Raw genomic sequence first — 57,480 nt, forward strand, 5'->3', positions numbered from 1 at the left:
CATGGAAATTCGTCAGACCGACGGTGTATTTTAACGCGCGGAACGAGGTCTCTATGCCCCAGCGCATGTGATAAATGGACCGAAGCTCATCCGGCGGAAATTCAGCGACAGATAGATTCGTGATGACGGTTTCATACTCGCCATTGGGCAAGACGAAACGAACAACCCGAAAGGAAATCGGGTAAAACAAGTTCTCCTGCAAATCCAGAAAATCGAAGGTAGACGTGGACGGGACAAACTTGTAAATCTCGGGGTGGGCCTTCACCGCTTTCGTTTGTTTCTTGGTGAGCGTCAGATGAACCTGAATATCAAACGTCCCGCCGGAAGGCAAGCGTAAACCCGAAAGAATGCCGTTTGAGCTCAAATCCTTTACCCGTATGACGTAGTTCCATCCCTTGCGCTCAATATGAGCGAAGTTGTTGTAACTTTCATAACCGCGATCGGCAATCACAATGGCTTTGCCTGTGATGGGCGAGCGGTCCACCATAGTGGCCAGCGCCCTGCCCTCGTTGGACAACCTTCGCGGCTGAACAAGGGCATCGACATAAAGTCGGTTGCACAGGTCATAGGCCGCGTTCAAATGCAGCAAGTTGTAACCTCTTGTGTTCGGCCCGCTTTGGAAGTAGGTCTCCGTGTCCGCAGGGTTCGTTGCAACATGCAAATCCGAGCCATCAATGGCAAGTAATCGATAGCCGCGGTAGTCCTTTATAGCCGTATACGATTGCGTAAATTTGTGAAACAAGCATTCCAGGGCAGTGGGCAGGATTTTATTGCGCTGTTGGACAAAAGCCGAAGTGGTTACGGTGTTTACGTCATAGCCCTGCGATTCCAGAAGTTCCTTGTAGATGCTGTTGCCGCCCATGGAGATCAGCAGTTGCATCACCGTTTCAAAAGGTAGCTTTTTCTTGCGGGTGAAGTCCTTTTCGGGATTTTTGACATAAGGTCCCGGTGCCGCTGACATTTCTCGGATGAGGGATGTTAGCGTTTCTTTTAGCGAATTTGCAAATGTATTCATCGGCGAACCCTCCTCGTTTTTTCAAGGGGCTTCGCCACACTTTTTCAACTTCTTGTCAAGTCCTTTTCTCATTTTTACGCAAAAAAAGAGCGGGTTATCTTTTCGATAACCTGCCCTTGTTCTTACTTCCGGTTCTTAGCCTTATCTTAATGACATTGCCTCCGGCCGCTCCCCTTTCCGCTTCCAACTTCGCTAGAACAGCGATTTGCGATGCTCCACCAAATCGATGGCTCCGAGCACGACATGGGCCAGGCCGAAGCCGACAACAACGGCCGCCGCCATAGGGAATTTGTTGCGCAGTGCGGCACCCGAGGCCGTAACGGCCGTGCCCAAAACAGCAGGAATCAATCCTTCGCGCATGTTCGTCATCCTCCTCGTGATCAGTGGGTGAAGCCTTGTTAGTTTCGTTTCTCCAGCCTCTTTTTATCCCGTGTTCGGATTGCATTGTTTTGGACAGAAGCCTATAATATCTTGGAAGCTTGCGGTCTGGCAAAGGAGGGACAAGATGTCTGATTCGGCGATCGCATTGAAGGAGTGGGCGTCGGCCATTGAAGCGCTGCGGACTGGCCGGCAAATCATGATTATGCGCAAGGGCGGTATCCGCGAGGAAACGAAGCATTTTCAAGTGGAGAGCGACAGCTTTTATTTGTACCCTACATACGAGCACCAGCGGAAGGAACTGTTCAAGCCCGAGTTCAGACAATGGACCGAAGAAACGCTTCAAGAGTGGGGCGGGCGGAGCGGCCAACATGCGGAAGTTGAGGTTTCGTGCTATGCGGAGCTTGCGGCGGATATCCTGGTGGAAACGCAGGAGCAGTTGAACAAGCTGAGCGCGCTGCATGTATGGACGGATTCGTTTGCGGAGGAACGGTTAAAATGGAAGAAGACGCAGCCGCTGCATATTATGCTGCTGAAAGTATACGCGCTGGACAAGCCGGTAAGGCTGGAGGTTAAGGCGGAATACAACGGCTGCAGGTCGTGGATCGGATTGCCGGCGGAATCATTCGGGTCGGCGGTCAAGACGCCGGTAATGTCGGACGAGGCGTTCGCAGAAGCGGTCTCGCGCGTGATCGATGCGCTGAAGTAAGAAGGCTCGCTGCTAACGGACAGGCTGAGGACGGTGTTCGGAAAAATAGGGAGTCATGGGGCTTTATTGATTTCCACTGGTAAGATATAATAATATATATAATTGAGAATCATTGATAATCAATTTAGAATGATTATCAACTAAGAATAACTAAAACGCGGAGGCATGTACTATGGCGAACTCACCACATTTTATTATAGACGGTTTGAAAGCAACTGTCGAAGGCAAAGAGATTTTGAAAGGACTCAGCCTCACGATCAAAGGCGGCGAAGTGCACGCGATCATGGGTCCGAACGGTACGGGGAAAAGTACGCTCGCTTCCACTTTGATGGGGCATCCGAAGTATGAAGTAACGGGCGGCTCCGTTACGTTGAACGACGAAGACGTACTTGAGATGGCTACCGACGAAAGAGCGCGCGCAGGGCTGTTCCTCGCGATGCAGTACCCGAGCGAAATTACCGGCGTCACGAATGCGGACTTCCTGAGAAGCGCGATTAACGCGCGCCGCGGCGAAGGCAATGAAATGTCGCTGATCAAGTTCATCCGCCAAATGGAAGGCAAGATGAAAGAGCTCGAGATGAACCCTGAATTTATGCACCGTTATTTGAACGAAGGGTTCTCCGGCGGCGAGAAGAAACGGAATGAAATTTTGCAAATGCTGATGCTGGACCCAGGCATTGTCATTCTTGACGAAATCGACTCCGGTCTTGACATCGACGCTTTGCGGATCGTTGCTACGGGCGTTAACGCGATGCGTTCCGAAGACCGCGGCTTCCTGATCATTACGCACTACCAGCGCCTGCTCAACTACATCACGCCGGACTACGTCCATGTCATGATGCAAGGACGCATCGTCAAATCCGGAGGTCCGGAACTGGCGCAGCGTCTGGAGAACGAAGGCTACGACTGGGTGAAGGAAGAGCTTGGCATTGTGGACGAAACCGTCGGACAAGACGAGCCGGAATTCAAAGTTCCGATGAATACGACCGCACCAAAATATTAATAAGCCCGCGATTAGAAATAGGAGGAATTCACGCATGAGTACACAAACCGTTCTTCCCATCGATCGCGCTGGCCTGGTGGAACTGTCCAAATCGAGGCAAGAGCCTGAATGGATGACCCGTCTGCGGGAGCAAGCGCTTGAGCTTGCCGGATCGTTGGAACTGCCTAAACTGGAGAAAACAAGAATTGACCGTTGGAATCTGCAATCTTACGGCACGTATAAGCCGGCTGCGGCGCTGCAATCGCTCGATCAGCTGCCGGAAGCGGCGAAAAGCCTGCTGGCCGAGAATGGCCAAGGCAACCCGGACAATGTGCTGATTCAAAAAAATTCCAGCGTTATCTATAATAGCGTATCTGAAGCGTTACAGCAGCAAGGCGTTATTTTCTGCTCGCTGGAAGAGGCGCTCAAGTCGCACGGCGATTTGGTGCAGCAGCATTTCATGACGGTCGTCGGCAAAGACGAGAACCGATTGACGGCGCTGCATGCGGCGCTGTGGAGCGGAGGCGTATTCCTGTACGTTCCGAAAAACGTAAGCGTCCAAGTGCCGGTTCAGGCGTTGTTCCTGACCGACGATGCGGAAGCGAGCTTCTCGCCTCACGTGCTGATCGTTGCGGAGCAGCATGCTTCGGTCACGTACGTAGACAATTTCGTATCCGAAGGCGATTTGGGCAATCTGGTGCATAACGGGGTCGTTGAGATCATCGTGAAGCCCGGAGCGAAAGTGACGTTCGCATCGGTACACAACTTGAACAACTCGGTAATCGATTTAACTTACCGCCGCGCGAACGTGGATAACGACGGTTCGATCGAATGGATCGTCGGCGAGATGAACTTCGGCAATGTGATGTCCGATACGACATCGATTCTGAAAGGCAACGGCTCTCAGTCAGACGCCAAAGTGATTTGCGTCGGTACTGCGGAGCAGAAGTTGAACATTACGACGCGCGCCGTTCATTTCGGCAAAAGCTCTGACAGCAACATGATTACGCGCGCCGTGATGCGCGACGAAGCGACGGCGATTGTGAACGGCATTACGAAAATCGAACACGGCGCTACGAAAGCGAACGGCGAACAGACGGAAAAAGTACTGATGCTCAGCCCGAAAGCGCGCGGGGATGCAAACCCGATCCTGCTCATCGACGAAGACGACGTTACAGCCGGACACGCGGCCAGCGTCGGACAAGTGAACGCAGAGCAAGTGTACTACCTGATGTCCCGCGGCATAAGCAAGGAAGAAGCCCAGCGGCTTATCATTTACGGCTTCCTTGCGCCGGTCGTTTCGGACATTCCGTCTGACATTATCCAATCTCAGCTGCAGCGCCTGGTGGAAAGGAAGCTGGGTCAACAATGAACACGGAGGAAATCCGAAAACTGTTCCCTATTCTCCAGCAGGAAATAAACGGCCATCCGCTCGTTTATTTGGATTCGGCGGCAACTTCGCAAAAACCGGTTCAAGTCATTGAAGCGATTAAGAAATACTATGAGTACGACAACGCCAACGTACACCGCGGCGTGCACACGCTCGGTTCCCGCGCGACGGATGCGTACGAGGGCGCCAGAGAAAAGCTGCGCGGCTTCATCAATGCCCGCTCCACCGAGGAAATCATCTTTACGCGCGGCACGACGACAGCGATCAATCTGGTCGCGTCCAGCTATGCTCGCGCGGTATGCCAGGAGGGTGATGAAATTGTCATCACCCCGATGGAGCATCATGCGAACCTGATTCCGTGGCAGCAGGTGGCGAAAGCAACCGGTGCGGTGCTGAAATACGTCCAGCTTCAGCAGGATGGCTCCATCTCGCTGGAAGCGGTGGAAGCCGCAGTAACCGACCGGACGAAGATCGTAGCGACGTCGTATGTTTCCAACGTGCTCGGCGTTGTCAATCCGGTGAAGGAGATCGCCGCAATCGCGCATCGCCACGGAGCGAAGATGCTTGTGGACGGTGCGCAGAGCACGCCGCATCTCAAGGTTGACGTGCAGGATCTCGACTGCGACTTCTATGCGCTGTCCGGCCACAAGATGTGCGGACCGACGGGCATCGGCGCGCTCTACGGCAAGAAAGAGCTGCTGCAGCACATGGAACCGGTCGAATTCGGCGGCGAGATGATCGATCACGTGGGCCTTTACGATTCTACATGGAAAGACCTTCCGTGGAAGTTCGAAGGCGGCACGCCGATCATTGCCGGCGCAGTGGGCCTTGCCGCGGCGATCGATTTTCTCGAGAGCATCGGCCTGGACGAAATCGACAAGCACGGCCGGCAGCTCGCCTCCTATGCCATTCAAAGAATGCAGGAGATCGACGGACTGACGATCTACGGTCCTATGGAAAATCGTGCGGGTCTCGTTACGTTCAACCTGGACGACGTGCATCCGCATGACGTGGCTACCGTGCTCGACGCCGAGGGCGTTGCAGTCCGCGCCGGTCATCACTGCTGCCAGCCGCTGATGCGCTGGCTGAACGTAACGGCAACCGCAAGGGCCAGCTTTTACGTATACAACACCGAAGCGGATGTCGACCGTCTCATAGCTTCCTTATTGAAAACAAAGGAGTACTTCGGCTATGCAATTGGATGATTTATACCGCAGAGTCATTATGGATCATTATAAAAATCCGCGAAACCGCGGTTCCTTCGAAGGCGAGTCCGTCAGCATCGATTTGAACAACCCGACCTGCGGAGATAAAATCCAGCTCCAAATGCAGGTCGAAGACGGCAAAGTGAAAGCTGCCAAATTTCTCGGGGAAGGCTGTTCCATCAGCCTTTCTTCCGCTTCGATGATGACTGAGGCCGTCAAAGGCAAAACGCTCGACGAAGCGCTTCGGATGGCCGATCAGTTTTCCGGTCTGATGAAGGGCGAATCGGTCGAGTTCGAATATGAAGACATCGATGCATTGTCCGGCGTGAACAAATTCCCGGCGCGGATCAAGTGCGCGACGCTGGCGTGGAACGCACTGCGCAAAGGCATCGATCAAGTGAAAGAAAATCATTAGGAGGAGGTACGACCCATGGCGAAGAAAATGCCTGAAATGGAAGAGTATAAATACGGGTTTCGCGACGAGCACAAAGCGGTGTTCCAGAGCGGCAAAGGCTTGACGCGCGAAATCGTAACCGAAATTTCCAAGATGAAAGGCGAGCCCGAGTGGATGCTCGAATTCCGCCTGAAATCGTTGGAGCAATTTTTTAAGATGGATATGCCTCGCTGGGGCGGGGACTTGGATGATCTCGATTTCAACGATATCCAGTACTACGTGAAGCCGTCCGAGAAGCAAGGCAAGACGTGGGAAGAGGTTCCTACAGAGATCAAGGAAACATTCGATAAACTCGGCATTCCGGAAGCGGAGCAAAAGTTTTTGGCCGGCGTATCCGCGCAGTACGAATCCGAGGTCGTCTATCACAGCATGCAGAAGGATTTGGAAGATCAAGGCGTTATCTTCATGGATACCGATTCCGCGCTGCGCGAGCATCCGGAAATTTTCAAGAAGTATTTCGGCACGGTCATCCCGCCGAGCGATAACAAGTTCGCCGCGCTGAACAGCGCCGTATGGTCCGGGGGCAGCTTCATCTACGTTCCGAAGGGCGTCAAAGTGGAAATTCCGCTGCAAGCGTACTTCCGGATCAACTCCGAGAACATGGGTCAATTCGAGCGTACGCTCATTATCGCCGACGAAGGCAGCTTCGTTCATTATGTCGAAGGCTGTACCGCTCCGGTATACAGCACGAACTCGCTGCACAGCGCCGTCGTGGAAATCCTCTGCTTGAAGGATTCCCGCGTACGGTATACGACGATTCAGAACTGGGCGCCGAACATTTACAACCTCGTCACGAAGCGCGCGGTCGCGGAAGAAAATGCAACGATGGAATGGGTCGACGGCAACATCGGCTCCAAGCTGACGATGAAATATCCGGCTGTCGTGCTGAAAGGCCGCGGCGCGAAAGGCATGGTGCTCTCCATCGCCGTAGCGGGCAAAGGCCAGCATCAGGACGCAGGCGCGAAGATGACGCATCTGGCGCCGGATACGACGTCCACGATCGTCTCCAAGTCGATCTCCAAGCACGGAGGCAAGGTAACGTACCGCGGGCTCGCTTCCTTCGGCCGCAACTCCGAAGGCTCCAAAGCGAACATTAAGTGCGACACGCTCATCATGGATAACCAGTCGACGTCCGACACGATTCCGTATAACGAAATCATGAACGACAACATTACGCTGGAGCACGAAGCGACCGTCTCCAAAGTTTCCGAGGACCAGCTGTTCTATCTCATGAGCCGCGGCCTCACGGAAGCGGAAGCGACGCAAATGATCGTCATGGGCTTCATCGAGCCGTTCACGAAAGAACTGCCGATGGAATATGCCGTTGAGATGAACCGTCTGATCAAGTTTGAAATGGAAGGCAGTATTGGGTAACCTTTGTGTAGCAAGGGTTTGTAGAGAGATAACGCATCATACTCAATCTTTTTGTTACATGTAAATACGTGTCCGCGGTGACTTTTGTGCTCTTATGCCCGAGTCGCTCGGACACGTATTTTTATTTTGCTCCTGTCTCCAATTGGTGGACTGTTATTTTCCATACGAATCCAATACACTAAGTCCTCTCGATACTGCTCAGTTCCTTAAGTAATTCCCTTGTTTTCGATACATTGATCGCCGTAAATATTGGAGTCGCTCGATAGTTTCCATATTCTGAAAGTATGCTATAGTTAAGAGGATAAAATGATAATGGTTATGATTGGATGTGAGATTCGCCTTGTTCACGAAAACCAAGATTTTTATAAGCTCAGTAGCCCAAGATTCGCTCCACCAACTACGGCAGAGCATGTGGGACATACTGAGAGAGCTTGGCCACGAACCGATGCTGTTCGAGCGAAATTTTGGGGCATGGGATTCTCACATCAATCCTGTTCAAAAGTGTATTGAGTGCGTACGTGAATCAGATGTCTTTTTACTTTTCATTTCCAACAAGGCGGGTACGTTTTACGAAAAATCCCAGCGTACGGTTACGCATATGGAACTCATTGAAGCTTGTGCTCGGAGCAAAACCGTTCTTGTTTTTGTGGACAGCACAGTAAAGGCGGAATATTTCACCAAGGCGAAGGGGCTTATAGAAGAGTACGTGGAGGCCTATAAAGCGGAAATGTCGTCATTCCCAAAGGCATCGGAAATCGTTACTGCACTTCGTTCTACTCAGCTGTCTTCTCACGTCGATCCCTACGTTTGGTTTTTCATCCATGATATAGTTGGACGAGGCATCTATTTTGAGGATTTAAACCTGGCTGTCGCTCCTGACTGGAAAGTATATTTCAGTGACCTGTTGAGAAGAGGCATCCAACTGATGCCGTTTAAAGATGCAATTGAAACAAATGAGCGCCAATTGGATCTATACGACAATTTCTACGAAATGCTGAGTAACGCCATACCGAGTGTTAATATCGCTGGGTTTCGCAATCTTAAAGCCTTTTTAGAATCCTTCCAACGTTCGGTGACAGGTGATGTGGTGGAAAACGACTTTGGGTTCGTCAAAGAACCGGCGGGTTCGTTTGGTGATTGCTCGGCAGTCACTTTGTATGAGTTTCAAAAGGATCGTATGGTGTTAATGGAAAAGACGGGTTCGGCCACTGGAGAAGATTACTACCTTCTGGACAACAAAGACTCCTTTGTCGCACTTACGTACAGTAACTCCGATCCTGATGACCAGGTATTTTTCAAGGAATCGAATTGCACTTTTTATTTTTGCCTTCGGCTCCCGAAGCATGTTATGACTTTTCATTTGCCATGTGAGCCGGAATGGCACGCAGACAAGTTCATGGCTTCCAAAGACACCGTTATACGTGTTATAATAAACAAAAATGCCTTGGCGTTCGATTTTGCACGAATGCTGATAGGAGGGATGTAACATGGCAACTAAGGTATATGTATCGTTGAACGGAGTTGTTACGGAAGCAATAGGTACGCAACCGAAAGATGCTCTTTTGTTTGCATCTTCTAAGAAAAGCGCGGCAGAGGTCATACTTGAACAGCGGGCTAATCGACGGAAAAACAGTCAGTTCATAAAAGAACGTCTTGAAGAAGCGTTCAAAAGATAAATAGCTCGTGTATTGAACAAGCCCATCGTTAAAGACCTCAGTGGTTTGATGATGTGCTTGTTTAGTTTTTAATGCAAGGCTCCATCGGTTAACTGGACCGCGCTTTCCGAACACACCCAAAACCCCTCTTCCGTTCATTCGGACAGAGGGGTTTCTTACGTTTACACCGATGCCGCTATTATAATTCCACCCGCATCGGCAGCCGGGATAACGATTGCCCAACGGCGGAAGTTTGCAAGTTGGCTTCCAACTGAAAGCCAGGAACCGGCTCGATGCGGCGGAACGTTTCGGCGAATGTTCGTATCGCAATATTTGCTTCCAGCCGGGCGAGCGGCGCGCCGAGGCAAAAGTGAGGGCCATTGCCGAAAGTAAGATGCTTACTGCCATTGTCGCGGCGAAGCTTGAACGTGAACGGGTCCTCGAAGACGCGCTTGTCCATATTGGCGGCGCTCATCCAGACGATGACCATTTCGCCTTTGGAAAGAGGCGCGCCGAGAAGGTCGTTATCCTTTTTCACAGTACGATCGAGCTTCGTCACGTTAAACCGATAGCGCAGCACCTCTTCTACCATGTGAGGGACCAGGGAGAGGTCCGCTCTCAGCTCGCTGTAGACCTCCGGATTGTCGTACAGGAACGCATAGAACGTATTGGCCAGCAGGTTGCTGGTCGTTTCGATCCCCGCTCCCAATAAAAACATAGTGGCACGAACGATTTCATCATCCGTAAAGCGCTCGCCGTCGACCTCCACCCGGATCAAGTCGGAGATGATGTCCTCTGCAAGCTGCGTGCGTTTTTGGATCACAAACGGATACAGGTAATTGAAATATTCCTTCGCCGCCTGCTCTTTCAACCGGTTGACTTCCTCCGCGTTTTCCTTCTGGAACGGAAGGAATAAGATGTCTACCCATCGTTTGAACAAATGCCGGTCGTGACTCGGAACGCCGAGCAAATCCGACATGATGATGACCGGTAACGGAGTAGCGTACTGCGCCACGATATCGATTTCCGTGCTGCCTCTCATGTTCTGAATCAACTCATCCACCACCTGCTGGATCCGCGGCTCCCACTGCTTCAAACTGCGCGGCGTGAAAGCGGCGGAAAGCAATGAGCGGCGTTTCCGGTGCTCCGGCGGATCGCTGTTGATAATATTGATCTTGCTGTCACCTAAACTCCCTTCTTTCGTATCGACGCCCACATTGATGGTCGTGCGGCTGCGCTCGCTGGAAAAATGCTCATAATCGCTTAGTACGCGCTTGACTTCCTCGTATCGGAACACATTCCATGTGCGGGATCCCTCGTCATAGACGGCCGGCTCGCTCTCCAGCATCCGCTTGTACCATTCATAAGGACCGAATTCTTCCGTTCTGCTCTGAAAAGAAGTGATCTCACCCAAGGCAACAACTTCCTGCTTCATGCCAATGCTCCCTGCTTTCTTCTAAACCAAGATAAAGAAATTTTCCCCGGATCCGCTGGATTGTATGCAGTTTTCGTTCCATGTATCTTGTTGTTTCCAACGGTAAAAATGCATAGGCGAGCCCGTCGTTTCCCATGCTATGAGCAGATCAAAAATTACAGGCAAGGAGTAGGGTCATATGAAAAAAGTGTGGCATCGTTCTGCGTTGGTGCTGCTATCCGCAGCCATGGTTGCCGTGTCCGGGTGCGGCCCGCAGCTTTCGCATGAGCAGCAGCAGAGCAAACAGCAAGGAATTCCAAGCAATAACGGGTTGGCGGCGAACCGACAAAAGAGTGAGAATTTGAACGGCGGAATGGCCAACGGGTCCAGCGAGGCAACCCCGGGTACCTTGCGTATCCAGTCGACGCAAGACGAATTAAGTATCCCGCTGGTCACGGTCGGGGGAAAGGATTATGTGATCGGCAGCGATTTTGCCCATTCGCTAGAATATAACTATCATTGGAACGCCAACAGCAACGTATTTCAAATCGGCGAGAATGACGCTTCGGTCGAGCTGAAAGTCGGGAGCACGAATGCCATAAAAGAAGAAGTACCGGTTACGCTGCCGGACCCGCCGATCCTTCAAAATTCACAGGTTCATATTCCGGTGTCGGCCATTGCCGCCTTATTTTCTGAAGAGCTATCTTACGAGCTGAAAGGCAAGCAAATGGTATTTCACGGCACCAATGTTGCCGCCATCGGAGCAATCGACGGTCCGGATGAGCAAAATTCCGGATCGGAGCTGGATTTTGAAGACGATCCGAACGATCCATTTAAAGGGGATGAGGGCTCGGGCCCGATGGTAACGCCGACGGCGAGTTATTGGGATCAGCCGGCGATTCCAGTGCTGAAAAACATCGATATGAACGAGCTTATTCGCCAAGGCAAACGGTATTTGGGCATCGACTATTTATTCGGAGCGGATCCTTATCCTCAGTCCGGACGGTTTGACTGCTCGCGGTATACCCAGTATTTGTTCGGCAAGCAAAGTGTGCAGCTGAGTAGGCTGGCGCGGTCTCAAGCGAAACAAGGCGTTGCCGTGAGCCGCAAAAGTTTGCGAAAAGGCGATTTGATGTTCTTCTACGTTCCCGGACGCTTCCGGACGAATCGAACCGTCGGGCACGTGGGCATTTACATGGGGAACCAGAAGATGATTCACTCTTCCCCGCTGCCGGAAAACGGCGTACAGATTACAAATATCAACAAAGCATACTGGAAGAAAACGTATCTCGAAGCAAGACGCGTCGCGTATTAACAAAAAGCTCATAGCCGGCAGCACCGGGCTATGAGCTTTGTTTCAAATATAGACGGCTTCAATCTCGAGTTCTGTGCGTTGCGCTAAATCGATAAAGCGTTCGCCCACGCGAATAAGCGGCCTGAAGTAATCCGTTAGGCGAATGAGCACGATGGAGCCGAATTCGCCGTTCGATAGCAGCACCTTTTTGCCGATAAGGCAGGGGAGCATATGGTGTATAAACTTTTGGGTAACGTACGGGTCGAGCTCGCCGAAGCTGCAGCGGTGAATTTCTTTGAGCACGAACAGCAGGTCCTTTTTTTTCTGATAAACGCGATTGGAGATCATGGCGCTGTAAATATCGGCGACGGCTACGATTTTGGACAACGGATGGATCGCTTCGCTGTGAAGCTGATCGGGGTATCCGCTGCCGTTCAGCCGCTCATGATGCTGCAGCGCGGCCAGGCATAACGGTTCCGAGAAGCCGGATTGCTTGGCGATCTCGTAGCCGTACCGCGCGTGCTGCTTGATTTCGTCATACTCGCTGGGGGTAAGGCGCCCCGGCTTCTGAAGGACGGCATCGTCAATCCGGCATTTTCCGATATCGTGCAAATACCCGGCTTTTCCGGCCAGAAGTGCTTCTTCTTCGGACTGTCCCATCCACTTGGCGATATAGTAGGAGATCAATCCGACCTGTACGCTGTGCTGGTACGTGTAATCGTCTTTCGTATTCAGCTCGATCAGCAGCGAGACGACATCCTTCTCTTGCTGCGCATGCTGTGCAATCGGCAAAAATCCGGTGATAACGGTTTCCAAGCGAATCGTTCCATCCCGTTTGGCTTCGTTGAACAGCTCCTTGATGCCGTCAATCGCTTCTTGATAGGAGGCTTTGACTTTTTCAAATTTTTTAGCAGCGGTTTCATTTCGTTTCGAAGAAGGATGTTCGTCGATAATCGTGTCATCTTGCGGATCGTCATCATACTTGGGAACTATATCGACGTCGAAGATATGGTGCAAATGAAGTTTGGCGATGTCATCGCCGGTAAGCACCGTATTTCCCGCCAATATGAGCAATCCGAAGGAGTTGAACGTATCCGTGGCCAGGCGATCTCCTACTTTGACCAGACTGAGGGGGGTTCGCAACAATGTTCACCTTCTTCTCAACATATCGGGAATGCAGTTGCCGCAGGCAATTCTGCTACCATCATATCAAGAAATCGGGATCCTGTTAATCAAAATTTGACGATATTGACAACAAAAGGCGATCACATTCCGATATAGCGGCTGTAGAGGCTTTTGGCCTGAACCGGGTCGTCAGTCCCCTGAACAATCATGCGACCATCCGGGAAAAGTACGAGTGTGATATCGGACTCCAGATGCAGCTTCAGCAAGAATGGATTATGTTCTATGCGTCCGACGGACCTGAGCTTATCGGCCCAGTCGCCTAGCGACAGACGGGAAGGCCGGACAGGCTGGATTTGGACCGAATTGCGGCCGCACAGCGTCTGGATCGTCTCTTCCTCCTGCGAAGCGTCCAAGTATTCGAACGTCCGCTTTCCACAGCAGGGACAATCGTTTTTGCGCGCTTTGGCGACGTCTACGGCAGCGTACTGGTTGTACCATAAATCCCAATGCACCATCTTGCGGCTGAGCGCCTCCTGCGCGCCTACGAGCAGCTTGAACGCTTCCGTCGCCTGATACGAGGCGACCGTATGAATGATCGGGCCGATCACCCCCGCGGTATCGCAAGTCTCCGTTGTGCCCTGTGCCGGCGGCTGTCCGAACATGCAGCGCAGGCACGGCGTTTCGCCGGGGCGGATCGTCAGGCTTACGCCGCGAGAACTGACGGCGCCGCCGTAAATCCACGGGATGCCGAGCTTGACGCTGACATCGTTGATCAGGAAGCGCACGGAGAAATTGTCCGTGCCGTCCAGGATGAGCTGAACATCCCCGAGCAGTTCTTCTGCGTTCGACCAGTTGAGGTCGGCGACGACGGGCTCGAGGGTTACGCCCGAGTTGGCCGCGCGCAGCCGCGCAGCCGCGGCTTCCGCTTTGGGGGCGGAGCCGGCGGCGTCGGCTTCGTCATAGAGCATTTGCCGCTGCAAATTGCTCGCTTCGACGAAGTCGCGGTCGATGAGGCGTACGAAGCCGACGCCGGCGCGCACCATATGATTGGCGAGCACGGTGCCGAGCGCGCCCATGCCGACGATCGCCACGCGCGATGACAGCAGCTTCGCCTGGCCGGCTTCGCCGATCGGCGGGAACAGCATTTGCCGCGAATACCGGTCGCGGTCCGTCCAATCGTTCGTCACGGCTGCGCACCTCCGTTCGCGGCCGTTGGGTTCCACGGCCCGAGCTGATGCCCTTTCCATTCGGAGCCGTCCTCCCATATTTCCTTTTTCCAGATCGGCACGATTTGCTTAAGCCGTTCGATGGCGTAGCGGCTCGCGTCATAGGCCGCATCGCGGTGAGGGGAGGAGACGGCGATGACGACGCTGATCTCGCCGACCGGCACCGAGCCGAGCCGGTGCGTCATGGCGCATAGCGTGCCGGGATAACGGTCGCCGATTTCGCCGATAATTTGCTGCATTGTCTTCAGCGCCATCGGCGTATATGCTTCATATTCCAGCAGCGTCGTTCGCTGGCCGTGCGTCAATTCCCGCGTCGTTCCGATGAATGCGATCGAGGCGCCGTGGTTCGGGTGCAGCACCTTGGCTGTCACCTGCTCTACAGCGATCGGGTCCATCGTGATTTCCGCCAGTTCATGGCCCGTTTCAGGCATCGGCTGCGGTTCGCCGCCGGAAACGGGAGGGATGATCGCCACTTCATCCCGTTCGGAGATTGGCGTCTCCTCTTCCGCGTAAGTCTGGTTGACGGCGATATACGATTGCGCAAGCGCCGGTGCGGCTTGCGGGAACTGTTCGATCAAATGGGATTTGAGCTGCGCCGTCGTAAGCTTGTCCGCGGCAATATCCACGTCGATCGCGGAGCCGCCCAGCTGTTCGGCCAGTCCGGCGAAAACGAGCAGTTTCAGCTTCATTCATGTACCACTCCAATCTAATGTACAAGGCGGCGTGCCCAGTGGCGCTGCCGCCCGCTTCTCCACAGCATATCACAAGTGAAAGCAGAAGTGATATAATGGCAGGGATGAACGGAAGAGACGGAAGGATGGTGGCATATCGGTGAAAATTGAAGTATATGATGAAATGTACGGCATGGCCAAGCTGGAAGTGGACGAATTGGCTCGTCTGAGCTCGGTGCATCTGGAAGCGGGAGAGCGGGTGGCTGGCGCGTCCGGCCGGGCGTTCGACGTGCCGGCCTGGTATCGGGGCTGGCGCGAGAGCAGAGGAGCCGGCGGCGACGGAGAGACCCCGAGCGGCATCCGGGTCGAAGCGGCCGACGAATTTCAGGCGTTCATCCCGTGGGAGGAGCTGGGACGCGCCATCATACTATACGGGCAGGCTGGCGGAGAGCCGCTGGACAAAGGGTACCCGCTCCGCCTTTACGTTCCCGGCGGCAGCAGCGAATGTCTGAACGTCAAGAGCGTCGTCCGCATTCGCGTGCTGTACCGCAGCGGTGAAGGAGCGAGCGCTTCATACGGCTTCCGGAACCGGGTGACGCCGGAGCAGCTGCGCAAACCGGACGGCACCTGAGCCGCTGCCATCCTACATAAAGTTATCGTGCAAGCATAGGAAGGAGAGAGCCTTTCATGAGCGCTAACGCTGCGATCGGGCTGCGCATCCTTCATACCAATGATATCCACAGCCGGTTCGAGCATATGGCGGCGATCGCCGCCGTCATCGGAAGGCTGCGGACGGAAGCGGGTGAGGAGCGCACGCTGACTCTGGACATCGGCGACCATATGGACCGGGTTCGGCCGGAGACTGAAGGCACGATGGGTCATGCCAATGTAGCTGTTATGAACGCTACCGGGTACGACGCCGTGACGATCGGCAACAACGAGGGGCTTACGCTGACGCCGGAGGCGCTGGCCGATGCGTATCGCGAGGCATCGTTCGCCGTTGTGCTTGCGAACATGCCGGAAGCGGGGACAGGGACGCATGCGCCGTGGGCCGCGCCTTGGCGCATCATCGAGAAGGCGGGCGTCCGCATCGGACTGATCGGCGTGACCGCCTGCTTCCCCGATTTTTACTCGCTGCTCGGCTGGGACGTGCAGGACCCGCTCGACGTCGTGAAGCGGCTTGTGCCGGAGCTTCGTCCGCAAGTGGACATCGTCGTCGTACTGTCCCATCTCGGGCTGCGCAACGACGAGCGGCTCGCGGCCGAAGTGCCTGGCATCGATATGATACTGGGCGGCCATACGCATCATTTGCTGGAGCAGCCGCTGCGCATCGGCGGCGCGGCCGTCTGCGCGGCGGGCAAGTTCGGGCAGTACGTAGGCATGATTGATGTGGAGTGGGATAGCATCGGGCGAACGATCGGCCGGGTGGAAGCTACCGTAATTCCCGTGCCGGAGCTGCCCCGCGACGAACGCGTCGCCAAGCTGATCGAGCAGGCCGGCGAGGAAGCCGGAGCCAGGCTCGGGCAAGTGGTTGCGACGCTTCCCATGGACCTGCCTATCGACTGGTACGGCGAATCGAAGCTCGGTAATTTGCTCGCTGCCGGGCTGCGGCGCTTCACCGAAGCTCAGATCGGCCTCGTCAATTCGGGCCAGCTGCTGCACGGCTTGGCCCATGGCCCTTTGACTGCAGGCATGCTGCTGGAGCTTTGCCCTTCGCCGATCAACCCGTGCCGGGTCATGCTGACGGGGACGCAGCTGCTGCTCGCACTGGAGCAATCATTGCTGCCGGAATTTATGGACAAACCGCTCTTTGGTTTCGGATTTCGCGGCAAGGTGCTCGGAAGTTTGTGCGTGGACGGGATGGACATCGAATTCGACCCGGAAGCCGCGCCTTACCGCAAAATTCGAAGCGCCGCGGTCGCCGGAGAGCCGCTGCTGCCCGAACAAACCTATACCGTAGGCATGATCGACATGTTTACGTTCAAGATCGGCTACGAATCGTTAAGCGAAGGGACGGAGGCTCAATTTTTTTTGCCCGAATTTATTCGCGACGTGCTGCTCAGGCAGCTTCTTGAACGGCAGGCGCTGGAGGATAGCGGGCGCCTTCGCTTTGTTAAGCTATTGTAAATTACAAATCCGTGGAAACAAGTTAGAATAGAACTGGCTTTTCGGTGAAGACTGGAGAGGCGCAGCCGGGGAGCCTGGGGCAGGTTTGTAAAATACATCTCTTTTCGAGAGCGGTAGGAGGCATTGTATGTACGATTGGTGGGTAGCGGTCATTATCGGAATTGTAGAAGGGCTGACGGAGTTTTTGCCGGTGTCGTCCACAGGCCATATGATATTGGCCGGGTCGCTTCTGGGCATTCCCGATTCGGATGAATTGATGAAAACATTCGAAATCGTCATTCAGCTCGGCGCCATATTGGCGGTAACGATCATTTATTGGAAACGGATTTTGCGGTTGTTCGGACTGAACAGGGATAAGGCCAAGAAAGGCCAAGGGATGAACCTGATTCACATTTTACTGGCGATCGTGCCTGTGCTTGTCCTTGCCTACTTGTCACGCCACTTGATCAAGGAGCATTTGTTCTCGCCTACCACGGTGCTGATCGGCCTGGTGCTCGGTGCGATTCTACTCATTATCGGGGAGAAGCAGCAGCCGAACATTACGGCGCATGACGTCGACGATCTGACGTACAAGCAGGCGTTTATTATCGGACTGTGGCAAATCGTCTCCTTGTGGCCCGGGTTTTCCCGTTCCGGCTCCACGATTGCCGGGGGCATGCTGGCCGGCGCAAGCCGCTCCGCAGCGGCGGACTTTACGTTCATTATCGCGATTCCCGTCATGGTCGCGGCAACGGGCTACGAGATGCTGCAAAATCTCGACAGCTTCACCTCGGACACGCTCGGCTTTTTCTTTGTCGGCTTCGTCGTTTCCTTTATCGTCGCCCTGCTCGCCGTTGTGACGTTCATCAAATTCGTGCAAAAATTCAGTTTGACGTACTTCGCCTACTACCGTTTCGCCATCGCGGCGCTGTATTGGTTTTTTCTGCTTCGCTGACGATCGGCCTATGAGATGTCATGCCGGTTAAACCGAAATTTGGGAGCGTTCTGCTCTTGATTTTCGGTTTTTTGCCGCTGTCAAGAAATGTATTGCTCTTTTCGACTGAATCCGCTACTCTAGTCCTATACTCTTGATTATCTAAAATTTTCTTTAGAAGAAGGTCGCCTCTATGCGTTTGCTTTCGCTCAGTATGGTCAGGCCCGGTATGAGGCTGGCAAAAAAAATATATAACGAAGACGGTTTGACGCTGCTCAGCGAGCATGTCGAATTGTCCTCCGGTTTAATTAAGCGCTTGGGCGATCATGGGGTCGACTTTGTCTACATCGACGATCCGCGGACAAGAGATATTGTGGTCCTCGATCCGATCTCGGACGAAACGCGGGCGCGGGCCATCTCGGAAATCCGCAGCTCCTTCCGTAAAATTATGGAAGATCAGACGAAGCGCCGCTCTGTCGGCAGCATCAAGGTCGGCAAAGTGTTCGGCGATGTGTTGAAAATGATTTTGGACGATCTGGGCGGCAATAAGGATGCCATGATCATGCTGACCAATATAAGCCTGATGGACAACTATTTGTTCCAGCATTCGCTCAATGTGTGCATTTACGCCTCGATGCTCGGCATGGCGTACGGCTATTCGCGGGACGAGCTGCTAACGCTCGGACTGGGAGCGCTGCTGCATGATGTCGGCAAGACGCAAATTCCGCTGGAGCTGCTGAAGAAGAAAGACCCGCTAACGGATGACGAGTTCATGCGAATCAAGAAGCATGCCGATTTCGGCTATCAGTTCTTGAAGGACGAGCCGAATATCCCGCTCCTGTCGGCGCACTGCGCGCTGCAGCATCATGAGCGGATCGACGGCAGCGGCTATCCCCGCGGGCTGAAAGGCTCCGAAATTCATGATTACGCCCAATGGATCGGCCTTGTCGATTCGTACGATGCGATGACGACGCACCGCGTATATCGCAAAGCAATGCTGCCGCATCAAGCGATGGATATTGTGTACTCCGGTTCCGGTACGCTGTACGATCAGGGGAAAATCCGATTGTTCCGCGATCGGATCGCCATCTACCCCGTCGGAGTGACGGTGAGGCTCAATACGGGGGAAACCGGCGTCGTAGTCGACTTGAACTCCAACGCGCCGCAGCGTCCCGTGGTGCGGATTCTGCAGGATGCCGACGGCTGCGAGCTGTCCAATCCGACCGAGGAAATCGACCTGTCGAAGCATTTGTCCGTCATGATAACCGGCGTAAACGAGCTTGCGATGTGAAGCGGCTCAGCCGCGCACCGCTGCCTGCGCGGCGGTTCTGAACGTCCGGCCTCGCTTTATACCCGTTGCCGGTGCCAAGTGTAGCCCGTTCCGCCTTGCGGAAGACGGGCTTTTTCACATCGAAATTTATTTTTCTTACGTATTAAGATACAATGGAACATATAATAGGTAATCATAGAGGTAAAAATATGTTGCAGAAGACAGGTGTTACAAATTCAATGAACGAACAACACGAATCGCAGAAGCCGGCGCTGGAGCCGATCAGCCCGCAATACGATCCATGGGATCCGATTCGCTCCAAGCGCGCCTTCGGCGAGCACCGCCTGACGAGCGTGGAGCTGACGGTAACGAATTTATGCAATATGCGCTGCGAGCACTGCGCCGTAGGCGAGTCGCTATCCATGACGGAGGGTCCGAAAATTCCGCTGTCCGTAATCCTGAAACGGCTGGACGAGGTGGAGGGCTTGGAGACGATCAGCATTACCGGAGGAGAGCCGAGCTATCACGAGCGGACGGTCCGGGACTACATCGTTCCGCTGCTGCGCTATGCGAGGGAACGCGGGGTGCGTTCGCAAATCAATTCCAATCTGACGCTGGACTTGTCGAGATACGAGCTCCTCGCTCCTTATCTCGACGTCATGCATATATCGTTCAACTATGTCAATGCCGACGATTTCCACGAGGTGGGCTTCGTGAACTCCGCCCGCCAAGCGGTCCGCCAAACATCGGCCAAGCTGTACGAGCGCATGGTCGAGAACACGGTCGCGCTTTCGCGCGCCGGCATGTTCATTTCCGCGGAGTCGATGATCAATTACCGAACGTACGAGAAGCTGGCCCCGATTCACCGGCTGATCGAGGAGATGGGTTGTCGGCGGCATGAAGTGCATCCGATGTATCCGAGCGCATTCGCCTCGAAACTGCCTGTCCTGTCGCTCGATCAGACCCGCGCGGCCATTAACCGGCTTCTGGACAGCCGCAGCCGCGAGCTGTGGATGCTGTTCGGCACGCTGCCGTTCTACGCTTGCAGCGAGCTGGAAGCGGACCGGGAGCTGGTGAAGCGGCTTCGCTCCGAACCTAACGTGACGGTGCGCAACGATCCCGACGGCCGCAACCGGCTCAATGTGAACGTGTTTACCGGCGATGTGTTCGTCACCGATTTCTCCGACGTTCCTGCCCTCGGCAATGTGCATGCCGACCGGTTCGATGAAGTGTTCGCGCGGTGGAAGAGCCATCCGCTATGCCGAACTGTCGATTGCTTTTGCCCGGCAGCCGCATGCTGCGGCCCTAACCTGCTTGTAGCCGATACGTACTACAAGCATCTCGATTTTACAACCAGACAGGCGGTCGTGTAACCGGCACCGCGATCCTCACGGTAAAGGAGTTTGATTGGCATTGGGAGGTCACAGTACGGGCTTTGATTTCATAGCCATCGTCCTAAACCTTGTGCTCGTCTTTCTGTTGGTGTTGCTGAACGGCTTTTTCGTAGCGGCCGAGTTTGCGCTGGTCAAGGTAAGGCAGACCCGCCTGCAGCAGCTTGCAGGCGAAGGCAACAGCAAGGCCAAATATGCCCTTGCCGTAACGAAGAAGCTCGATGCTTACTTGTCCTCGACGCAGCTCGGTATCACGCTCGCCTCGCTCGGGCTCGGCTGGGTTGGAGAACCGGCGATCTCTCATTTGATCGTAGAGCCGCTGTTTCATGCCATGGGCATTGGACTGGCCTGGTATGCGAATGCGCTGTCGGTGTTCATCGGGTTTGCGGTGATCACCTTTCTGCATATCGTCCTTGGGGAGCTGGCGCCAAAATCGCTGGCGATCCAAAAGTCGGAAGGAACGTCGCTATGGCTGTCCGCGCCGCTGATGCTGTTCTACAAAATCTTTTACCCGGTCATATGGCTGCTCAACGGCGCCGCCAACAAGCTGCTGAAGCTGATCGGCGTGCATCCCGCCTCCGAGCATGAGGCTGCGCATACGGAGGAAGAAATTCGCATCCTGATGGACGAGAGCGCGAAGAGCGGTCACATCAACAAAGACGAGCTGGCGCTGTTCGACAACATCTTCGAGTTTTCCGACCGGGTGGCGCGCGAGATCATGCAGCCGCGGACCGATATGGAATGCTTGTTCACCGAGCTTTCCTTCGCGGAGAACTTGAAGATTGTCTACGAGACGAAGCATACCCGCTATCCGGTGGCCAAGGACGATAAAGACGAAATTATCGGCTTCGTCCACATGTCCGATTTGCTGCTGGCCGATCCGGATAAGGAGCACGACCTGCGGGAATTTTTGCGGCCGGTGCTCATGGTGCCCGAGTCGATGGAAATCAGCTACGTGCTGAAGCTGATGCAGCGGAAACGGTCGCAGATTGCCGTCGTGATCGATGAATACGGCGGCACGGCGGGCCTGATTACGACAGAGGACATTCTGGAGGAGATCGTCGGCGAAATTCATGACGAGTTCGACGAAGGCGAGCGCTCCGAGATTGAAAAGCAAGGGGACGCGTACTCGGTCGACGGCCGGGTGTTGGTCGAGGATTTGAACGATATGCTGGATCTGGGCATAGAGGACGAGGAAGTCGATTCCATCGGAGGCTGGCTGTTCAAGATGCTGGAGGAGAACGTCGTCAAAGGACGAAAGCTGGAGCATGGGGGCTTTTTGTACGAAATTACGGAAGTGGAGCGGCTGCGCATTTTACGCGTGACGATCCGCCGCATTTTGACCGAAGTGCCGGACAAAACCGAGGTCGGTCAGCACAACGAATAGAGGAGGACCGCCGTTTCATGTCGCTCAGAACGCTCATTTTTTGCGCGCTAGGCATCGTGCTGCTGTACGGATTATTCACGACCGGTTTTCCGTTCCTGCTCGCCATGCTGATCGCGATATTGCTGGAGCCTGTGGTTCAGGCGCTGATCCGGTACTTTCGGATGGGGCGTCTGGCCGCGGCGGCCGCGGCTTGCACGATGTTCACGGGACTGCTGCTCGGCTTCGTCTACCTGGTCGGGTTCAAGATGATCTCCGAGCTGATTCAGTTCTGGAAAGACGCGCCGGATTATGTCAACGAAGCGAGACTGTTCTTCGAGGACGCGACGGCCAAGACCCAGCTGTTCTACGAGACGCTGCCTGACGGCATGGCCGAGCAAGCGCAAAAATGGCTGGAGTCGGGCGTCGGCATGCTGACGGACAACATCAACAGCATCGTTGCTGCAATCTCCGGTTACTTTGTAAGCGTGGCCAAGGCCATTCCGAGCCTGTTCGTATTTTTTGTCGTCTTCGTCATCGGACTTTACCTCATCTCGTTCAGCCTGCCGCAGCTTCACCAATCGTTTCTGACGCTGTTCGACAAGCAATCCCGGCACAAGGTACTAACCGTGCTGGAAAATCTGCGACGCGCCATCCTCGGCTTTCTGATCGCACAGCTGATGATCAGTCTGCTGACCTATGTCGTCACGCTGGTCGGCCTGCTCGTCCTGCGCGTCGACTATCCGCTCGCCATCGCGCTCCTGATTATCGTCGTGGACATTCTGCCCGTCCTTGGCACAAGCGCGGTGCTCATTCCGTGGGCAGCCTACAGCATTCTCGCCGGGAACATGCATCTGGGCATCGGATTGCTCGTCCTGCTGCTCGTCATTATGATTTTCCGCCGCCTCATTGAACCGAAAATTATCGGCGATGCGGTCGGTATCAACGCCTTGGCCGCGCTGATCAGCATGTATGTGGGATTTCAGCTGATCGGAGTCGTCGGCTTATTTCTGGGGCCTGCATTGATTATCGTGTATCAGGCGCTGCGCAAAGTCGGCCTGCTCACGATCAATATCAAGATTTAACTTTTATTCTACATAAGGGGGAATGGTATGAACGCAGGAATTCCGCAAATCAAGCAGCACTCCAAATTATCGATTCTTCAATTAATTCGCCGATCCGTGATTTTATTCATCGGTGCTGCTTTCGTATCTGTCGGACTCGAAATTTTTCTCGTACCCAACAACATTATCGACGGCGGCATCGTCGGCATCTCGATCATTACCGCTCATTTATCCGGGCTGCCGATCAGTATTTTCCTGCTGCTGCTCAATTTGCCGTTTCTGTTTATCGGCTATAAGCAGATCGGCAAAACGTTTGCGTTATCCACCTTATTCGCCGTTATGGTCATGTCCGTCGGCACCTATCTGCTGCACCCGGTGAAGCCGCTTACGATCGATCCGCTGCTTGCGGCCGTATTCGGGGGCATTATTCTGGGCGTCGGGGTCGGCATGGTGATCCGCTCGGGCGGGTCGCTCGACGGAACGGAGATCGTGGCGATCTTGTTCAGCAAAAAGTCGCCGTTTTCCGTTGGCGAAGTCGTCATGTTCTTCAACTTATTCATTCTCGCCAGCGCAGGGTTTGTATTTGGCTGGGATCATGCCATGTACTCGTTGATTGCGTACTACATTGCTTATAAAATGATCGATTTGACCATCGAAGGCTTTGACGAGTCCAAATCGGTCTGGATCATCAGCGACAACAGCCGTGAGATCGGCGAAGCCATCATGCAGCGGCTCGGCCGCGGCGTAACGTATTTGCAAGGCGAAGGCGCCTTTACAGGCGGCAGTAAGAAAGTCATATTTTGCGTCATCACACGGCTGGAAGAAGCCAAGATGAAATCGATCGTCGAGGAGCTTGATCCTGTAGCTTTTCTCGCGGTAGGCAACATTCACGATGTGAAGGGCGGCCGCTTCAAGAAGAAAGACATCCACTAATCGCATGTACTGAATAGGAATGAAACGGACCGTTCGGCTGGACGGTCCTTTTTGGCGTGGCTCGAACCCGACCTCCGCAACATTATGCACATATCGGACAAGGCTTTTTTCTATACATAGTGATAGCACATTTGAAGGAGGCACCGCATGATGGAACAAGTCAGGGTATGGTATCCCTTTGTGGGTCCTTTCGATCCTTGTCCGCCGATTCTGGAAAAAACGTACTCGACCCCGCCGCAGCTGTTCATTCCGTTTCAGCCGATGAATTTGCCCCAATTCTCACCGCAGGAAGCATTGAGACATGGAACGCTATGGCCGGCCTTGTACAGTCCGTATGAACCGAAAAATACGTGAGGGGAGGGAGCAGCCGCATGAAGGAGAATCAGCTTCCCGAGCATTATTACGCGATGCTGGAGGAATTGCAGGCCGTTGATTTTGTGCTGGTGGAACTGAACCTGTATCTGGACACGCACCCGTTCGATGGAGCGGCCATCCAGCAGTACAATCAATGCGCCCAGCAGCGCATGCAGCTGGCGCATCAGTTCCAGATGGAATTCGGACCGTTAATGCCGTTCGGGCACGCCTTTTCCAAGCATCCTTGGCAGTGGGTGGAGACGCCTTGGCCCTGGCAGGTGTAACTAGGCCGGACTTGTAAAACCAGGAGAGGAGCAGTCGCATGTGGATCTATGAAAAAAAGCTGCAATATCCGGTACGCGTCAGCAAATGCGACCCGCAAATGGCGAAATGGCTGATCGAGCAATATGGCGGCGCGGACGGTGAACTATCGGCGGCGCTGCGCTACTTGAACCAGCGGTATTCGATACCGGATAAAGTCATCGGCTTGCTGACGGATATCGGTACGGAAGAATTTGCCCACCTGGAAATGATTGCCACGATGGTGTACAAACTGACCAAAGATGCCACCGTGGAGCAGCTGAAAGCGGCCGGGCTCGGGGACCACTATGTCAATCACGACCGGGCAGTCTACTATAATAACGCGTCCGGCGTACCTTGGACCGCTGCTTACATAGCGGCCAAAGGCGACCCGATCGCCGACCTGTACGAGGATATTGCAGCTGAGGAAAAGGCCAGAGCGACCTATCAGTGGCTGATCGATATGACCGACGATGTCGATCTGCAGGACGGATTGAAGTTTTTGCGGGAACGGGAGATCGTTCATTCGCTGCGTTTCCGCGAAGCGGTAGAAATTTTGAAGGCCGAGCAGGGTGCCAAAAAAGTGTTTTAACCGGGAAACCGGCGACAGATTGGAGGAATGGAAGTAATGGAAACGGAAACGATACGGAGCCGGGGCGAATTGAAGCAAGAGGCGCTCCAGCAGTTGAAAGGCAACTGGGGCAAGGCAGTGGCCGTGGCGCTGATTATGATGGCCATCGGTATAGTGATCTCCCTCGTGCCGAAAGTCGGCGATCTGATCCAATTTATCGTCGCCGGACCTCTGACGCTCGGAATGGTTGCATTTTTCCTTCGACTGATTCGGCGGGAACCGCATGAAGTGCAGGATATTTTCTCAGGCTTTTCCCGATTTGTCCCGTCATTTTTGCTATACTTACTGAGCGCCGTGTTTGTATTTCTTTGGACGCTGCTGCTGATCGTTCCCGGTATTATTGCCGGTCTGCGGTATGCAATGGCCTTCTACATCATGAACGACCATCCGGAGCTTACCGCGATGGAAGCCATCGAACGGAGCAAGCAAATGATGTACGGGCATAAATGGCGTTATTTTGTACTGCAGCTCAGCTTTATCGGCTGGGGGCTGTTATGCGTGCTTACACTGGGCATCGGCCTGCTCTGGCTTATTCCTTATATGGCGACGACGACGGCCAACTTTTATGAAGACTTGTCGCGCTCCGTGCCGGAGGCGCCGCCGCTTTCGCCGCCTGCCTGAACGACGACAATCCACTCCCCGCGCGGTTACGCGAAGGCGAGTGGTTTTTTTTGAAACGTATGACATTAGTCGTACGTTTTTTGATTGCGATAATTCCGACGTACTTATATCAGCTTAACGATCTATAATTATTTTCTACATTTTGCAGGAATAAAGACCCATTATGTAGAAGAAAAAGAAGGAAAATATGGTGAAAGGAGGATTTGAATGAGTTCCACAACGATTGTAAATGTAAATAATACTTTCCAGGCTCCCACGACTGGAGAATCATATTTTGATGGTGGATTAGCCGAACTCATAGGCTGGTCTATTCTTGGATTCCTAGTCACAATATTTACGTTAGGATTTTGCTATCCACTTAGTTTTGTCTTAATCTATAGATGGAAAGCAAGTCATACCGTGATAGAAGGCAGAAGACTGCGTTTTGACGGAACAGCAGTCGGGCTGTTTGGTTCCTGGATAAAATGGTGGCTACTGAGCTTTATTACTCTGGGCATCTACACTTTCTGGCTTGGAATCAAGCTGGAGCAATGGAAGACAAAGCATACGCATTTCGCATAATGACAAATATGACCCATCTCGCAAAAAACGTGAGATGGGTCATGTACATTTCATAGGCTTCATTAATTATTATTATTTTACAGCCGAATTATCGGTTTGATGAGGAACGGAGTACAAAATGATCCAACCTTTATAGACGAGGTAGCCGGCCATTGAGTAGCGACTTCGATCGAAGAATCCGGAAAAATCGCAAATGGAGAATAAGAAGATAATAAAAGAATGGATATAGCAAAAAGGAACGGAATAAATTCCAGTTCATATGCCAGATGATGCCGATTTTAACGTACAGCCATTCATACGTGGTTGAAAAAATAGACCAGGAAAGCAGATATATCGTCTTTTTCCACCAGCTCTGTTCGTAAGGAAACCAGTTAATAATCATGGAAGCGAACAAGGGATAGACGCCCAAAATGGTCCACAACGATTTCAACTCCGCGATCGGGACTTCGTAAAATCCCCAAGCCAAGAAATGAAAGCTGGCGAACACGTCCACAACCGATTGTACGAATAGCCCGAAAATGAGGGTCACATACATTTCGGCTGCGGAAATATTTTTTTTCATGAACAACGCAATGGGAAGCGTTATAGCCATCGTGCCGAAGATCAATATCCATTCCAAGGGCAGCAACCACCTAAATAGTTGGATTTAATGTATATTTTGTAGGTATGTATGATTTTATCCATGAAATTTATACAGCAAGCATGGATTAGTGTTAAAATAGGTGAGCACATACAAGAAATTGATAGATGACTTGAAGGCATAGGAGAGATCGTCCGATATGGGGAAACCAAAAGTAGCAAAACGACCGACGCGGGACGAATTTGTTTTAGAGGAAATTGGAAATCAACTCGTTGAAGCAAAGCATGAGCAAGCCGAAATTTTATTGACGGTATGGGGGCTTGAGGAGCCGGTTCGAGGTCAGATCGTGGAGATGGATTCGCGGACAGGTAAAGTTCATGTTGCGCAGTACGGAGAGATCACGAAGGTTCCCTTTATGGATATTATGAAGGTGGATTACCCTAGAGACTAATATTCGAGCATAAACGAAACCCATTCTCATACCTGAAACATAGGCTCCGGGACGCATTGAACGGACCGGAGCATAAGAGCTTGAATTCGGAGTATAGCGGGTTTGTTCAAATAGCGTTACCGGTTGGCCCATCGATAACGCGCAGTTGCTTCCCTATTGACCAACCAGATCCCGAGAGAAACAAGAACAAGGGCAATGAGGTTCTTTATCTCCAAAATCGTCTCGCCTAAGAAAATGGACGATAAGGAAGCACCGAAAACGGGAACCAGGAAATTATACACCGATACGCGCCCGACCTTATTATATTTCAGAAGCCAGTTCCAAAGGTAAAAGGACGCAGAAGAGGATAGAGCCAAATACAGAAGCAAAGATGAAGATTCCCAAGTGAAGTGAGTGGCTTTCCCCCCGAAAATCATGCCAAGCAGCGTTAACGCGATTCCTCCGATTAAAAGGCCGTAACTCGTGATAAGAACGACATCCAGTGTTTTCGTCAATTTTTTGGCATAGAGGCCGGTAGCAGAAAAAATGAAAGCCGCGATGATCACGAAGCCTTCCCCCGTAAAACGGAAACTGAAGTTAAGTAAATCTGTACTGAAATTTACAATGACGACCCCGATAAATCCAATCATGCATCCTATCGCTTTACTCGGACTGAGCTTATCGTTCTTATAAACATAATGAGCCAGAACGACGCCGAAAAATGCGGTTGTAGCGTTCATAATCGAACCTTTCATGCCGCTCGTATTCGATACGCCGATATAAAAGATCGCATAATGAATTGTAGTCTGAATGGCACCAAGGATGCTGATCTGCCCTATGCTTTAAAGAGAAAAGATCTTAATGCCGCAAGCCCGTGCAACAAGCAGTAAAGCCAGTCCGGCAAGAGTAAACCGGTAACCGGCAAATACGAACTTGGAAGGGATGTCTTCCGGCGAAATATCAAATAACAGAAATCCGATTTTGATGGCCGGATAAGAGCTGCCCCACAAAAAACAGCATATGGAAGCAATAATGGCTACGAATGTAACGTCAGTATATATTTTGTTGTCTTTCAACATAGTCGCTTCCCCTTTACTCCAGTATCTTGCTTTCCGGAACATTTAACGTGCTTAACTATATCATACATAAGGATATGGCCGTATTACGTTTGTTGCGCAAGTTTTGATGGATCTTGCTATACATGCGAACATCCACTCCCTGCGCGGCTGCGCAAAGGCGAGTGGATTTTTTGCGAATGTCCAAACCCGAGACGATCGTTCACATATGATTGAGTATGAGGGCTTTATATCTGCCCGAAGCATGCGAGCGTATGCGTATGTATTGCAGCGCATTCTTCGATTCCTTTAGGCGGATGGCTACGGCTACTGTCAGTAAGGAGGTCTTTCCATGGTCTCAGTGATATGCTGCACCGTAAGAGAATCGTTTATGGACAACGTTTTTGATAATTTCGTGAATCAAGATTACGCTCCAAAGGAATTGATTATTATTTTGAACCGAGAGGACATGGATGTTCGGAGCTGGAGAGAAAAGGCTGCAAATTATCAAGATGTAACGGTATTTCAACTGCCGAGCAGCAGCACCCTTGGAGAATGTTTGAACTATGGCATTGAACGGTGCAAATATGAGACGATTGCCAAAATGGACGATGATGATTACTACATGCCGGGATATCTTTCGCAGCAGATGAAGGCGCTGTACAAAATGAATGCGGACGTCGTTTGCAAGAGAACGGTCTATATGTATTTCATGGAGGAGCAGCAGCTCGCCGTGCATTTACACTACAGGGTCGTCAATAAGTTTTTGACAAAAAGCGGCGGAGTCAAAGGATCGACGCTGGTGTTCAGGAAGAAGGTCGCTGAAATCATCAAGTTCCCTCGTCTGAACAGAGGGGAGGATTCCTTTTTTATAGCCAAGTGTTTGAAAAAAAACTGCCGGGTGTATGCCACCGACAAAAAAAACTATGTATGCATCCGCAGAGCCGAGACCTTGCACACCTGGAATGTGGCTAACGCTCATTTGATGAAGAAATCAAAGCCGGTGTGCCTCATGGCCGATTACAAACCATTTTTCCTGGAAAGCAAGAAGCCTCGTGAGGTGATGTTAAGTGAGCAAGCTCATCCGAGAACATCGCACATCCCGCAAGACCATCGCGTTGACCTTTGACGACGGGCCGGACCCGCTCTATACGCCGGCTATTCTGGACGTACTGAAGGCAGCGGGAGCCACAGCGTCTTTCTTCGTGCTCGGCGAGAAACTGGAGCATTACCCGGAGCTGGCAAGACGGATTGCCAGGGAAGGGCATGATCTGGGCAATCATACTTATAGCCACCCGGACTTGGCGCGCGTAGAGGCTGAACGACTCGATGAGGAATTGATCAAAACCGATCGTTTGATCGGCCAAATCACGGGGAAAAAGCCCTGCTTATTTCGCCCGCCTTATTTATCTTCCAATCGTCAAGTCACGGATTCCGCGCAAAAACTCGGATATTTGACGATCATGGCTTCCGTCGATACCAAAGATTACAAGAGACCCGCAACGAAGAACATTGTTCATACGGCCCTGTCCAAAATGAGCAGAGGTTCCATTATTCTTATGCATGATTCCGGGGGAGATCGGCGCCAAACGGTGAAAGCTGTCGAGATATTGATGGGCAAGCTCGGCCATAGACGGTATACATGCGTCAGTGTGTCCCGATTGCTTCAATTGCCCTTGTCTTGACACCATTGAGCGGGCCTAAGGTGCGTCCTCCCCTTATAAACGAATGTATGGGTGAATATGCATTTTTACCTATGCAGGGATACATGCCGTTTCTTTGAAGCTTCCCAATTCATCAGTTATAACTGCGATTTACAGCACTTATGGGTTAAGGGGATGGACGGAATATGGAGGAGCAGGATATAAGGGTGCTTATGATGCTGGATGGGTTTCATATCGGAGGGACGGAAACCCATGTCCTATCCCTCACAAAGGCCCTGTTAAATCGAGGCGTGGCTGTTTTTGTTGCGGCAATGCCGGGACCTCTGGAGAGCGAATTTAGAAAGCTTCCCTGTACAATTTACATGTATGACAATGACAAAAGCAAATTCGAAGGCTGGGTGCGAAGCAATAAAATCAATGTCATTCATGCGCATTTGGAAACGAGCGGGAGCTATGCCGCACAAATTTCCGAAAAATATCATATTCAGTTTGTGTACACGATTCACGGAACATATTACCACCCGTCGTTATTGCGTAAGCTAATCGATCGGCCACACAATAGACCGACGCTCATTAGCGTTAGCCTGCCGGTCCAAAATTGGCTGCGAAAATACGGCATCCCATCGCTTCTGCTTCCAAACGGCATTGACATGGAGGAATTTAGCGCAAAAACATCAAATCTTAGAGCGCAGCTGAACATTCCTCCAGACGCCAAGGTGCTGTTATACGCCAGTAGATTGGAAGAAGAGAGGTATGAGATTTGCAAGCAGTTGTTAAAGACTTGTGTCGTAGATGTATTCAATGCTTTCCCGGATATGCATATTTTGATTGCCGGGGGAGGCGTGAAGAAAGGCAAGATCAAGAAATGCATTCATACCCTAAAGTCAAAACAGATCCAATACATCGGAAACCGGATCGATATGCCGGCGCTATATTCGATCAGTGATTATGTGGTGGGAACAGGACGAGTGGCGTTAGAAGCGATATCTTGCGAACGCCCTGTGATCGCGATTGGTTCAAAGGGTGTTTTCGGCTTGGTGACACCGGAAAATTTCAACAAAGCGATCCGATATTACTTCTGCGACCACAAATGCCGCTTGCCCTTACACGAAAATAATATAAGAAAGGCCGTTATGGAAGGATTGATTTCGAGCCATGATCGTCAATATCGAAGTAAAGAATTGAGACGCCGCGTCGGCGTAGAGATGGAGATCTCTCGGGTTACTTATCGAATATGTGAGTTATATAAAGAAAAGGCCAAGGTTGCAGGGCAATGAGCTACAATAAAATAATGATTGTAGCGCATCCCGATGACGAGACGATATTCGGCGGAACACAGCTTATTGAAGAAAAGGGATGGCTGGTAATATGCGTAACGAACGGTGACAACAGGAAAAGACGCAAGGAATTCGAGAAGGTGATGAAGGAAGTTCATGCGGAATATGAGATGTGGAATTACAAGGATCAATGGAACGGTAAATTCGACCGTTCACGGTTAACTGCTGATTTAGCAGAGGTGCTTGCGCGCAATCCGGTTGAAAAAGTGGTTACCCATAATTTGGATGGGGAGTATGGACATACCCAGCATATCGTCTTATCCAAACTATTGCACGACATGGTCGACAACAATTTGTATGTGTTTGCTTTAGCCGATAAGAAATTGGATGCATCGTTATTAAGCCAAAAGAAAAAGCTGCTCCATTACTATAAAAGCCAAGATCTCAAATGGTTAAAGAAATATATTAAATATGAAAGCGTTCAGCAAGTTCGATAATCGGTGCCCCAAAAACCATTCCCTGCGCGGTCACGCAAAGGCGAGTGGTTTTTTTCAGCGGAACGAAAGAAAATTTGTCGAGGGTTAATTATTTTCCAGTAAAATGTAAATATTAGTAATGAAATGCAGCAGTTCGCTTGCTGCACTCGATTGAGACATGGGGGGATTCGCATTCATATCTTCATAGCTGCCTTATCGCTGTTCGCCTTGGCAAGAAGCGGGGCCTGGAAGCAGGCGAGCCGGTTTCACGCGACGGTGCTGTATATGGTTGCCGGCAATTTGCTGTACTTTTTCTTAACGACGGATTACTTATTATGGGCATTCGTCCCTGATCTTCACCTTATCCCGGTATTTACGGAATTGCTGTATACGTTCATTGTATTTCCGTGCACGGTCATATTATTTTTGTCTGGCTTTCCGGATCGCAGGAAAGAGCAGGTGTGGCGGTATTCGAAATGGGTCGCTCTTTACGCCGTAATGGAAGCGATCTATGCATGGTCGGGGCGCATTGTGTATGACCATGGATGGAGCTGGTGGTGTTCGTTCGCCTTCGATGTGATGATGTTTCCGATGCTGCTGCTGCACAGCAAAAAGCCGGGAATCGCCTATGTTCTGTCCGCATTCATCATCGCTGCGCTGCTGCTGATGTTCCGGGTGCCGATCTGGAACATAACGATGCATTCCACGTAACGGCAGGCGAAGGGGCGGCATTGACAAGGGCTGGACCGCTGTTTGAGGCGGAAGGCTTGTACAGCGCGGGGCAATACCGGACCCGATCCAAGGTCGACTTGGTGAGGCTGCTGCTGGATTTGATTGAGCAATAGGACGACAAACGGCAGCGAGCGGGCTCGCTGCCATTTGTATCCGATCCGATTCATTGAACCGCATGCGCCTTCGGAACCGTGGTCATGGCTCCGAAGGCTGCTCGGCGTTCGGTTTCTTTTGCCTGAGCAGCCATAAGGCGTATTCGAGCGGCCGGCGTACCGCTCTCTGGTACGTCTCTTTGTCGCCGATCCGGTAGAACACTTCCCGGGAAGGCTTCGGATTGACCTCCAGCAGCCACACGCTGCCCTTCGGGTCCACGGCCAGGTCGATCCCGACCTCGATGATTTTCCCGAACTTGCTCTCCAGATGCCTGACGGTGTTCAAGCCGAGCGCATAAGCGGTTCTGCGGATGTCCTCGATTTTATCCGAGGAGCCGAACCGTTTGCGCAGCAGTGCATCCATGGCGATAGCCGTTCCCCCGCCGTGCAGATTGGAGGTGACCGATTTACTCGGGCCGATGCGGCCGGCGCAGCCGGTTACCTGCCACTTGCCCGAGCCGTCCTTCTGCACCAGCATACGAAAGTCATGAACGCGTCCGTCCGGCAGCTGGAGCGGGATGCCCTGCTGCATAATATATTTATCTGCAATTTTCCAGCCGCTGAGCTTGTGGTGCAGCCGGTCTACATGAATAAACTGCGCGGGGAGGATGCGACGGTTCGGGTCGCGGCCCTGCATGTGGCAAATATCGCCGTTCTTCGTGCGCTGCAGCTTCAAGATGCCGCGCCCTCCGGTCCCGTTGCTCGGCTTCAGGAAGACGACGCCGTGCTTTTTCAGGAACGACTTGAGCTCTTCCGCGCCTTGGTAACGAACCGTCGCAGGAAGATGCGGCGCGATGCTGTCTTCCTCGGACAAGATTTGATGCATTTTCCACTTGTTGGCGAGCGGACGGCTCATATAATGGAGCTTAGAGTACGTGGTGCGGAAGCGCATCAGCTTCTGATAATTGTTCGAGCCGTGATACCGGCACCGATCGTAAATGATCGGCGGGAAGCCCACTTTCTTGCGGACCCAGGACCGCTGTTCGGGATTATAGCTTAACGCAAGCACCCGTTCACCCGAGTCGACCACATCGTCGGGGGTGAACACGAGCACTTCGATGCCCATCTTCCGCCCTGCGATGCTGAGCTTCCGAAAATATGATACTTCCTCCAGTTTTCGCCCCGTCAAGTACATGGCAAGGATGCCGACTTTGTAGCTCATGGAGTTTCACCTGCCTACCCTCGCTGGTTTCTTCGAGTGACGGACCGCTTTCTTGACGATAGCGGATTTTCTGGCGATGCTTTTCTGCTTCATATCGGATAAAAAGAGACTGTATCGGATCAGGTTTTCGAGCGATTTTTTGCGGATCTGGGGCTCGTCGAATTTCATCGGCTTGGAGTTCGCCTCGAAAAACCAAATGTTTTTATTGTTGTCCACGCCCAGATCCATTGACATTTCTCCGAGCGTATGGCCGCTGGCCTTTTCGATCTGTCTCGCGATCGTCAGCGCCGCCTGCTTCGCTTTGCTGATGATCCGTTTGCTTCCCTGCGTGCCGAAGGAGGCTGACAGCAGCTTCAGCGGATCGTCGATGGAACCGCCGCGCGGCACATGCGTGGTAATGCTCATTTTACCCGCCAGCCGGGCGCCGACGCCGGCGATGCTCCATTCGCCGTTGCCGTTCTTCTGCACGAGTACGCGCAGATCGAACGGGCGGTCCTTGTAACTCGCCAGCGAAATGCCCTGCTGCACGATATACTCCTTGCTCCCCGTCAAATCGCGAATTTGCGCCCACAGCTTATGAATATCCGCATAACGGGAAATATGGCTTTTCGTTTTATCCTGAATGCTGAGCTCGTATAGCCGCATTTTGGATTTTTCCGTCAGGCTCACTTTCATAATGCCTTTGCCGGCTTTGCCGCGGATCGGCTTCAGGTACAGGCTCGAATGCGATTTGAGCAAATCGCCGAGCGCGTTGGCATTGGTCATCTGTTCGGTGGCCGGAATGAAAGGCTGCGTCTGCTTGGATTGATTCAGCCATTCGAACAACGTCCATTTGTTAAAAAACGACGGGTTGAAAAACTGAATCTGGCTGTTGCGCATACAGGACTGAATAATTTGCTGCACTTCCGGCTGCAGCTCGAATTTTCGGTAAGGAATCCGATTATAAATAATGTTGGGGAGCGGGAACAGCTTTTTGTCCCAGCGCTTGCTCGACGGATTATACGTGTAGCCGACGGCATGATTGCCGTTCACCTTGAAATCGGTGGTGGTCATGACGTACACCCGTACGTCATGCTCCTCCCCCGTGCGAATCAGGTCGACAAAATTTTTTTGATTTCCCCGAAAAATTCTCGTTTTATCCGCGTAAGTGAGAATGGCCAGCGTGGGCTGCTTTTTCTGGTGTAGGTTGGCATCCACTCAACTATCCCTCCTTGACCGAAATCGGCTCAGGAAGAGACAGTAATCGTAAATGTTTTGCAGCGAAGCGCGGCCCTGATCTTTTAGCGCCGGATGCTTGAAGATCGAGCGTCCCGGCTTGGAATTGGCCTCGAACATCCATACATGCTCGTTCTGATCGATCCCGATGTCGAAGCCCAGCTCTCCAAGCGTATGATGATAATTTTTATCGATATCTTCCGCAAGCTGTATGGCTGATTCCTTGGCCTGATTCAATACGCTTTCCGCACGCGATCCGAAAATTTGCCGCAGCACCTGCTCCGGGGTCATCAGCTGGCCGCCGGTGCGCACATGCGTCGTGACGCTGCCTTTGCCGGCCTTTTTGGCGCCGATGGCGGCGACGACCCATTGATTCGATCCGTTCTTCGTCATATGAAAGCGGAAATCGATCGGGCAGCTGTCGATTTCGATCAGCCGGATGCCCTGCTGCGCCACATAGCCTTTCAGGTTGCGGCTTTGGCGGTTGAGCAGCTTGATCAGCGATTCGAATTTGCTGAAGCGCAGCAGCACGTTGCCGCCCGAGCGCCGGAAGCGCGCGTAATACCCGCGTTTGGGATTGTAGGTCAACCGGTAAATGCCAATGCCGAGGCTCCCGCCGGTCGGCTTCAAATAAATGAATTTGTGCTTCTCCAGCATTTCCTTCAGCTGTACTTCCGTCGGATTGATCCGCGATTCCGGAACGTACCGGTTGGCGCTGGTCCCGACAAGCAGGTTATAGACGTCCCATTTCTCGAAAAACTCCCAGTTGAACAGCGGAATGCCTCGGCGGATGAACCGCTGCTTGAATGCGTTCATCGACGCCAGCTTCTCGGCGCTCCGGCTCGGCAGCCGGTTGTATACGACATCGGGCAGGGGAACGACTTTTTTCACCCATCCGCCTTCGCTGCGCGGAATGGTGGCTGTCACCGTCGCCTGCGTCCAGTTGACATCCTTGGGCGAGAAGCCGAAGTAGAACGCTTTGTCGGCGCCGACCCGCATGAATTGCCTGATAAATTCCGTCCGGGAACCGAACGGCGTCGTGCTGCTGCCGGTGACGCTCGTGAGTATCCCGATCATGGGGCCTAGCCGGATTTCTTTGCCGTCGTTGCAGAGGATCATGCTGGTGCCGGCTCTCGGCATGCGAAGCTGGGTGTACACGGACCCGGGCAAATAAAGATGGTTGCCGCTTTTTTTCAGCAGCTTCAGTCCCAAGGCGACACTCTTGCTGCCGAGCTTCAAGGTCACGTGTCTGGTTTTGGATATTTTCAAGGCTTTGGCCAGTTCGCTTGTTACGAAAAGAGCTCTTTCCTGCCGCGGGGTGACATGAATCGTGCAAGTTGTCAAGCTCATCTTGAACCTCCTAAGAGTTGTGCCCTTCGCAAAGATATGACGATTTAATGTTGGCTTTTAATAAAGGCTGCGACTGGCCGCGCGTCTGCCCAGAGGCAGGAGTCGATTGATGGAGCAAATAGCGCGCATACCGGAGTGGATTGGCGGCGGCTTCCAGTCTTGCCTGATCATCGCGTAAATAAGTAAAGATGGAGCGGCCGGGTTTGGAATTCAGCTCAAGAATCCAAATATTTCCGTCGATATCGACACCGAAGTCGATGCCGAGCTCGACGAGCCGCCCGTGCCGGGATTCGAGCGCTTCCGGGAGATCGGCCGAGAGCTGGGTCAGCCGGTCGATCAGTTCCGCAGCGCGTACCCGCCCGAACTCGCGGGCGAGGAAGTCGGCGGCGGGCTCTACGGTGCCGCCGCCGCTAAGGTTCGAGGTCAGGCTCCCTTCCTGGCCTCGACGAACAGCCATGCCGGTCAAGCGCCAGCGTCCGGCGCCGTCCTTTTGCGCCAAAGCGCGCACGTCGTAGGAGGCGCCGCCGGCGGACTGCAGCCGCAAATACTGCTGCAGCAAATAATCGCGCTGCCCGACGAAGCGGCGCAGCCAACGCAGCATCGCCCCCGCATCCGTGAAGCGATGCTCGATGCAGTGATTGCGGGCGTCGCGTCCGCGCACCTCGAAGGTGCCGTCCGCGCCCGTGTCCGCCCTGCGAACGAGCAGCACGCCGCGGCCCTGCGAGCCGCCTTGCGGCTTCAGCACCGCCTCGCTGCGCGCTTGCAGCCAAGCGGTCAGCGTACGCATGCTGCGCAGCACCTCGGTATGCGGTAAATGCCGGTCAAACCGGCCGTCCGCCTGCAGCAGCTGCTGAACCGCCCACTTGCTTCTGAGTCCGTTGCCGAGCAGACGGACAGACGTGTGCTCCTTCAGCCGGCTCAGTACGGCGCGGTATTCGGCGTACTGCCGCTTCGAGCTGAAGAAGCACCGGTCGTAAATGACGGGCGGCAGCGGGAACGGCTCGGCGACCCACTGACGCGATGAAGCCTCATAGAAGTAGCCGGTAACCTCGCGGGACTGCCAATCGATGCTCCGGGATGTGAAGACGAACACGTTCAGCCCGAAGCGGTGCCCGAGCAAGCAGAGCCGGCGGTAAAACCCGCGGTTCAGAAACGGGGGGTCCCCCTCCGCCTGCGTTGTCATGATGCCTATCGAATTGTGGAGGGTATGGTGCCCGAAGGGCGTCGTCATACGCCTCACCTCCATTCGGCCGGATGAAGCATCCTGCCGCATTGTTTAAAACTTCGAAGCGAATCGTACGTACTGCACCAGTTGTTTGACCGAGGGGCGAATTTTCCGTTCCGGCGCCAGCGGCGTATTGTCTTCTTTCGAAGGCTTGGAATTGACCTCGATTAACCAGACGCGTCCTTGCGCATCGAGGGCGAGATCGATGCCGAGCTCCGCGAAATGTCCGGCGACATGGGTCTCGATGCCCTTGGCGATTTGCAGCGCGGCGCGTTTCAGCTTCGCATGGCCTTCCCGCGAATGACCTGACCGGGCGAGCGCTTCCTTCACGGGGCTCAGCGTACCGCCCCGCGCCAGATTCGATACGAAGTGATGGTTGCCGGCGATCCGGGCCACAATCGAGGTAACGTCCCATTGTCCGGTTTCTCCCCGCTGGACAAGCGCGCGGAAATCGACGGGACGGCCGTTCACGGTAATCAGATCGAGCCCTTTTTGAATCTGGTGCCGCTGTGACTTCACTTTACCGGAGATGGAATGGAACAAGGCGGTGATCGACGGAAACGATTGCTTGCGCGCGCCGACCAGCGTTGTCGTATGCGTCGTATACGTTCCGTCCGGTTTGCGGCGAATGCGGATGATCCCCTTGCCCAGACTCCCCGTAATCGGTTTGAGGAACACGACCGGATACTTGGTGCACATCGTTTTCAACTGCTGAAAGTTGCGGAGCAAATACGATTCCGGCAAATAAATGTGCAGCCCCGATTCGTTGCGCAGGGCGTCGAAGACGTCCGTTTTGTTCAAATATTTTTCATTGAAGAAGATAGCCTGGTTCCGGGATTTGGCACTGGCCACAAATTGCTGGACGCTCGACCGACTGTCAAGCTTGCGGGAAGTCAGACGGTTATAGATGACATTCGGCAGTGGAAATACCGTTTTTTCCCACCTGTTCGTGTAGCGCCATCCGCGAACGGTATCCCCGCCTGAAACATCGTCCGGCGTACTGAAATAGACGGCGGCTCCGGCTCCGGTGCAAGCCTCGGTCAATTCCCGGCAAAACGCAGTGTTCGCCCCGAACGGTTTGTCGGGAGACTGGTCGTACACGCGGCTGACCATGACGCACAGAAGCGGACCGATCATCAGGGTGCGGGCCCCGGATTTGTATTGAAGACACAGCTGATGGCCATGCGCGAGTCCCCATTTGGAAGCGAGCGCATCACCGATCCGCATTGTGCCTGCTTGCGACAAAGGTACCACATTCACTTCCTGACGGCCCGATCCGAAACGAAGCTGCAGAGACTGATGCAGCGGAATTTTCCATTTCTTAATAATGGCTTCGCTGACCATGATCGTGGAGCTGTCGGAAAATTTACCGGCGCTTTGTATTTGCAACCTGACCTTTGTTCTTTTCATGCGAAACTCCTTCCCAGCACCGACTTGCCGTCATGCAGCTTCTCTAATGCCTGGAACATGCAAACGAACTACTTTATCATATGAGGGCGTTTACCCCTTGGTGAAAAGAAACTGCGGCAAAACGCCGCAAGAAAAACCGGGCATGCGACAGGGGTGTCCGGTTGGGGCGAATTGCGACCCCGGGAGACGCGGCTGCGGCGGAAGCGACCCGGGTCATGGAATAAATTGTACTTTCAAGGGAAAACCTACTAGACGACTTGACTCGTAGTGGGGTGTCAACCATGCCGGATCAGCACAACCCGATAGCGTCTTCCTTGTATTCCGAGCTGGAGCGGCACGGCCAGATTCAAACGCTTACCTTCCCTCGTTCCGAGGGACAGCTTGTGCTTATTTATTTCGAAGAGAGAACCGACGTGATGCTGGTGCGGAGGTACCTTGCCGAGCCGCTCCAGGAGCGGCTGCAAAGCGGCCTTCCGCTGCAGGCGATGGTTCATCACGTTCCGCTGGAGCAGGAAGGGCCGGTGCGGGAGCTGCCCGTCATCGTCAGCAGGCTCATTGCCGGCTGGACTTATGTGTACGCGTCTCAGGAGCCGGGAGGCTTCTTGTTTAATACGAGCAAGACCGTGGAGCGCAACCCGTCGAAGCCCGAAGTGGAATCGCAAATTATGGGACCGCAGCTCGCCTTCACGGAATCGCTGGAGACGAACCGGGGGATGGTACGGCAATATTTGCCAGACCCGAACTTGCGCTTCGAATCATTCCGGATCGGCCGGGATACCCAAACGGACGTGCTGCTGCTGTATTTGGAGGGAAAAGCGCGCGACGCCGATGTGGTCCTGATGAAGGATCGGCTCTCAAAGGTGAGAGAGGATGGCATTACCGATACTTCGATGCTGCTGCAATCGATCGACGACGATCCGCACTCGCTCTTTCCCCAGATGGTACCGAGCGAGCGGCTCGACCGGGTCGTCCTGAATCTGACGGGAGGCAAGCTGGTCGTCATGATGGACGGCACGCCTTCGGCGCTGATCTCGCCTGCGTCATTCTTCGATTTTTTCAAGTCGGCCGAGGACGATTACCTGCGCAGAAATATGGCGATGTTTTTGCGTCTTCTGCGGACCGTGGCGATGTTTATCTCCGTCTTTTTCACACCGATGTATGTCGCGGCGTTAACGTATCATTACCAGCTGATCCCCTCCAACATGCTTGTGCCGCTGGCGCAGTCAAGGTCGAAGGTGCCTTTTCCGCCGCTGATGGAAGCGCTGCTGCTCGAATTTATTATCGAGCTGCTGCGGGAGGCGGGGGCTCGGCTGCCGACGAAGGTCGGTCAGACGATGGGTATCGTCGGCGGTATCGTCATCGGGCAAGCGGCCGTGCAAGCAGGGTTTACGAGCAATATCCTGATTATTATCGTTGCGCTGGCGGCACTCTCGTCCTTCATTACCCCGGTGTACTTGATGGGGGCGGCGATTCGGATTATGCGATTTCCGATGCTGCTTCTGGCCGGATGGCTCGGCGCGATCGGCATCGTGATGGGGGCGAGCTTTCTGATTTTGCATCTGCTGCGGCTTTCCACGCTCGGCCATTCCTATATGTATCCGCTGTATCCGATGAATATCGGAATGGTGAGGAACAGTAGGCGCGCTTGGCAGCAGCGCAGGACCGAGGACATCTATGAGGAACCGGCAGGTGAGGGCAAGTGACGACAACAAAGGCGATTCGTAGCGCCAAGCTGATTCGCGCCTATGCGGTGTTTTTTTGCATCTCCGGAACGCAGCTGGCGGAACCATCGCAAGGTTTTCAGCGCACGCTGTATAAAGCGGCAGGCCACGATGCCTGGATTTGTTTGCTGCTGATGGCTCCGATCTCGATGGCCGCCGCGTTTTTTATCGCCAAAACCGCCGGTCAGTACGGCAACAAAGATTTGTACGCCATTCATGAGGACGTATACGGCCGGTGGCTGGCCAAGCTTCCGAACCTGATCTACGCGGTGTATTTGTTCCTGATGTGTCTGACCATCGTGCATTCTTATGCGGAGGTCGTCCAGACGTGGCTGTTCCCCGACCTGCAAGGCTGGCTGTTCGCGGGATTGCTATGTCTTTTGTTTATATACGGCATCATTGCCGGCATTCATGCGATTGCCGGGTTTGCCACGATGGCGTTCATCCTGTCCTTATGGCTGTTTTTGCTCATGTATTTTCCATTGAAGTTTGCAAGCATCGATAACCTGCTGCCGGTGCTGGAAGCCAATGCCCGGCAAATCTGGAGCGGCGTATACCAATCCACCTACTTGATGCTGGGGATGGAGCTCGTCTATTTCCTCTACCCGTTCGTACAGGATAAGCAGAACGTCCGCAAATTCTCGCAGCTCGCCGTTCTTGCCACCGTACTGACCTACATCATCTCGCTCTTGTGCGCCATCCTCTTCTATAGCGGGAAGCAGCTCACCGATACGCTGTGGCCCACGTACACCTGGTACAAAGTCGTGCAGTTTCCGTTTCTCGAACGGTTCGAGGTGGTCGCCGCGGCGTACTGGCTGATGCTGGTGCTGCCGAACTGCTTGCTGTATTTATGGTGCTGTACCCGCGGACTTCGGTCCGTGTTCGGCATGAAGCAGCAGTATGCGCTGTATTTGTGCTGCGCTGCGCTGGTGGTCATGATCTATTTGATGCCGGGGAAGCAAAATATGGCCGCGCTTTACCAGGTGATGCGGTATATCGGCGGCGCGCTCGTGTTTCTGTATCCTGTGCTGCTGTTCGCCTTAGTCCAATGGAAAAAAGGAAGAATGAGGAAAACGGGGGGACGTGCGGCATGAAAAAAAGCAAAGCCGCAGGCACTGCTGGGCTGCTGATTATGGCTGCGGCGCTGGCGACAGGCTGCCTGCATACCAAGGTGCTCGAACGATTAGGTCTTGTCATTGTGGCTGGAATCGATATGGCCCCGGGGGACCAGCTTAATGGCACCTCGGTCTTATACGAAATCGATCCGGAAGCAAGAGAACGGTCCAACGTGATCTCTTCTACGGCTTACACCGTGAAGGGCATACGTCTGAAGAATAACGCTGAATCGCGAAAAATGCTCGTGTCTGGACAGCTTCGCGTGCTGCTGCTGCACGAGGAATTGGCGAAAAGAGGGCTCACCAGCATCGTCGATACGTTCACGCGCGACCCGGACATCGGATCGGGCGTTTATTTGGCGATCTCGCAGCAGCCTGCGTTCGATATTTTGACGAGGCGGTATCCGGAGATCAGCAATGTCGGCGAATATTTGTTCCAATCGATCAAGCAAAATATGGAGAGCGAGCAAATGATCTCCGCCATGCTTCACGAATTCGTCCGCGATCTCGATTCTCCCGGCATCGATGCGTCGCTGCCCTATGTAGTCCAGCAGGACGACGAACTCCGGCTGCAGGGGGCGGCGCTGTTTCGCGGCGACAAGATGGCAGGTACGATACCGCTGAAGGAAGTATTGTTTTTGCGCCTGCTGAAAAAGCGGTATACGACGGGATTTTTCGAGCTGACACTGCCGCAGGCGGCCATCATCAGCCAAGACAAGCAGCCTGAAAAGCGAAAGCATACGTACGTGACGCTTGACTCGATCCATAGCAAATCGTCCATCTCCGTACTGGACCCGCAGCAGCCGCTGTTTCACATCAAGCTGAGGCTGAGAGCGCGCTTGCTGGAGATTTCCGTTCCCGTCGACTTGCGGGAGCGCCGTCATCTCAGGCAAATCGAGCATGCCGTAAATGAGGAAATCAAACGCTCGCTGGAGAGGCTGCTGCAGAAGACGCAGAAGCTGGCGGTGGACCCGGTCGGCTTCGGCAATAAATACCGCGCCCGGATCCGGCATTCCGGTTTGACGATCGAACAGTGGCAGCAAATTTACCCTAAGGCGAAATTCCGTATCGAGGTGTCCACCAATTTACTGCGCACCGGCCAAACGGATTAACGGCGCCCGGTCGCTCGAAGGGAGAGAACGCGGTGGCGGCAGCACCCCAAAAATCAAAACCCCGGCTGCTGGAGCTGGAAATCGTGCGGGCGGTGGCGATTGTGGCGGTCGTGGCTATTCATGCAACGTCCGAAGCGACCGTGCAGCTTCCGTTCGGCAGCGGGCCGCAGCTGCTGTACTTGACGATCAACAAGCTGTGCAATTTTGCCGTGCCTGTATTTATTATGGTGAGCGGGCTTGTCCTGTTTTACCGCTACGACGGAGACTGGAGCGGGAGGCAGGCGGGCCGGTTTTACTCAAGACGGATCAGGCAGGTATTGTTTCCTTATGTATTTTGGTCGTTCTTTTATTACCTTTACGATCAGTGGATGTTCGAGAGGGACCGCCTGCATATCGACTGGGCGGAGTTCGCCGAACTGCTGCCTTGGGCCGACGCTTCGTACCATTTATATTTTATGATCATCATCGTCCAGTTCTACCTGCTGTTTCCGCTCCTGATGTGGCTGTGCCATAGCGCGGGCCGTTTGGGCCGCGAGGGGCTGCCGTGGCTCGGACTGCTCGTTCAAGCTTTGGCCTACGGGTATAATCATTGGCTGGAGCCGATTCCGAACATGGCCTCGCTCTGTATCAATTACTTCAGCGTATTCGCGCTGGGCGCCTGGATCGGCCTTCATTACGAAGCGTTTAGCCGCTGGGCCGACCGCAGCTTCCGGTGGCTGCTGCCGCTCACCGTGCTGCTCGGCTGCAGCTTTGCCGGTCTGTTCCTGCTGGAAGACCGCGCTCCGTTCCTGCTGGAGGGAAGCTTGTACACGGTGTTATTTTTCGTATATGCCGCCTTGGCTTGCATGACGTTCATCCGGGCGGGAGCGATCATCCTGAAGCGTGCCCCAGGGCTGTCGAATAGGCTGCTGTGGCTTGGAGCGGTTTCGTTCGGCATCTATCTCGTTCATCCGGCCGTGCTGACCTATTGGCGCGTACACGTCCCCGCCGATCCGCATGACATCGGGGCATACCATGCGAATACGGCCGCATCGTTCGCCGTAAGCCTGCTGCTGCCGTGGGCATTATCCGCGCTGTACGGCCAAGCGGTCCGATTGCTGCGGCAGCGCAGACGGAAGGCCGCCTTGTCGCGGGGATAAAGGGAAGCGCGCAAAACCTGTGCTATTTCCTCTGCTGCTCTCATACAATGTATCGTACAAGTTGTGCGAGAGGAGGAGCAGGGGATGAAAGGGAAAAAAAACGTGGTGTACATGGCGCTCGCGCTCGGCATGATCCTGTATGCGGTCCCGCGCATCGATCTGAGCGGGGGGCTCACGCTGCCTACCGTGTTCGGCCTGGCCTGGATTGCTTTTGCGCTGCTGGTGGTAGCGGCGCATCTGCACGAGCTGCTGGGCGTCGAGGAAGAGACGAAGCGGGAGCTGACCAAGATCAAGCGAATGAAGCGCTGGCAGCTGGAGCAGGCCGTACAAGGCAAGCGCAGACTGCTGCAGGTGAAAAAATGACGGCGTGCCCATACAAAAGCCCGCGGAGCCGAATTCGGCCTGCGGGCTTTCGCTTGGCGGTCTTTAAGGTTCATAGCGTTGACAGAATGAAAGCGTCGCGTCGGGACTTCCTGTCTAATCCGTCCCGCCTGTAGCAAGCGGGTGACATGCTGCGCGATCGCCATGCGGTTGGGTGGCGGTTTGCCGTCTGGATCGGAACCGGATGGCGTATTCACGGTATGGAAGCGGTGGAATCGACGATTGTGTTGGGGGGCGCGAACCTTTGCACGAATCCCTTTGCGCGCCCGTTCGGCACAAGTGCAGCAGATAGTCGCCCCTCTCCGCCTTACACCAGGAGCGCGATCGTCAGCAGATCGAACAGGGCGAGCGGCAGGATGACGTTGTTATAGTACGGATTAAATCCCGGGTAACCGTATGGCAGCAGCGCGCGGCTGTGCCCCGGCATCATTTGCAAATAAATATGATACGAGTCGATATGAACAAGGAGCCCGTCGTGCATCTGTCCGTGAACCGTTTGTACCCGGATCGGTTTATGCATATGCTCGGCGCAAATGGCGTGAATTTTTTCTCTGCACTTATGCAGCAGGTCGGCCGTGGTTGACTCCAACTCGTACAAGTTCTGCATTTGCCCTCCAAATGGATTTTGCGACATGATCGGTTGGTAACCTCCTTCTTGAAATTCCTTCTTTCGATGTATATGCTTCTGCCCGCCGGATCTTGTTCGATGCACTGTCTTTTTTTTTGCCAAGCGCTATAATAGTAGTACAGATGAATACAGATGAGACGGGAATGATCATACAGATGAGCGAGACGAATAACGGTATGCAGGAAGCCTCGACCAAGCATGAACAAATTATTAAATATATCGAAAGCTTGTCTCCGGGCAGCAAAATATCCGTACGCAAAATTGCGGACAAGCTCGCCGTCAGCGAAGGCACCGCTTACCGGGCTATCAAAGAAGCCGATACGCTCGGACTTGTCGCGACGAAGGAGCGGGTCGGCACGGTGCGGGTCGAGAAGAAGCTGCGTGACCAGCTCGACAAGCTGACGTTCGCCGAAGTGGTCAATATGGTGGACGGGGAAGTGCTCGGGGGCCAGGCAGGCGTCGAGAAGACGCTGCACAAGTTCGTGATCGGCGCCATGGAGGAGGACGCCATGATGCGCTACATCGATCCCGGCAGCCTGCTGATCGTCGGGAACCGCAGTACGGCGCACAGCGGCGCGCTTGAGCATGGCGCAGGGGTGCTCATTACCGGCGGCTTCGGGACGAGCGAGGAAGTGCGGAGGCTCGCGGATCAGTTGGAGCTGCCGATCATCTCAAGCAGCTACGATACGTTCACGGTCGCTTCCATGATCAATCGGGCGATCTACGACCGGCTCATCAAGAAAAAAATATTGCTGATCGAGGACATCATTCCGAAGCAGATGCAGGTGTACTCGCTGAAGGCGAACCATACGCTGAAGGACTGGCAGCGGCTGCACGAGGAAACCGGCCACAGCCGTTTTCCGGTCGTCGACGAGTGGAACCGCGTCATCGGCATGATCACCTCCAAAGACTTGATCGGCGCGGGATCGCAGCAAACCATCGACAAGCTGATGACGCGCGGGCCCGTCACGGCGAGCCCCAGCACGTCGGTCGCTTCCGCCGCCCATATGATGGTGTGGGAAGGCATCGAGCTGCTGCCAATCATCGATATGAACCGCAAGGTGACGGCGGTCATCTCGCGCAAGGACGTGCTGAAGGCGATGCAGCACATTCAGCGCCAGCCGCAGCACGGCGAAACGTTCGAGGATTTGATCTGGTCCGGCTTCACGGAGGTCAAGGACAAGTCGTCGGAGCAAGCCGTATTTCGCGGAACGATCACGCCCCAGATGACGAACCGGCTCGGTACTGTCTCCGAGGGGGTGCTGACGGTACTGATGACGCAGGCGGCGTACCACGCCGTGCAGGATGTGAAGAAGGGCGACCTGGTGCTCGACAACATGTCGTCGTATTTCGTCAAGCCCGTGCAAATCGACAGCGAAGTTGAGATACACGCGAAAATTATCGAAGTGAGCCGTAAATTCGCCAAAACAGATGTCGAAATTTTCCATGGCGGATCGATGGTCGCCAAATCGATGCTGACGGCGCAGGTGATCGAGCAAGGGTAGCGGGGATGCGGCTAGCGGACCACGGGGCACGTCAAGGTACATCAGGGCGCATCGGGGCTTGCAAGGGGATGGGATAAGGTACATGGAGAGGCGTTGAGTCGCAAGGCGAGCGGTAGGATGCATAGGCATACGAGACAGTGCTTGAACGTGAGCAAGGAAATGTCTGCGTAAGGAGTAACTCAATAATCCAATAAATTGTTGCCCAAACCGAACTTTTTTTACTTCAAATGGCGGTTTTCCGCTCAACTGTTCGGCTAATCGAACTATTCAGAGGGTGATCCGTTTGAATAGTAGGTTTTGCCAACTATTTCGCTGTTTTCCGCCTGATCGCGTTGATTTAGTACATTAAGGGCAATTAATAGTTGTGGATTGCCTGCTCCTGAATCAAAAAGAAAAAGCTCTACTCACATAATGGGAGCAGAGCTTGTTACTTTTATACCCGCCAAAGGGGCCGCATCGCATGATCCAAGACCATAAATTGGGGTGCGAACTTGGATCGAACGTGCACCTGGGATTTCGCGCGTGTTGACGCGTGGGAAAGCAGCCTGATGTGGAAGCTTTACGCACCGTCGCGATGCGCCCATTATCTTTGACGGCTGAAATGGATATGGTTGCGGATCCCCGCAAACAAATTGAACAAGCCGAGCAGCAGGCAGACGGTTCCGAAGATGCGGCGGGTCACCGAGTCGGTGAAAAAGAACAGCTGCGACACGGCGATGACCGTCAGCATCAATCCCATAGCGATATTCATGCGCGAGGCGTACAAGCCGCGAGTTGTGGCGTCCTGTCCCCGGCGGTAACGGAAGCTGTAGTACACGGTAAAGAGCAGCGTGATCACAATCAGCACGCTGAGCACAACTTGGAACTTTTCCAGCATGGGAACAAGCACTTCCTTCTAAACAAGGGTCGCCCGGAGATCGCGATCTCGGACAAGGGGCGTCGTCTGCTTCCACTTTAGCGATTTTTGGCATGAAAATCAACCAAATCTCCGCGCCGTTCCTTGTTTAGGACATCGGAATCCGTTTCCACTCCTTGACCGTGACCCAAATTTTCAGCTCGGTTTGTGTGACGACCATCCATTTTACGTTCTGCACCATATAATCTTTATCCATGACGGCCAAATACGGTTTTTGCACCAATATTTTCTCGTAAATATCCGGGTTCTCGGCAAAATCGGAAATTTTGCGGCCGATGATGACTCCGCGCAAATCGCTGTTAATGCGGCGCCGCAGCTCCGCCTCCGTCAACTTGTCCAGCTCAGTATGCTCCCCCGGGACGACATACACTTGCAGCAGGTTGATCGTATTTTGTTGATTTTTTGTTTTTTTCAGATCCGCATTTTCCCTTTGCAGTTGATTCAGATCCGTTCGCAGCACTTGATACTGCTCGATGATGAAATTGAGCTGGTGGTGATACAGGCTCATGAACAAAGCCGCACCGATCACCATCCCCGCGATGACAAGTCCCGCCGTGCGCAGGAAGCCGCCCGGCTGCCGGGCTTCAGGCGTGCTCACCCATTGGCTCCCCCTTTACAGATCCATTGAATCAGCGTGGAGCCCATATGAGCGCCCGTAAACGCGCAGACGATATAAACGATTTGCTTGATGGCCGGCGAGATGTGACCTTCGATGAAATTCGTTTCGATCGCGCGGATCGGATCGATCGTTCCTCCGATCGCCGCTACCATCGCCCATATTTTGATCTGCTCCGCCACGCTCGTCATGCGGTAGACCGGGGGCTCGAGCGTGAAGACGGCGCTGATCCCCGCGAGCATCGTTCCCCCGAGCACGACGCCGAACGCCACGAAAAAATCAAGCAAACACTTCGACACGAAAGCCGCCATTTCATTTCCCTCCCGTTACTTGCTGCAGCACTCCGCGCTTTGCTTCGCTGCGGTCTGCCCGCGTGTCAGGCTGCGCGAGGCAGGATTGCGGCCGAGGCGCTGGTTTGTTCGCTTAGCTATTCCTCGTCCGCAGACCGGCAAACTGCGCATAACCTGTCCTCTCTTACCTACTGTATGGCACACTTGTTCGCATTATGCTAAAATAATAATAATAAATTTACGTCAGGGGAGGCGGCCCGGATGAGCGGGTTCGTTCATTTACACGTACATAGCGAATACAGCCTGCTGGACGGGGCCGCGCGGATCGACGATTTGGTGGGCCAAGCGGCCAGTCTGGGCATGAAGGCGCTCGCGCTCACCGATCATGGGGTCATGTACGGTGCGATTCCTTTTTACAAAGCTTGCAAGGAACGCGGCATCAAGCCGATCATCGGCTGCGAGGTATACTACACGGCAGGTTCGATCCGGCAGAAGGGCACGCGGCAGGAGCAGCCGATTTACCATTTGATTTTGCTCGCGAAAAACATGACCGGTTATCAAAATTTGATGAAACTTGTCTCCATCGCCCATCTGGAAGGCTACCATTATAAACCGCGGATCGATCCGGAGCTGCTGGCGCGGCATGCCGAAGGGCTTATCTGCACGAGCTCGTGCCTCGGCAGCGAAGTTTCGCAGCATTTGCTGCACGGCAAGTATGACGAGGCCAAGGCGGCGGCGCTGCGGTACCGGGACATCTTCGGCAGCGATTTTTATTTGGAGCTGCAGGACCATGGTCTCTCCGAGCAAAAGAAGGTGCTGCAGGAGATGCTGCGGCTAAGCCGCGATACGGGCATTCCGCTGGTAGCGACGAATGACGTGCACTATGTGCGCGAGCCGGAGCATGAGGTGCAGGATATTCTCATCTGCATCGGCACGGGCAAGACGGTCGACGACGAGGAACGGCTCAAGTTCCATTCGTCGCAGCTGTATTTGAAAAGTGCAGATGAGATGGCGCGCTTGTTTCCGCATGTGCCGGAGGCGCTGGCCAATACGGCCGCCATCGCCAAGCAGTGCCATCTCGAACTCGAATTCGGCCGGTCGATTCTGCCGCAATTCGAGCCGATTCCGGAAGGGATGTCGGCAGGCGAATATCTTGCCGAACTTTGCCGCGAAGGCGTCGTGCAGCGCTACAGCTTGTCGGAGGAATGGCAGGACGAGAGCTGGCGCCAAGGCGTGCTCGAGCGGCTCGAGTACGAGCTATCGGTCATTGAGCGGATGGGGTATTCGGATTACTTTTTGATCGTCTGGGATTTTATCCGGTTTGCCCACGAGAACGGCATTGCGACGGGACCCGGGAGGGGGTCCTCAGCGGGAAGCCTGGTCGCGTACGTGCTGCGGATCACCGACGTCGACCCGATTCGCTATCGGTTGCTGTTCGAACGGTTCCTGAATCCGGAGCGGGTATCGATGCCCGATATCGATATCGACTTCAGCGACCTGCGGCGTGACGAAGTGATCGACTACGTCGTCGGCAAATACGGCCGTGACCGGGTCGCGCAGATCATCACCTTCGGAACGATGGCGGCGAAGGCGGCGGTGCGGGACGTCGGACGGGTGCTGAACATCCCGTTCGGCGAGGTCGACCGCGCCGCCAAGTTGATCCCGCACCAGCTCGGAATGACGCTGTCGGAGGCGCTGCAGGCAAGCCCCGAGCTGAAGGCGCTGGCGGCGGCGCAGCCGAAGACGGCGGAGCTGCTGAAGCTGGCGATGAAGGTCGAGGGCATGCCGCGCCACGCGTCGACGCATGCGGCGGGCGTTATCATCTCGCGCGAGCCGCTGACCCAGTACGTCCCGCTGCAGGAGGGCACGGAGCAGACCGCGCTGACGCAGTATGCGATGGAGCATCTGGAGTCGATCGGCCTGCTCAAAATGGACTTTCTCGGCTTGCGCACCCTCTCGATCATCGAACGGACGCTCGAATGGATTCGCGAGCAGATGGGAGAAACGCTCGACTGGACGAACATCCCGATGGATGATCCGGCGACGTATGAGCTGCTGTGCCGGGGGGATACGACGGGCGTGTTTCAGCTCGAGTCTCCCGGCATGCGAAGGGTGTTGAAGGAGCTTCGGCCTTCGGGCTTCGAGGATATTATTTCGGTGAACGCATTGTACCGGCCGGGTCCGATGGAATTCATCCCCAAATTTATTGAATACAAGCACGGAACGGAGCAGGTCGAATACCCGCATCCGCTGCTCGAGCCGATCCTTCGCGATACGTACGGCATCATCGTATATCAGGAACAGATCATGCAGATCGCATCGCTGATGGCCGGCTTCAGTCTTGGCGAGGCGGATTTGCTGCGGCGCGCCGTCAGCAAGAAGAAGCGCGAAGTGCTCGACGAGGAAAGGGCCCATTTCGTTAAAGGCAGCCTCGGCCAAGGCTATACGGAAGCCGAAGCGAACAAGGTGTATGACATGATCGTCCGCTTCGCAGACTACGGCTTCCCGCGGGCGCATGCTACGGCGTACGGGGTTCTGGCGTTTCAAACCGCCTACTTGAAGACGCATTATCCGGTCCACTTCATGGCATCGATGCTCACGGCCGTCATGGGCAGCCACCATAAGGTCGCCGAGTATGTGGACGAATGCCGCCGGATGGGCATCCCCGTACTGCCGCCCGACGTGAACGAAAGCGGCTTCCTGTTCACGCCTTTGCCAAGTCAGCCGGACGGCAAGCCAGCGATCCGGTTCGGTTTGGCGGCCATCAAGAACGTCGGCACGCATGCGATCGAATCCATTATTTCCGAGCGCCGATCCGGACCTTACACGAGCCTGATCGACTTTTGCCGCCGGGTCGACTTGCGGGTGTGCAACAAGCGGGTGATGGAATCGCTCGTACAAGGCGGTGCGTTCGACTCGCTGCCGGGTCACCGGGCGCAGTTGCTCGCGATGCTGGAGGACGCCGTCGATGCGGCGGTCAAATGGCGCAAGGATCGCGAAGACTTGCAGCTTGTTCTGGACGGGTTCGGCTTCGTGGAGGAAACGAACTGGGAAGTGCAGTATCCGGACATCGCCTCCTTCACGATGACGCAGCAGTTGGAGCTGGAGCGGGAGCTGCTCGGACTGTACATCTCCGGCAGCCCGATGGACGACCATGAAGAGGTGCTGCGTAAGCTGGAGCTCGATCCGATGCATCAACTGCAGGAATACCCCGACGGAAGCGAAGTGATGGTCGCCGGACTGGTCGTCTCGAGCAAGACGATCGTTACCAGGAAAGGACAGCCGATGGCGTTCATGGAGCTGGAAGACCGCGTTGGGAAGACGGAAGTCGTGCTGTTTCCCGAAGTGTGGAAAAAGCACGCGCCGCTTGTGCAAAAAGGCAAGCCCGTGCTGGTGATCGCGAAGCTTCAGCTCGGGGATGAGGATTACAAGCTGCTGGCCGATCAGCTGCTTGCGATGGACGACCCGCACCTGGAGCTGAAGGCGGTGAAGCCGTCAGCGGGCGGAGCTGGGGGCAGGCAGGGCGCGGCCCGCAGGAATGGACCGGCGGGGCGGCCCGCGGTCAAGGAGCGTCCGGCCGGAGGGCCGGGCACTCCTTCCGCCGCTGCATCCGGCGGGGGGACAGTCGTCTCTTCCGCAACTGCGTCCGCCAGTGGAGCAGGGGCTCAGCCGTCCTCCGCACCCAAGCCGGCCGACTCCGTCCCTCCCGCCGCCGCAGCCGCATCTGCGGAAGCGGCTGTCCAGCGCGTGTATGTCAAAATTTCGCCGCTGCATGAGAAGCCCGCCGTGCTCGAGATGCTCAAGCGGGTGCTCGGAAGGCATGGCGGATTGCTGCCGGTCGTGCTGTACTACGAGAAGTCGCAGCGTTCGCTCGGCTTGAGCGATAAATACAGGGTCAACCCGACGCAGGAACTGCTCGATAGCATTGAGCGGCTGCTCGGTAAAGAATCGGTAAAAGTGAAATAATCCCAGCCTCCTCCGCATAGATTAAGTAACCCGCGCAACAACGAGCGGCTTCCTGCTGGTCAAACGCGTTTGCCGCATGTTACTGATCCTTCGGAGGAGGCGTATTTTTTGATGAATCAGGATGATACCATTATCGAATGCCTGGAAAGTCGCGGTGTGACCATCGACAGTATCGCGGACATTGTGCTTTCGCTTCAGCTTCCTTATAATCCCAAGCTGTCCAAACAAAGCTGCGTGGACAGCGTCCTGCATGTGCTTGGTAAACGCGAAGTGCAGTATGTGCTCTATACCGGCATTGCGCTCGACGAGCTGGCGGAGAAGAAAATGCTGCCGCAGCCGCTGCAAGCGATTATGGAAGCCGATACCCCGCTCTACGGCGTAGACGAGACGTTGGCTCTGGGCATCGTCAATGTGTACGGCATGATCGGTCTAACGAGCTTCGGTTACTTGGACAAGAAGAAAATCGGCATTATCCGCGAATTGAACGATCATCCCTCTGGCATACATGTGTTTTTGGACGACTTGGTCGCCGGACTGGCCGCGGCGGCATCGGCCCGAATCGCCCATCGGCATCAGGATGAACTGGACAACCCTCCGAGCCAAGCCGAATCGCCTTAATGACAACCATCCATGGAATTTAGACCTTCCGGCCCCCCCTCGATGCTCCGGTTGCGGGAAAAAGTGGACTTATGTTATCATTATTGCATTATGTTCGGGAGGTCTTTTTTCATGTGGACGGTTATTTATATTGCTCCGACCGCTAAAATTGCTGATAAAATCAAGCAAAGACTTACGGAAGAGGGATTTCTTGTTCAGGTAAGGGCAATCAACATGACAAAGAACCAATTCGAAATCGTAGTACCCGAAGGCGAAGTGGAGGAAGTGCAGGAAGTATTGAACTCCATTTTGCATCGATCATAAATACGGAGCCGTTCTGCAGCTGTTGCGATCATAAGTTTTTCTTATGAGTAGAGGGCATGTCATTTCGGTAAGTGCCCCAGCAGGCCAAACGGTTTGTTCATGAGAAAAATTTCATTTAAAACACGAACGTATCTTTATCGTGATGGCTTCGGTCCAGAAGCTTTTCTTCATTTTGGACAGGCTTAAAACCGTAGGGCGAGGTGTAGTTCATGCAATTCAAAGACTTATTCCAGAAGAAAAGAAAGTACGCCACCGTTCCTTCAACAAGCAGGCCCTTACAAAACCCGGTGGTTGACGGACAATTGGACGTTCCCGAGGAGCGGCCCAAGCGTGAAATTCCGGAAGGCTTGATGAACAAGTGCCCGAGGTGTGGAACGATCCAGTATAACAAAGAGCTGGACAAAAATTTAAAAGTTTGCACGGCATGCGATTATCATTACAAGCTGAACGCCGTTGAGCGGATTCAGATGATCATGGACGAGGGTCAATTCCTGGAGTATGACAGCGACATGGCGTCGGAGGACCCGCTTGATTTCCCTGATTATAAAGCAAAATATGCCAAAAGCGTAGATGCTACCGGCATGCGGGACGCCGTGATTACCGGGGAAGGAACCATCGGCGGCTACCGTGCCGTCATGGCGGTCATGAGCTTTGATTTCATGGGCGGCTCGCTGGGATCTGTTGTCGGCGAGAAAGTGACCAATGCGATTGAGCAAGCGGTCGAGAAGAAGCTTCCGCTTCTTATTTTTTCCACTTCCGGCGGTGCGCGGATGCATGAAAGCATCTTAAGCCTGATGCAGATGGCGAAGACAAGCGCAGCCTTGGCGAGATTGAATGAACAGGGCGGTCTGTATATTTCGGTCATTACGGACCCTACGTTCGGCGGCGTGACAGCCAGCTTCGCCACGCTCGGCGATTACATCATTGCGGAACCGGGTGCCTCTTTCGGCTTTACGGGACGCAGGGTCATCGAACAGACGATTCGGCAGAAGCTGCCGGACAATTTCCAAACTGCGGAGTTCAACTTGGCGCACGGTCAGCTTGATTTGGTAACCCACCGCAAAGAAATGCGCAGTACGCTGTCGCGTCTTCTTGCGATGCATTCGCTCCAGGAGGTGACGGAAGTTGGCAGTTGAATTGCCATTTGAACAACCGCTTATTGAATTGCGGGGGAAAATCGAAGAGCTGAAAAGGTTCAGCCAGGACAAGCAGATTGATTTCACGGACGAAATCGCCCGGCTTGAACTGCGCTACGAGCAGTTGGAAGCAGAACTGTACAGCTCAATGAGCACGGCGCAAAAAATGCAAATTGCCCGCCATCCGCAGCGTCCGACGACGCTTGATTACATTCAGCACATTTTCACGGATTTCATCGAATTGCACGGCGACCGGATGTTCCGCGACGATCTGGCGATTGTCGGCGGCGTGGCCCGGCTCAATGGGGTGCCTGTAACGATTATCGGGCATCAGAAGGGTAAGGATACGAAGGATAACATCGCCCGTCATTTCGGAAGCCCGCATCCGGAAGGATACCGCAAGTCGCTTCGCTTGATGCAGCAGGCGAACAAGTTCAGACGTCCGATCATTACCTTCATTGATACGAAGGGAGCTTATCCGGGAAGTGCAGCGGAAGAACGCAATCAAGGTGAGGCAATTGCCCGCAATTTGATGGAGATGTCGTCCATGCGCGTTCCGATCATTTGCGTCGTGATCGGCGAAGGCGGCAGCGGCGGCGCGCTGGCGCTGGGGGTAGGCAACCGCGTGTATATGCTCGAGAACGCGATTTACTCGGCGATTACGCCGGAAGGTGCGGCTTCGATCATTTACCGGGACGCTTCCAAATCGATGGAGGCGGCGGAAGCGATGAAGATCACGGCCGACGAAATCTTGAAGCTCGGCGTCATTGACGGCATTATTGCGGAACCGAAGGGCGGCGCCCATCGGGATATCGTTGTGCAGGCCGATGCAATCAAGCAGGCGCTGTGGACGAATCTGCAGGAGCTTTCCAAAATGACAGAAACTCAACTTACGGAAGACCGATATGCGAAATTCAGAAAAATCGGCCGCTTCACCACAATTCAGGAGGGTAACCCTAATCATGCGTAAAACCAAAATTGTATGTACGATCGGCCCAGTGAGCGAATCGCTGGACATGTTCAAAAAATTGATCAACGCCGGGATGAACGTCGCCCGGCTCAACTTCTCCCACGGCGACTTTGAAGAGCATGGCAACCGGATCAAGAACGTGCGTCAAGCCTGTCAGGAACTGGGCAAAAATGTAGCGATCCTGCTGGATACCAAAGGACCGGAAATCCGTACGGGCAAGCTGAAGGACGATCAGAAGGTCGAGCTCGTGCAGGACAACCTGATCACGCTAACGACGGAAGAAATCGTCGGGGATGCAGAGCGCGTCTATATTACATACCGGGATCTGTACAAAGACGTGAAGGTCGGTTCCACGATCTTGATCGACGACGGCCTGATCGGGCTCACAGTAGAAGATATTCGCGGCACGGACATCGTATGCCGCATTAAAAACGGCGGATTGCTCGGCGGCAAAAAAGGCGTAAACGTGCCGGGCGTGAAAATCAATTTGCCGGGCATTACGGAAAAAGACGCAAACGACATTATTTTCGGCATTCAGCAGGGTGTGGATTTTATCGCTGCTTCTTTCGTGCGCAAGGCCAGCGACGTTATCGAAATCCGTGAAATTTTGGAGCGCCACAACGCGAAGCATATTCAAATCATCTCCAAAATCGAAAACCAGGAAGGCGTCGACAACCTCGATGAAATTTTGGAAGTGTCCGACGGTCTGATGGTAGCGCGCGGCGACTTGGGCGTGGAAATTCCGGCCGAAGACGTGCCGATCGTGCAAAAAGCGATGATTAAGAAATGTAACCAAGCGGGCAAGCCGGTTATTACGGCAACGATGATGCTCGATTCGATGCAGCGCAATCCCCGCCCAACCCGTGCGGAAGCGAGCGACGTGGCGAATGCGATCTTCGACGGAACGGATGCGGTGATGCTGTCCGGGGAAACCGCGGCAGGAAAATATCCGGTCGAATCCGTGCTGACGATGGCGCGCATCGCCGAGCGTACGGAAACGGCGCTGGAGCATCGCGAAATTTTCGTGCGTCAAAGCAATGCGCAGCAGCGTACGGTCACCGAAGCAATCTCGCAAGCGGTGGCGAACTCCGCGCTGGATCTGGATGCCAAAGCGATCCTGACCGCTACGGAGAGCGGCTATACCGCGCGGATGGTATCGAAATACCGTCCGAAGGCGCCGATCATTGCCGTTACGCCGGATGAGCGCGTGCTTCGCCGCTTGTCGCTCGTATGGGGCGTCACGCCGATCAAAGGCGAATCCTGCACTTCCACCGATCAACTGTTCGAGCATGCGGTCGATATGAGCGTCAAGGCCGGCCTTGTCAGCCTGGGCGACCATGTCGTGATTACGGCGGGCGTACCGGTAGGCCGTTCTGGAACAACGAACTTGATTAAGGTGCATCAAATCGGCGAGATGATCGCCAAAGGTCAAGGGATCGGCACGCAGATCGCCACCGGCTTCGTCGTTACGGCTCGCACGGCGGAAGAAGCGCTCTCGAAGGCAACCGAAGGCTGCATCCTTGTGACGTTGACGACGGATAAAGAATACATGCCTGCTTTCGAGAAAGCGGCAGCTGTCATTACGGAGACGGGCGGCATTACGTCCCACGCTGCTGTAGTCGGCATCAGCCTGAGCAAGCCGGTAATCGTTGGCGTCGAAGGCGCGACCGAGATTCTGAAAGACGGCGCGGAAGTATCGATCTATCCGGAAGTGGGCGTGATTTACTCCGGCCGCGCGCGCGTCCTGTAAGGTACGGTGTCTTTCTCACTAAGCTGCGCGACGGCTTCAGAGGGCGACCGGGCAAGCCAATCCTTTGCAGCGGGTCGCATTCAATAAGAAGCGTTGGACAAGCAGAAGCAGCGTATGAATAGAACGGAAGGGAGGGAGCGAAATCGAGGACCGGTTTCGCTCTTTC

Annotated in this window: 58 protein-coding genes and 1 pseudogene; 41 read left to right on the forward strand and 18 right to left on the reverse strand. The window is 54.0% G+C overall.

Going from position 1 to position 57,480, the window contains the following annotated elements:
- On the reverse strand, positions 1-1,015 hold a 1,015-nt coding region (locus KXG62_RS25690), incomplete at its 3' end, for an IS4 family transposase (protein ID WP_218094892.1).
- A gap of 192 nt (positions 1,016-1,207) precedes the next feature.
- Positions 1,208-1,375, reverse strand: coding sequence for an asparagine synthase (locus tag KXG62_RS25695; protein WP_218094893.1), 168 nt, complete (start codon positions 1,373-1,375; stop codon positions 1,208-1,210).
- 145 nt (positions 1,376-1,520) lie between these two features.
- On the opposite strand from KXG62_RS25695, the gene KXG62_RS25700 reads away from it, so the two are divergent.
- The 8 genes from KXG62_RS25700 to KXG62_RS25735 all read left to right on the forward strand — a co-directional run bounded on the left by KXG62_RS25700 (position 1,521) and on the right by KXG62_RS25735 (position 9,183).
- The gene (locus KXG62_RS25700) at positions 1,521-2,102 is read left to right on the forward strand and encodes a DUF1802 family protein (protein WP_218094894.1); all 582 of its coding nucleotides are present in this window, start codon (positions 1,521-1,523) and stop codon (positions 2,100-2,102) included.
- 172 nt (positions 2,103-2,274) lie between these two features.
- Positions 2,275-3,105 (forward strand): Fe-S cluster assembly ATPase SufC, encoded by an 831-nt coding sequence (gene sufC / locus KXG62_RS25705; protein ID WP_218094895.1) that lies wholly within the window; start codon positions 2,275-2,277, stop codon positions 3,103-3,105.
- A 34-nt stretch (positions 3,106-3,139) separates the two neighbouring features.
- Positions 3,140-4,456 (forward strand): Fe-S cluster assembly protein SufD, encoded by a 1,317-nt coding sequence (gene sufD / locus KXG62_RS25710; RefSeq protein ID WP_218094896.1) that lies wholly within the window; start codon positions 3,140-3,142, stop codon positions 4,454-4,456.
- Positions 4,453-5,679, forward strand: a complete 1,227-nt coding sequence (locus tag KXG62_RS25715) for a cysteine desulfurase (protein ID WP_218094897.1) — start codon at positions 4,453-4,455, stop codon at positions 5,677-5,679. The genes sufD and KXG62_RS25715 overlap by 4 nt, the downstream gene beginning before the upstream one ends.
- Positions 5,666-6,094, forward strand: coding sequence for a Fe-S cluster assembly sulfur transfer protein SufU (sufU, locus tag KXG62_RS25720; RefSeq protein ID WP_218094898.1), 429 nt, complete (start codon positions 5,666-5,668; stop codon positions 6,092-6,094). Before KXG62_RS25715 ends, sufU begins: the two co-directional genes overlap by 14 nt.
- 15 nt (positions 6,095-6,109) lie before the next feature.
- Entirely contained in the window at positions 6,110-7,507 is a 1,398-nt protein-coding gene (gene sufB / locus KXG62_RS25725; RefSeq protein ID WP_218094899.1) for a Fe-S cluster assembly protein SufB, read from the forward strand.
- A 340-nt stretch (positions 7,508-7,847) separates the two neighbouring features.
- A complete protein-coding gene (locus KXG62_RS25730) occupies positions 7,848-8,993 on the forward strand; it encodes a DUF4062 domain-containing protein (RefSeq protein WP_218094900.1) in 1,146 nt (381 codons plus the stop codon).
- A gap of 1 nt (position 8,994) precedes the next feature.
- Positions 8,995-9,183, forward strand: a complete 189-nt coding sequence (locus KXG62_RS25735; protein WP_218094901.1) for a hypothetical protein — start codon at positions 8,995-8,997, stop codon at positions 9,181-9,183.
- A 178-nt stretch (positions 9,184-9,361) separates the two neighbouring features.
- Here KXG62_RS25735 and KXG62_RS25740 read toward each other — a convergent pair whose 3' ends face one another.
- Positions 9,362-10,597: a cytochrome P450 gene (locus KXG62_RS25740; RefSeq protein WP_218094902.1), complete on the reverse strand. Its 1,236-nt coding sequence runs from the start codon at positions 10,595-10,597 to the stop codon at positions 9,362-9,364.
- Between the two features lie 178 nt (positions 10,598-10,775).
- Between KXG62_RS25740 and KXG62_RS25745 the strand changes: the two genes are divergently transcribed.
- The gene (locus tag KXG62_RS25745) at positions 10,776-11,891 is read left to right on the forward strand and encodes a C40 family peptidase (protein ID WP_218094903.1); all 1,116 of its coding nucleotides are present in this window, start codon (positions 10,776-10,778) and stop codon (positions 11,889-11,891) included.
- A 42-nt stretch (positions 11,892-11,933) separates the two neighbouring features.
- Here KXG62_RS25745 and KXG62_RS25750 read toward each other — a convergent pair whose 3' ends face one another.
- The 3 genes from KXG62_RS25750 to moaD form a co-directional block, all read right to left on the reverse strand.
- Positions 11,934-13,016 (reverse strand): HD-GYP domain-containing protein, encoded by a 1,083-nt coding sequence (locus tag KXG62_RS25750; protein ID WP_343223516.1) that lies wholly within the window; start codon positions 13,014-13,016, stop codon positions 11,934-11,936.
- Positions 13,017-13,135: 119 nt separating this feature from the next.
- Entirely contained in the window at positions 13,136-14,140 is a 1,005-nt protein-coding gene (locus KXG62_RS25755) for a ThiF family adenylyltransferase (RefSeq protein WP_246627646.1), read from the reverse strand.
- Between the two features lie 38 nt (positions 14,141-14,178).
- Entirely contained in the window at positions 14,179-14,910 is a 732-nt protein-coding gene (gene moaD / locus KXG62_RS34440; RefSeq protein WP_218094905.1) for a molybdopterin converting factor subunit 1, read from the reverse strand.
- A gap of 142 nt (positions 14,911-15,052) precedes the next feature.
- On the opposite strand from moaD, the gene KXG62_RS25765 reads away from it, so the two are divergent.
- From KXG62_RS25765 to KXG62_RS25825, 13 genes are all read left to right on the forward strand, one after another.
- Entirely contained in the window at positions 15,053-15,523 is a 471-nt protein-coding gene (locus KXG62_RS25765; protein ID WP_218094906.1) for a molybdopterin-binding protein, read from the forward strand.
- Between the two features lie 56 nt (positions 15,524-15,579).
- Positions 15,580-17,019, forward strand: coding sequence for a bifunctional metallophosphatase/5'-nucleotidase (locus KXG62_RS25770; protein ID WP_218094907.1), 1,440 nt, complete (start codon positions 15,580-15,582; stop codon positions 17,017-17,019).
- Positions 17,020-17,146: 127 nt separating this feature from the next.
- Positions 17,147-17,953 carry an undecaprenyl-diphosphate phosphatase gene (locus tag KXG62_RS25775; RefSeq protein ID WP_218094908.1) on the forward strand — a complete coding sequence of 269 codons (807 nt, stop codon included), beginning with the start codon at positions 17,147-17,149 and terminating at the stop codon, positions 17,951-17,953.
- A 172-nt stretch (positions 17,954-18,125) separates the two neighbouring features.
- Positions 18,126-19,223 (forward strand): HD-GYP domain-containing protein, encoded by a 1,098-nt coding sequence (locus KXG62_RS25780; protein ID WP_218094909.1) that lies wholly within the window; start codon positions 18,126-18,128, stop codon positions 19,221-19,223.
- Positions 19,224-19,441: 218 nt separating this feature from the next.
- Positions 19,442-20,575 carry a radical SAM/CxCxxxxC motif protein YfkAB gene (gene yfkAB, locus KXG62_RS25785; RefSeq protein ID WP_218094910.1) on the forward strand — a complete coding sequence of 378 codons (1,134 nt, stop codon included), beginning with the start codon at positions 19,442-19,444 and terminating at the stop codon, positions 20,573-20,575.
- A gap of 40 nt (positions 20,576-20,615) precedes the next feature.
- A complete protein-coding gene (locus tag KXG62_RS25790; protein WP_218094911.1) occupies positions 20,616-21,980 on the forward strand; it encodes a hemolysin family protein in 1,365 nt (454 codons plus the stop codon).
- A 17-nt stretch (positions 21,981-21,997) separates the two neighbouring features.
- Positions 21,998-23,041: a sporulation integral membrane protein YtvI gene (ytvI, locus tag KXG62_RS25795; RefSeq protein WP_218094912.1), complete on the forward strand. Its 1,044-nt coding sequence runs from the start codon at positions 21,998-22,000 to the stop codon at positions 23,039-23,041.
- Positions 23,042-23,068: 27 nt separating this feature from the next.
- Positions 23,069-23,953, forward strand: a complete 885-nt coding sequence (locus KXG62_RS25800; RefSeq protein WP_218094913.1) for a YitT family protein — start codon at positions 23,069-23,071, stop codon at positions 23,951-23,953.
- A gap of 150 nt (positions 23,954-24,103) precedes the next feature.
- Positions 24,104-24,307, forward strand: coding sequence for a spore coat associated protein CotJA (locus KXG62_RS25805; RefSeq protein WP_425517380.1), 204 nt, complete (start codon positions 24,104-24,106; stop codon positions 24,305-24,307).
- A gap of 17 nt (positions 24,308-24,324) precedes the next feature.
- Complete coding sequence (locus tag KXG62_RS25810; protein ID WP_218094915.1) at positions 24,325-24,591, forward strand: spore coat protein CotJB; 267 nt, start codon at positions 24,325-24,327, stop codon at positions 24,589-24,591.
- Between the two features lie 38 nt (positions 24,592-24,629).
- On the forward strand, positions 24,630-25,199 hold the full coding sequence (locus KXG62_RS25815; RefSeq protein ID WP_218094916.1) for a manganese catalase family protein: 570 nt from the start codon (positions 24,630-24,632) through the stop codon (positions 25,197-25,199).
- 36 nt (positions 25,200-25,235) lie between these two features.
- A complete protein-coding gene (locus tag KXG62_RS25820) occupies positions 25,236-25,859 on the forward strand; it encodes a DUF975 family protein (protein ID WP_218094917.1) in 624 nt (207 codons plus the stop codon).
- 207 nt (positions 25,860-26,066) lie between these two features.
- Positions 26,067-26,420 (forward strand): YjgN family protein, encoded by a 354-nt coding sequence (locus KXG62_RS25825; protein WP_218094918.1) that lies wholly within the window; start codon positions 26,067-26,069, stop codon positions 26,418-26,420.
- 130 nt (positions 26,421-26,550) lie between these two features.
- On the opposite strand, the gene KXG62_RS25830 is transcribed toward KXG62_RS25825, so the two are convergent.
- Positions 26,551-27,039, reverse strand: a complete 489-nt coding sequence (locus KXG62_RS25830) for a CBO0543 family protein (protein WP_218094919.1) — start codon at positions 27,037-27,039, stop codon at positions 26,551-26,553.
- A gap of 160 nt (positions 27,040-27,199) precedes the next feature.
- On the opposite strand from KXG62_RS25830, the gene KXG62_RS25835 reads away from it, so the two are divergent.
- Entirely contained in the window at positions 27,200-27,451 is a 252-nt protein-coding gene (locus KXG62_RS25835; protein ID WP_218094920.1) for a YolD-like family protein, read from the forward strand.
- 116 nt (positions 27,452-27,567) lie between these two features.
- Here KXG62_RS25835 and KXG62_RS25840 read toward each other — a convergent pair whose 3' ends face one another.
- Both KXG62_RS25840 and KXG62_RS25845 read right to left on the reverse strand, forming a co-directional pair.
- Positions 27,568-28,269 (reverse strand): DMT family transporter, encoded by a 702-nt coding sequence (locus tag KXG62_RS25840; RefSeq protein ID WP_343223517.1) that lies wholly within the window; start codon positions 28,267-28,269, stop codon positions 27,568-27,570.
- A 3-nt stretch (positions 28,270-28,272) separates the two neighbouring features.
- On the reverse strand, positions 28,273-28,509 hold the full coding sequence (locus tag KXG62_RS25845; RefSeq protein ID WP_218094922.1) for a hypothetical protein: 237 nt from the start codon (positions 28,507-28,509) through the stop codon (positions 28,273-28,275).
- 328 nt (positions 28,510-28,837) lie between these two features.
- Here KXG62_RS25845 and KXG62_RS25850 point away from each other — a divergent pair, with 328 nt between their 5' ends.
- The 6 genes and pseudogenes from KXG62_RS25850 to KXG62_RS34545 form a co-directional block, all read left to right on the forward strand.
- Positions 28,838-29,614: a glycosyltransferase family 2 protein gene (locus KXG62_RS25850; protein WP_218094923.1), complete on the forward strand. Its 777-nt coding sequence runs from the start codon at positions 28,838-28,840 to the stop codon at positions 29,612-29,614.
- A complete protein-coding gene (locus KXG62_RS25855; RefSeq protein ID WP_218094924.1) occupies positions 29,556-30,170 on the forward strand; it encodes a polysaccharide deacetylase family protein in 615 nt (204 codons plus the stop codon). The genes KXG62_RS25850 and KXG62_RS25855 overlap by 59 nt, the downstream gene beginning before the upstream one ends.
- A gap of 164 nt (positions 30,171-30,334) precedes the next feature.
- Complete coding sequence (locus tag KXG62_RS25860; protein WP_218094925.1) at positions 30,335-31,426, forward strand: glycosyltransferase; 1,092 nt, start codon at positions 30,335-30,337, stop codon at positions 31,424-31,426.
- The gene (locus tag KXG62_RS25865; RefSeq protein WP_218094926.1) at positions 31,423-31,923 is read left to right on the forward strand and encodes a PIG-L family deacetylase; all 501 of its coding nucleotides are present in this window, start codon (positions 31,423-31,425) and stop codon (positions 31,921-31,923) included. The genes KXG62_RS25860 and KXG62_RS25865 overlap by 4 nt, the downstream gene beginning before the upstream one ends.
- 150 nt (positions 31,924-32,073) lie before the next feature.
- Positions 32,074-32,613, forward strand: coding sequence for a CBO0543 family protein (locus KXG62_RS25870; protein ID WP_218094927.1), 540 nt, complete (start codon positions 32,074-32,076; stop codon positions 32,611-32,613).
- A 35-nt stretch (positions 32,614-32,648) separates the two neighbouring features.
- Positions 32,649-32,732 (forward strand): annotated as a pseudogene (locus KXG62_RS34545) (HAD family hydrolase); the annotation flags it as partial.
- A 97-nt stretch (positions 32,733-32,829) separates the two neighbouring features.
- Here KXG62_RS34545 and KXG62_RS25880 read toward each other — a convergent pair.
- Genes KXG62_RS25880 through KXG62_RS25900 form a run of 5 tightly spaced genes read right to left on the reverse strand, consistent with a single transcriptional unit; the run spans position 32,830 to position 39,148 of the window.
- Entirely contained in the window at positions 32,830-33,948 is a 1,119-nt protein-coding gene (locus tag KXG62_RS25880; RefSeq protein ID WP_218094928.1) for a YheC/YheD family endospore coat-associated protein, read from the reverse strand.
- Positions 33,949-33,954: 6 nt separating this feature from the next.
- The gene (locus tag KXG62_RS25885; RefSeq protein ID WP_218094929.1) at positions 33,955-35,145 is read right to left on the reverse strand and encodes a YheC/YheD family endospore coat-associated protein; all 1,191 of its coding nucleotides are present in this window, start codon (positions 35,143-35,145) and stop codon (positions 33,955-33,957) included.
- Positions 35,146-36,513 carry a YheC/YheD family endospore coat-associated protein gene (locus KXG62_RS25890; protein WP_218094930.1) on the reverse strand — a complete coding sequence of 456 codons (1,368 nt, stop codon included), beginning with the start codon at positions 36,511-36,513 and terminating at the stop codon, positions 35,146-35,148.
- 10 nt (positions 36,514-36,523) lie between these two features.
- Positions 36,524-37,744: a YheC/YheD family endospore coat-associated protein gene (locus tag KXG62_RS25895; protein ID WP_218094931.1), complete on the reverse strand. Its 1,221-nt coding sequence runs from the start codon at positions 37,742-37,744 to the stop codon at positions 36,524-36,526.
- Between the two features lie 45 nt (positions 37,745-37,789).
- Complete coding sequence (locus tag KXG62_RS25900) at positions 37,790-39,148, reverse strand: YheC/YheD family endospore coat-associated protein (protein WP_218094932.1); 1,359 nt, start codon at positions 39,146-39,148, stop codon at positions 37,790-37,792.
- Between the two features lie 281 nt (positions 39,149-39,429).
- Between KXG62_RS25900 and KXG62_RS25905 the strand changes: the two genes are divergently transcribed.
- From KXG62_RS25905 to KXG62_RS25925, 5 genes are all read left to right on the forward strand, one after another.
- On the forward strand, positions 39,430-40,851 hold the full coding sequence (locus KXG62_RS25905) for a spore germination protein (RefSeq protein WP_218094933.1): 1,422 nt from the start codon (positions 39,430-39,432) through the stop codon (positions 40,849-40,851).
- A complete protein-coding gene (locus tag KXG62_RS25910) occupies positions 40,848-41,963 on the forward strand; it encodes a GerAB/ArcD/ProY family transporter (RefSeq protein WP_218094934.1) in 1,116 nt (371 codons plus the stop codon). Before KXG62_RS25905 ends, KXG62_RS25910 begins: the two co-directional genes overlap by 4 nt.
- Entirely contained in the window at positions 41,960-43,096 is a 1,137-nt protein-coding gene (locus tag KXG62_RS25915) for a Ger(x)C family spore germination protein (RefSeq protein WP_218094935.1), read from the forward strand. The genes KXG62_RS25910 and KXG62_RS25915 overlap by 4 nt, the downstream gene beginning before the upstream one ends.
- Positions 43,097-43,128: 32 nt before the next feature.
- A complete protein-coding gene (locus tag KXG62_RS25920) occupies positions 43,129-44,235 on the forward strand; it encodes an acyltransferase (RefSeq protein ID WP_218094936.1) in 1,107 nt (368 codons plus the stop codon).
- Positions 44,236-44,319: 84 nt separating this feature from the next.
- Positions 44,320-44,598 carry a hypothetical protein gene (locus KXG62_RS25925; RefSeq protein ID WP_218094937.1) on the forward strand — a complete coding sequence of 93 codons (279 nt, stop codon included), beginning with the start codon at positions 44,320-44,322 and terminating at the stop codon, positions 44,596-44,598.
- Positions 44,599-44,923: 325 nt separating this feature from the next.
- Here the strand turns inward: KXG62_RS25925 and KXG62_RS25930 are convergent, their stop codons facing one another.
- Entirely contained in the window at positions 44,924-45,250 is a 327-nt protein-coding gene (locus KXG62_RS25930) for a hypothetical protein (RefSeq protein ID WP_218094938.1), read from the reverse strand.
- A gap of 137 nt (positions 45,251-45,387) precedes the next feature.
- Here KXG62_RS25930 and KXG62_RS25935 point away from each other — a divergent pair, with 137 nt between their 5' ends.
- The gene (locus KXG62_RS25935) at positions 45,388-46,749 is read left to right on the forward strand and encodes a DRTGG domain-containing protein (RefSeq protein WP_246627644.1); all 1,362 of its coding nucleotides are present in this window, start codon (positions 45,388-45,390) and stop codon (positions 46,747-46,749) included.
- Between the two features lie 583 nt (positions 46,750-47,332).
- On the opposite strand, the gene KXG62_RS25940 is transcribed toward KXG62_RS25935, so the two are convergent.
- From KXG62_RS25940 to KXG62_RS25950, 3 genes are all read right to left on the reverse strand, one after another.
- Positions 47,333-47,626 carry a YtpI family protein gene (locus KXG62_RS25940; RefSeq protein WP_218094939.1) on the reverse strand — a complete coding sequence of 98 codons (294 nt, stop codon included), beginning with the start codon at positions 47,624-47,626 and terminating at the stop codon, positions 47,333-47,335.
- A 127-nt stretch (positions 47,627-47,753) separates the two neighbouring features.
- On the reverse strand, positions 47,754-48,263 hold the full coding sequence (locus KXG62_RS25945; RefSeq protein ID WP_218094940.1) for a sporulation membrane protein YtrI: 510 nt from the start codon (positions 48,261-48,263) through the stop codon (positions 47,754-47,756).
- On the reverse strand, positions 48,260-48,592 hold the full coding sequence (locus tag KXG62_RS25950; protein ID WP_218094941.1) for a YtrH family sporulation protein: 333 nt from the start codon (positions 48,590-48,592) through the stop codon (positions 48,260-48,262). Before KXG62_RS25950 ends, KXG62_RS25945 begins: the two co-directional genes overlap by 4 nt.
- Positions 48,593-48,832: 240 nt before the next feature.
- Here KXG62_RS25950 and KXG62_RS25955 point away from each other — a divergent pair, with 240 nt between their 5' ends.
- The 6 genes from KXG62_RS25955 (at position 48,833) to pyk (ending at position 57,314) form a co-directional block, all read left to right on the forward strand.
- Positions 48,833-52,537, forward strand: coding sequence for a DNA polymerase III subunit alpha (locus KXG62_RS25955; protein WP_218094942.1), 3,705 nt, complete (start codon positions 48,833-48,835; stop codon positions 52,535-52,537).
- 111 nt (positions 52,538-52,648) lie between these two features.
- Positions 52,649-53,155, forward strand: coding sequence for a phosphatidylglycerophosphatase A family protein (locus KXG62_RS25960; RefSeq protein WP_218094943.1), 507 nt, complete (start codon positions 52,649-52,651; stop codon positions 53,153-53,155).
- A gap of 111 nt (positions 53,156-53,266) precedes the next feature.
- A complete protein-coding gene (locus tag KXG62_RS25965) occupies positions 53,267-53,458 on the forward strand; it encodes a glutamate decarboxylase (protein ID WP_218094944.1) in 192 nt (63 codons plus the stop codon).
- Positions 53,459-53,667: 209 nt separating this feature from the next.
- A complete protein-coding gene (accD, locus tag KXG62_RS25970; protein WP_218094945.1) occupies positions 53,668-54,594 on the forward strand; it encodes an acetyl-CoA carboxylase, carboxyltransferase subunit beta in 927 nt (308 codons plus the stop codon).
- Positions 54,584-55,564 carry an acetyl-CoA carboxylase carboxyltransferase subunit alpha gene (locus tag KXG62_RS25975; protein WP_218094946.1) on the forward strand — a complete coding sequence of 327 codons (981 nt, stop codon included), beginning with the start codon at positions 54,584-54,586 and terminating at the stop codon, positions 55,562-55,564. The genes accD and KXG62_RS25975 overlap by 11 nt, the downstream gene beginning before the upstream one ends.
- On the forward strand, positions 55,557-57,314 hold the full coding sequence (gene pyk / locus KXG62_RS25980) for a pyruvate kinase (protein ID WP_218094947.1): 1,758 nt from the start codon (positions 55,557-55,559) through the stop codon (positions 57,312-57,314). The genes KXG62_RS25975 and pyk overlap by 8 nt, the downstream gene beginning before the upstream one ends.
- Positions 57,315-57,480 lie beyond the last annotated feature (166 nt).

The sequence above is a fragment of the Paenibacillus solanacearum genome (assembly GCF_910593845.1).
In the GTDB taxonomy this organism is placed as follows: domain Bacteria; phylum Bacillota; class Bacilli; order Paenibacillales; family NBRC-103111; genus Paenibacillus_G; species Paenibacillus_G solanacearum.

Coding starts and splice junctions, on each gene's coding strand:
- KXG62_RS25695 (WP_218094893.1), bottom strand. CDS start 1,375: ATGCGCGAAGGATTGATTCCTGCTGTTTTGGGCACGGCCGTTACGGCC.
- KXG62_RS25700 (WP_218094894.1), top strand. CDS start 1,521: ATGTCTGATTCGGCGATCGCATTGAAGGAGTGGGCGTCGGCCATTGAA.
- sufC (WP_218094895.1), top strand. CDS start 2,275: ATGGCGAACTCACCACATTTTATTATAGACGGTTTGAAAGCAACTGTC.
- sufD (WP_218094896.1), top strand. CDS start 3,140: ATGAGTACACAAACCGTTCTTCCCATCGATCGCGCTGGCCTGGTGGAA.
- KXG62_RS25715 (WP_218094897.1), top strand. CDS start 4,453: ATGAACACGGAGGAAATCCGAAAACTGTTCCCTATTCTCCAGCAGGAA.
- sufU (WP_218094898.1), top strand. CDS start 5,666: ATGCAATTGGATGATTTATACCGCAGAGTCATTATGGATCATTATAAA.
- sufB (WP_218094899.1), top strand. CDS start 6,110: ATGGCGAAGAAAATGCCTGAAATGGAAGAGTATAAATACGGGTTTCGC.
- KXG62_RS25735 (WP_218094901.1), top strand. CDS start 8,995: ATGGCAACTAAGGTATATGTATCGTTGAACGGAGTTGTTACGGAAGCA.
- KXG62_RS25740 (WP_218094902.1), bottom strand. CDS start 10,597: ATGAAGCAGGAAGTTGTTGCCTTGGGTGAGATCACTTCTTTTCAGAGC.
- KXG62_RS25745 (WP_218094903.1), top strand. CDS start 10,776: ATGAAAAAAGTGTGGCATCGTTCTGCGTTGGTGCTGCTATCCGCAGCC.
- KXG62_RS25755 (WP_246627646.1), bottom strand. CDS start 14,140: ATGCTGTTCCCGCCGATCGGCGAAGCCGGCCAGGCGAAGCTGCTGTCA.
- moaD (WP_218094905.1), bottom strand. CDS start 14,910: ATGAAGCTGAAACTGCTCGTTTTCGCCGGACTGGCCGAACAGCTGGGC.
- KXG62_RS25770 (WP_218094907.1), top strand. CDS start 15,580: ATGAGCGCTAACGCTGCGATCGGGCTGCGCATCCTTCATACCAATGAT.
- KXG62_RS25775 (WP_218094908.1), top strand. CDS start 17,147: ATGTACGATTGGTGGGTAGCGGTCATTATCGGAATTGTAGAAGGGCTG.
- KXG62_RS25780 (WP_218094909.1), top strand. CDS start 18,126: ATGCGTTTGCTTTCGCTCAGTATGGTCAGGCCCGGTATGAGGCTGGCA.
- yfkAB (WP_218094910.1), top strand. CDS start 19,442: ATGAACGAACAACACGAATCGCAGAAGCCGGCGCTGGAGCCGATCAGC.
- ytvI (WP_218094912.1), top strand. CDS start 21,998: ATGTCGCTCAGAACGCTCATTTTTTGCGCGCTAGGCATCGTGCTGCTG.
- KXG62_RS25800 (WP_218094913.1), top strand. CDS start 23,069: ATGAACGCAGGAATTCCGCAAATCAAGCAGCACTCCAAATTATCGATT.
- KXG62_RS25805 (WP_425517380.1), top strand. CDS start 24,104: ATGGAACAAGTCAGGGTATGGTATCCCTTTGTGGGTCCTTTCGATCCT.
- KXG62_RS25810 (WP_218094915.1), top strand. CDS start 24,325: ATGAAGGAGAATCAGCTTCCCGAGCATTATTACGCGATGCTGGAGGAA.
- KXG62_RS25815 (WP_218094916.1), top strand. CDS start 24,630: ATGTGGATCTATGAAAAAAAGCTGCAATATCCGGTACGCGTCAGCAAA.
- KXG62_RS25820 (WP_218094917.1), top strand. CDS start 25,236: ATGGAAACGGAAACGATACGGAGCCGGGGCGAATTGAAGCAAGAGGCG.
- KXG62_RS25825 (WP_218094918.1), top strand. CDS start 26,067: ATGAGTTCCACAACGATTGTAAATGTAAATAATACTTTCCAGGCTCCC.
- KXG62_RS25835 (WP_218094920.1), top strand. CDS start 27,200: ATGGGGAAACCAAAAGTAGCAAAACGACCGACGCGGGACGAATTTGTT.
- KXG62_RS25845 (WP_218094922.1), bottom strand. CDS start 28,509: ATGTTGAAAGACAACAAAATATATACTGACGTTACATTCGTAGCCATT.
- KXG62_RS25850 (WP_218094923.1), top strand. CDS start 28,838: ATGGTCTCAGTGATATGCTGCACCGTAAGAGAATCGTTTATGGACAAC.
- KXG62_RS25860 (WP_218094925.1), top strand. CDS start 30,335: ATGGAGGAGCAGGATATAAGGGTGCTTATGATGCTGGATGGGTTTCAT.
- KXG62_RS25865 (WP_218094926.1), top strand. CDS start 31,423: ATGAGCTACAATAAAATAATGATTGTAGCGCATCCCGATGACGAGACG.
- KXG62_RS25880 (WP_218094928.1), bottom strand. CDS start 33,948: ATGAGCTACAAAGTCGGCATCCTTGCCATGTACTTGACGGGGCGAAAA.
- KXG62_RS25890 (WP_218094930.1), bottom strand. CDS start 36,513: ATGAGCTTGACAACTTGCACGATTCATGTCACCCCGCGGCAGGAAAGA.
- KXG62_RS25895 (WP_218094931.1), bottom strand. CDS start 37,744: ATGACGACGCCCTTCGGGCACCATACCCTCCACAATTCGATAGGCATC.
- KXG62_RS25900 (WP_218094932.1), bottom strand. CDS start 39,148: ATGAAAAGAACAAAGGTCAGGTTGCAAATACAAAGCGCCGGTAAATTT.
- KXG62_RS25905 (WP_218094933.1), top strand. CDS start 39,430: ATGCCGGATCAGCACAACCCGATAGCGTCTTCCTTGTATTCCGAGCTG.
- KXG62_RS25915 (WP_218094935.1), top strand. CDS start 41,960: ATGAAAAAAAGCAAAGCCGCAGGCACTGCTGGGCTGCTGATTATGGCT.
- KXG62_RS25925 (WP_218094937.1), top strand. CDS start 44,320: ATGAAAGGGAAAAAAAACGTGGTGTACATGGCGCTCGCGCTCGGCATG.
- KXG62_RS25930 (WP_218094938.1), bottom strand. CDS start 45,250: ATGTCGCAAAATCCATTTGGAGGGCAAATGCAGAACTTGTACGAGTTG.
- KXG62_RS25935 (WP_246627644.1), top strand. CDS start 45,388: ATGATCATACAGATGAGCGAGACGAATAACGGTATGCAGGAAGCCTCG.
- KXG62_RS25940 (WP_218094939.1), bottom strand. CDS start 47,626: ATGCTGGAAAAGTTCCAAGTTGTGCTCAGCGTGCTGATTGTGATCACG.
- KXG62_RS25950 (WP_218094941.1), bottom strand. CDS start 48,592: ATGGCGGCTTTCGTGTCGAAGTGTTTGCTTGATTTTTTCGTGGCGTTC.
- KXG62_RS25955 (WP_218094942.1), top strand. CDS start 48,833: ATGAGCGGGTTCGTTCATTTACACGTACATAGCGAATACAGCCTGCTG.
- KXG62_RS25960 (WP_218094943.1), top strand. CDS start 52,649: ATGAATCAGGATGATACCATTATCGAATGCCTGGAAAGTCGCGGTGTG.
- KXG62_RS25965 (WP_218094944.1), top strand. CDS start 53,267: ATGTGGACGGTTATTTATATTGCTCCGACCGCTAAAATTGCTGATAAA.
- accD (WP_218094945.1), top strand. CDS start 53,668: ATGCAATTCAAAGACTTATTCCAGAAGAAAAGAAAGTACGCCACCGTT.
- pyk (WP_218094947.1), top strand. CDS start 55,557: ATGCGTAAAACCAAAATTGTATGTACGATCGGCCCAGTGAGCGAATCG.